The organism is uncultured Clostridium sp., assembly GCF_963527835.1.
In the GTDB taxonomy this organism is placed as follows: Bacteria; Bacillota; Clostridia; order Clostridiales; family Clostridiaceae; genus Clostridium.
In genome coordinates, this window is record NZ_CAURTC010000034.1 from 1 (window position 1) to 43,100 (window position 43,100).

General features: G+C 27.6%; 31 protein-coding genes and 1 CRISPR repeat array. Of the genes, 9 read left to right on the forward strand and 22 right to left on the reverse strand.

The window, feature by feature from the left end; all coding sequences use genetic code 11:
• Positions 1-182 precede the first annotated feature (182 nt).
• The 7 genes from RYM86_RS14385 (at position 183) to RYM86_RS14415 (ending at position 5,813) form a co-directional block, all read left to right on the forward strand.
• Positions 183-389 carry a DUF1657 domain-containing protein gene (locus RYM86_RS14385; protein ID WP_315081342.1) on the forward strand — a complete coding sequence of 69 codons (207 nt, stop codon included), beginning with the start codon at positions 183-185 and terminating at the stop codon, positions 387-389.
• Positions 390-401: 12 nt separating this feature from the next.
• Complete coding sequence (locus RYM86_RS14390) at positions 402-1,262, forward strand: DUF421 domain-containing protein (RefSeq protein WP_315081383.1); 861 nt, start codon at positions 402-404, stop codon at positions 1,260-1,262.
• Positions 1,263-1,274: 12 nt separating this feature from the next.
• The gene (gene spoVAC / locus RYM86_RS14395) at positions 1,275-1,754 is read left to right on the forward strand and encodes a stage V sporulation protein AC (RefSeq protein ID WP_315081343.1); all 480 of its coding nucleotides are present in this window, start codon (positions 1,275-1,277) and stop codon (positions 1,752-1,754) included.
• A complete protein-coding gene (gene spoVAD, locus RYM86_RS14400; protein ID WP_315081344.1) occupies positions 1,755-2,756 on the forward strand; it encodes a stage V sporulation protein AD in 1,002 nt (333 codons plus the stop codon). It begins immediately after the preceding gene.
• Positions 2,757-2,779: 23 nt separating this feature from the next.
• Positions 2,780-3,133: a stage V sporulation protein AE gene (gene spoVAE, locus RYM86_RS14405; RefSeq protein WP_315081345.1), complete on the forward strand. Its 354-nt coding sequence runs from the start codon at positions 2,780-2,782 to the stop codon at positions 3,131-3,133.
• Positions 3,134-3,604: 471 nt separating this feature from the next.
• Positions 3,605-5,377: an ATP-dependent metallopeptidase FtsH/Yme1/Tma family protein gene (locus RYM86_RS14410; protein WP_315081346.1), complete on the forward strand. Its 1,773-nt coding sequence runs from the start codon at positions 3,605-3,607 to the stop codon at positions 5,375-5,377.
• 127 nt (positions 5,378-5,504) lie between these two features.
• On the forward strand, positions 5,505-5,813 hold the full coding sequence (locus RYM86_RS14415; protein ID WP_315081347.1) for a hypothetical protein: 309 nt from the start codon (positions 5,505-5,507) through the stop codon (positions 5,811-5,813).
• Positions 5,814-5,957: 144 nt separating this feature from the next.
• On the opposite strand, the gene RYM86_RS14420 is transcribed toward RYM86_RS14415, so the two are convergent.
• Both RYM86_RS14420 and cplR read right to left on the reverse strand, forming a co-directional pair.
• Complete coding sequence (locus RYM86_RS14420) at positions 5,958-15,218, reverse strand: GH36-type glycosyl hydrolase domain-containing protein (RefSeq protein WP_315081348.1); 9,261 nt, start codon at positions 15,216-15,218, stop codon at positions 5,958-5,960.
• Positions 15,219-15,501: 283 nt separating this feature from the next.
• On the reverse strand, positions 15,502-17,157 hold the full coding sequence (cplR, locus tag RYM86_RS14425) for an ABC-F type ribosomal protection protein CplR (RefSeq protein WP_315081349.1): 1,656 nt from the start codon (positions 17,155-17,157) through the stop codon (positions 15,502-15,504).
• A 411-nt stretch (positions 17,158-17,568) separates the two neighbouring features.
• On the opposite strand from cplR, the gene RYM86_RS14430 reads away from it, so the two are divergent.
• The gene (locus tag RYM86_RS14430; protein WP_315081350.1) at positions 17,569-18,315 is read left to right on the forward strand and encodes a 3'-5' exonuclease; all 747 of its coding nucleotides are present in this window, start codon (positions 17,569-17,571) and stop codon (positions 18,313-18,315) included.
• A gap of 224 nt (positions 18,316-18,539) precedes the next feature.
• On the opposite strand, the gene RYM86_RS14435 is transcribed toward RYM86_RS14430, so the two are convergent.
• On the reverse strand, positions 18,540-19,421 hold the full coding sequence (locus tag RYM86_RS14435) for a LysR family transcriptional regulator (RefSeq protein WP_315081352.1): 882 nt from the start codon (positions 19,419-19,421) through the stop codon (positions 18,540-18,542).
• Between the two features lie 115 nt (positions 19,422-19,536).
• Between RYM86_RS14435 and RYM86_RS14440 the strand changes: the two genes are divergently transcribed.
• On the forward strand, positions 19,537-20,730 hold the full coding sequence (locus tag RYM86_RS14440) for a coenzyme F420-0:L-glutamate ligase (RefSeq protein WP_315081354.1): 1,194 nt from the start codon (positions 19,537-19,539) through the stop codon (positions 20,728-20,730).
• 350 nt (positions 20,731-21,080) lie between these two features.
• Here RYM86_RS14440 and RYM86_RS14445 read toward each other — a convergent pair whose 3' ends face one another.
• From RYM86_RS14445 to RYM86_RS14535, 19 genes are all read right to left on the reverse strand, one after another.
• Positions 21,081-22,004 carry an exonuclease domain-containing protein gene (locus RYM86_RS14445; RefSeq protein WP_315081356.1) on the reverse strand — a complete coding sequence of 308 codons (924 nt, stop codon included), beginning with the start codon at positions 22,002-22,004 and terminating at the stop codon, positions 21,081-21,083.
• A gap of 245 nt (positions 22,005-22,249) precedes the next feature.
• Positions 22,250-23,215 carry a peptide-methionine (S)-S-oxide reductase MsrA gene (msrA, locus tag RYM86_RS14450; protein ID WP_315081358.1) on the reverse strand — a complete coding sequence of 322 codons (966 nt, stop codon included), beginning with the start codon at positions 23,213-23,215 and terminating at the stop codon, positions 22,250-22,252.
• A 208-nt stretch (positions 23,216-23,423) separates the two neighbouring features.
• Complete coding sequence (locus RYM86_RS14455; RefSeq protein ID WP_315081360.1) at positions 23,424-25,271, reverse strand: glycoside hydrolase family 13 protein; 1,848 nt, start codon at positions 25,269-25,271, stop codon at positions 23,424-23,426.
• An 88-nt stretch (positions 25,272-25,359) separates the two neighbouring features.
• Positions 25,360-26,634, reverse strand: a complete 1,275-nt coding sequence (locus RYM86_RS14460; RefSeq protein WP_315081361.1) for a maltose ABC transporter substrate-binding protein — start codon at positions 26,632-26,634, stop codon at positions 25,360-25,362.
• Between the two features lie 25 nt (positions 26,635-26,659).
• A complete protein-coding gene (locus RYM86_RS14465; protein ID WP_012423257.1) occupies positions 26,660-27,484 on the reverse strand; it encodes a sugar ABC transporter permease in 825 nt (274 codons plus the stop codon).
• 14 nt (positions 27,485-27,498) lie between these two features.
• The gene (locus RYM86_RS14470; RefSeq protein ID WP_315081363.1) at positions 27,499-28,836 is read right to left on the reverse strand and encodes a sugar ABC transporter permease; all 1,338 of its coding nucleotides are present in this window, start codon (positions 28,834-28,836) and stop codon (positions 27,499-27,501) included.
• Between the two features lie 352 nt (positions 28,837-29,188).
• A complete protein-coding gene (locus tag RYM86_RS14475; protein WP_315081365.1) occupies positions 29,189-30,106 on the reverse strand; it encodes a LacI family DNA-binding transcriptional regulator in 918 nt (305 codons plus the stop codon).
• Positions 30,107-30,586: 480 nt separating this feature from the next.
• Positions 30,587-31,039 carry a hypothetical protein gene (locus tag RYM86_RS14480; protein ID WP_315081366.1) on the reverse strand — a complete coding sequence of 151 codons (453 nt, stop codon included), beginning with the start codon at positions 31,037-31,039 and terminating at the stop codon, positions 30,587-30,589.
• Positions 31,039-31,446, reverse strand: coding sequence for a nucleotidyltransferase domain-containing protein (locus RYM86_RS14485; protein WP_315081367.1), 408 nt, complete (start codon positions 31,444-31,446; stop codon positions 31,039-31,041). Before RYM86_RS14485 ends, RYM86_RS14480 begins: the two co-directional genes overlap by 1 nt.
• A gap of 124 nt (positions 31,447-31,570) precedes the next feature.
• A complete protein-coding gene (mscL, locus tag RYM86_RS14490) occupies positions 31,571-31,987 on the reverse strand; it encodes a large conductance mechanosensitive channel protein MscL (RefSeq protein ID WP_315081368.1) in 417 nt (138 codons plus the stop codon).
• A 459-nt stretch (positions 31,988-32,446) separates the two neighbouring features.
• The gene (locus tag RYM86_RS14495; protein WP_315081369.1) at positions 32,447-33,268 is read right to left on the reverse strand and encodes a phosphoenolpyruvate hydrolase family protein; all 822 of its coding nucleotides are present in this window, start codon (positions 33,266-33,268) and stop codon (positions 32,447-32,449) included.
• A gap of 103 nt (positions 33,269-33,371) precedes the next feature.
• Positions 33,372-34,580, reverse strand: a complete 1,209-nt coding sequence (locus tag RYM86_RS14500; protein ID WP_315081371.1) for a Tm-1-like ATP-binding domain-containing protein — start codon at positions 34,578-34,580, stop codon at positions 33,372-33,374.
• Positions 34,581-34,734: 154 nt separating this feature from the next.
• Complete coding sequence (locus RYM86_RS14505; protein ID WP_315081373.1) at positions 34,735-35,913, reverse strand: phosphoenolpyruvate hydrolase family protein; 1,179 nt, start codon at positions 35,911-35,913, stop codon at positions 34,735-34,737.
• 410 nt (positions 35,914-36,323) lie between these two features.
• Positions 36,324-37,037 carry a Crp/Fnr family transcriptional regulator gene (locus tag RYM86_RS14510; RefSeq protein ID WP_315081374.1) on the reverse strand — a complete coding sequence of 238 codons (714 nt, stop codon included), beginning with the start codon at positions 37,035-37,037 and terminating at the stop codon, positions 36,324-36,326.
• 449 nt (positions 37,038-37,486) lie between these two features.
• On the reverse strand, positions 37,487-38,953 hold the full coding sequence (locus RYM86_RS14515; protein WP_315081375.1) for an NADP-dependent glyceraldehyde-3-phosphate dehydrogenase: 1,467 nt from the start codon (positions 38,951-38,953) through the stop codon (positions 37,487-37,489).
• Between the two features lie 33 nt (positions 38,954-38,986).
• A complete protein-coding gene (locus tag RYM86_RS14520) occupies positions 38,987-39,793 on the reverse strand; it encodes an FAD-binding oxidoreductase (protein WP_315081376.1) in 807 nt (268 codons plus the stop codon).
• A 405-nt stretch (positions 39,794-40,198) separates the two neighbouring features.
• A complete protein-coding gene (locus RYM86_RS14525; RefSeq protein WP_315081378.1) occupies positions 40,199-40,492 on the reverse strand; it encodes a hypothetical protein in 294 nt (97 codons plus the stop codon).
• Positions 40,493-41,022: 530 nt separating this feature from the next.
• Positions 41,023-42,297, reverse strand: a complete 1,275-nt coding sequence (locus RYM86_RS14530) for a S41 family peptidase (protein ID WP_315081379.1) — start codon at positions 42,295-42,297, stop codon at positions 41,023-41,025.
• 128 nt (positions 42,298-42,425) lie between these two features.
• Entirely contained in the window at positions 42,426-42,608 is a 183-nt protein-coding gene (locus RYM86_RS14535) for a hypothetical protein (RefSeq protein WP_315081381.1), read from the reverse strand.
• Positions 42,609-42,742: 134 nt separating this feature from the next.
• Positions 42,743-43,099: a CRISPR direct-repeat array (repeat unit 27 nt; unit sequence ATTTAAATACATCTCATGTTAAGGTTA).
• The last annotated feature ends 1 nt before the right edge of the window (position 43,100 follow it).

The following is a 43,100-nucleotide window of genomic DNA, read 5'->3' on the forward strand; positions in this document are numbered from 1 at the left end:
TAGTTCAAATATGGGCTTTTTTTTTAATGTCGCACTTGATTATACAATTCATCATTTATTAAACTTTAGCAATTTGTCTTTAATAATTTAAATAAATATCTCTATTAAAAAATGAATTAAAATTAAGCTTATTGGTTAAAGTAAGTTAGAAAACAATTTAATAATATAAAGGAGACTTTTATATGACTGCAATTTCAAAGGTAAAACAAACATTGGCTACACTAAAGGGGGCTGAGTCTACTTTAAAAATGTACTCGTTACAAGAACGTGATAAAGAAGCTAGCGCTATTTATAATCAGGCATATAAAGAAATAAGTGAAATTAAAATAGATTTAGAAAAAAGAATAGGATTTATGGAGTTTGAGGAACCCCAATACAAAGGCAACTAAGTGAGGTGGCATATGGATTCTTGGTTAATATTATTATTTAATTCAATAGTTTTATTTTTTTTAACATTAGTTATAACAAAATATATGAAGAAAAAAACCTTATCTAGGGCTACTCCCTTTGATTTTATTTCTTATGCCGTAATTGCTATTATAATTACTTTAATTTCTTTAAATATAGTTAATAATATTTACTTCGGACTAATTACATTGGCTGTTTGGGCACTTATGCCTCTTATCTTAGATTACGCTTCCATGAGAAGTAAGTGGGTTTATAACCTAATACATGGTAAAGAAAGAGTATTGGTCAAAAACGGTAAAATTATGGAAGATAACTTATCTAAAGAGAGAATTACAGGTCAAGAATTTCTACGAGAAATGCGTTCAAAAAAAGCATTTAACTTAGCCGATGTTGAATTTGCTTTAATGGAAACAACCGGAGATATAAATGTTACTTTAAAAGCTGATAAGAAGCCTATTACTCCATATGATTTAGGACAAAAAATAGGACCTAAAACTGAACCACAAACAGTTATTTTAGATGGAAATATATTAAATGAAGGTCTTACTAATGCTGGCTTAAATCAAGGCTGGCTTACAACCCAGCTAGAAATCAAAGGGATTACCCTTGAAAATGTTTTTCTTGGTCAAGTGGATTCTTCTGGAGACTTATATGTAGATCTCTTTGATGACATGATACAAGTTCCTAAAACACAGGTTAAAGAAATGCTATATGCTAGCATTCAAAAAAGTCAAGCAGATCTTATGTCATTTTCTTTAGAGACTAACGATGAAGATACAAAAACTATGTATTCACAAAGTGCTGAAAAATTAGAAAAAGTTATTAAAAAATTAGAACCTTATTTATTACGTTAGAAGGTGAAATAAATGTCAAATATGAAAAAGAAAAAAATGACCTCAGCTCAACAACAATATGATGCATTAGTAAATAGTATAGAACCTAAAAGACCTATTTTAACTAATTGTATTAGAGCTTTTCTTGTAGGTGGTACAATATGTACAATTGGTCAAGGATTACAATGGATTTTTATTAACTATTTTTATTTTGATGAAAAAACATCAGTAGGTCCTACTTCCCTAGTTTTAATCTTTTTTGCAGCTTTATTTACTGGTCTTGGAATTTATGATCATCTTAGCCAATGGGCTGGATGTGGATCTGCTGTTCCTATTACAGGCTTTGCTAATTCTATAGCTTCTGCTTCAATTGAGCATAAAACTGAAGGATTTGTACTTGGAGTAGCTGGAAATATGTTCAGTCTTGCAGGTGCAATTATTGTTTATGGCGTTTTTGCCGCTTTTGTAGTTGCTACAATAAAAATGACAATAACATGGTTGGGGGCGATGTAAATGCTTAAAGGACATCAATCATGGATTTTTAATTCTAAACCCACAATATTAGCTTCTGCAGCCGTTGGCGGTCCTTTTGAAGGTAATGGTGCTTTAGCTGATGACTTTGATATACTTTATGAAGATTTATGGCTTGGGCAAGATAGCTATGAAAAAGCAGAAAAGGCTCTACTTGAGCATGCTTGTGAAAGGGCAATACAAAAATCAAATATACAAAAAGAAGATATTAACTTTTTTTTAAGTGGAGATTTAATGAATCAAATCATTTCTAGTAGCTTTACTGCAAGAACTTTAGGAATACCTTATTTAGGAATCTTTGGTGCTTGCTCTAGTTCCATGGAAAGTTTAGCATTAGCAGCTCAATTAATAGAAAGTAAAGCAGCTAAATATGTTATAGCAGCTGCAAGCAGTCATAATGCAGCTGCTGAAAAACAATTTAGATATCCTACAGAATATGGTGTACAAAGGCCACCTACTGCTCAGTGGACAGTAACTGGAGCTGGAGCTGCAGTCATTGGACAAAATGGAAATGGACCTAAAATAACTTCTGCTACCATAGGAAGAGTAGTCGATATGGGTATTTCAGATCCATATAACGTTGGTGCAGCCATGGCACCAGCGGCTGTAGATACCATTGAAGCTCATTTTAGGGATTTGAATATTGATGCTTCTCATTATGATCTTATTGCTACTGGTGATTTGGGGAAAGTTGGTCATGAACTTGCTAATGCTTTACTAGAAAAACATGGCATAAATATGCCAACGCATATATTTACAGATTGCGGACTTTTAATATATAAAAAAGACCAACCAAGTTTTTCTGGTGGCAGTGGCTGTGGTTGTTCTGCTACCGTAACTTATGGGCATTTACTTAATCGTATGCGAAAAGGGGAATTAAAGAAAATATTAATTGTTGCAACAGGTGCCTTAATGTCTCCTATCTCCTATCAACAAAAAGAAAGCATACCTAGCGTTGCCCACGCTGTTTCTATAGAAATGTAAAAAAAGAAGGTGTGAATTAAGCTATGGAAAAATTTATTTTTGCATTTATAATAGGTGGGTTAATTTGTGTTATTGGGCAACTTTTAATGGATACTTTAAAGATTACCCCTGCACATACAACTTGTACATTAGTTGTAATTGGTGCAATTTTAGGTGGACTTGGTCTATATGATCCTTTGGTGAAGTTCGCAGGTGCGGGGGCATTTGTACCTATAAGTAGTTTTGGAAATACCCTTGTAACAGCGGCTATAACTGAAGCTGAGCAAACAGGATTTATAGGAATATTTACTGGTATGTTAAAGACAGTAAGTGTGGGAGTTTCTGCAGCAATAATATTTGGGTTTATTTCTGCCATTATATTTAAACCAAAAGGTTAAGCATATAAAAAATATGCTTAAATTTAAACTTTGTTAATTTTTCACTAAACCTTTCTAATATCTATTAAAGTCCTTGATAAGCTTCTAAAACTAAACTACAACTTATCAAGGACAAAATTATTGATTACTTCGTTACACTTTCATTTAACATAATTATAAACAAGCTATAAATTCTATTTATAATTAACTGCCATTCCATTATCTAATACTTCCTTTGGTGTTATCTTTGCACTTTGCCGCAATAGTAATTTTTTCATAAATCTTCTCCTAACTACTTTACCCAATCGCTATAATTAATTAGTTTTCATCTATATAATTAGAAAATTAATTACTCCCTATTCATATAGACATTGCCATACACTTGAATATTGAGAAAAATTACATTGGTAAAAATTATTTAAAAAATTAGACTTCTAATTTTAAATCTATATAATCAATATTAAGTTATCTTTTAAAATTTGGAGGTGCTTAATGAATAAAATAAAAAAATATTATATTATTGCTCCTATAATAACTGCAATACTATCATTTATAGTTATTGTAATGACATCTTTTAATACAACTATAGTGAATAAAAGTTATTCTCTATTTACAGAGGATTTAAATTCTAATAATATATCTACAGTAATAATAGACAACTCTCCTAAAATGACTATTTTACTAAATAATGGTGATAAATATTCTACAGATAATCCACATACAGATACTTTAAAAGAAAAATTATTATTAAATGGAATAGAAGTTAAAGATGGAACCATCCCTCCTCTTACAAAAATTATTCCTTCTGTTATTTTTGCTCTATCAATTTTAACAATAATTGCTATGCTTGTATCTAAAGCTAAAGGTGGTGCTTCTTCCTTAATATCTATGGAAATGCAGGATTTTAGCAAAAATAAAAAAGCGATTTTAGATTTTCATGCTGTAGCTGGTAATGAAGAAGCTAAAGAAAGTTTAATGGATATTGTGGATTTTCTTAAAAATCCTGAGAAATATAAGAAATATGGTGCAAGAATGCCTAAAGGGGTTATTCTTTATGGTGATCCTGGTACAGGTAAAACATTACTTGCAAAAGCTGTAGCTGGTGAGGCTAGTGTTCCATTTTATGCCCTTAGTGGTTCTGACTTCGTACAAGTGTATGTTGGAGTGGGTGCAGCAAGAGTGAGAAATTTGTTTAAAAAAGCAAGATCTCATGGAAAAGCTGTAATATTCATTGATGAGATTGATGCTATAGGTAAAGCAAGAACTAATAATAAAACTGGCTCTAGCAATGATGAAAAAGATCAAACACTAAATGCTCTCTTAACAGAAATGTCAGGTTTCGGACAAGAAGAAGGTATAATGGTAATTGCTGCTACAAATAGATTGGACATGCTAGATAAGGCTCTTATTAGACCAGGCAGATTTGATAGACATATAGAAGTATCATTGCCAGATGTTAATGCTAGAGAAAAGATTCTATCTCTTCACTTAAAAAATAAACCTCATGAAAATCTTGATGTAAAAGATATTGCCAAAAAAACTATATACTTCTCTGGCGCAAAATTAGAAAGTTTAATAAATGAAAGTGCTATTTTAGCTGCTAAAGACAATAGTAATTCCATTACTTCAGCTCATATAGAATGTGCTTACTCGATAACTTTAGCTGGATATGAAAAGAAAGAGAGAAGTTATCTTAAAGAAGAAGACAAGCTTCTTACTTCATACCATGAAGCAGGACATGGATTAATTTGTATGTTACTACTTCCACAGGACAATGTTTCTAAGATAACAATTATACCAACTACTAACGGTGCTGGAGGGTATACATTAACTATTCCTGAGGATAGTAACTATCATAGAATTGATTATTTAAAGAATAAAATCAAAGTTTCACTTGGTGGTAGAGCCGCAGAAGAAATTATTTTTGGAAAAGATAAAATTTCTACTGGAGCACAGGGAGATATCTCTCAAACTACTGATATTGCATTAAAAATGATTACCGAATACGGCATGGGAGAAACATTGGGACTTATAAAACTTTCGAGTGTTGGTTCTCTATATAGTAGTTATGGAAATCCTGTTATTGAAGAATGTAAAAATCTTGTTAATAAACTATATGAGGAAACTCTAGAACTTTTAAAAGAAAATAGAGATTCTCTTGATAAAATAGCTTTAGAGTTATTAGAAAAAGAAACTTTATATGAAGATGAACTAAATAAACTAGCCGTATTTAAACATATGCATAAAAAGAGAATCTGGAAATGATTGTCTAGAATTCAACATTGATTCATCTGTTAATCTATTTAAAGAATATAAAAGCAAAATTCCACCTTATGAAATATTTTATGAAAGAAATTCATTTAAAAATAATGCTTTAAATTTTACCTATTTAATGACTATAGATAATCATAATTCTGAACTTAATATGAAATATATTTATTTAGTTTTACACACTCTAAAAAGCTTTAATTATAAATTTGATACTATAAGCTTTTATGGCTATGATACACATACAGTTCTTTCCAACAATAAAACATATAATGATTTAAACTACATTATAAAAGAAATGCCTTATTCTAAAGCACGTAGTATTTTAATGAATCAAAATTTATCTTATATTAAAGAAAAAGTTCATTATTATATGATAAATATAGATAAAAATAATAACTTATCTCATACATATGCAGAAAAATCATTGTAAATATAATTTATCATAATAAAAATATAAGTAAAAAGTGGATTCATATTAAATCCACTTTTTTACTTATATAACGAAAGAGGTATTGCAAGTTATTTTGCAATACCTACTAATCTTAATTTTATCAGTAATTCATATTTTCGTAAATTATACATATACAACTACATCTATCTTACCTAAATTTCTTGGTATTATGTTTCCGTCAATCTTTTCTCCGTTTATAATTATCTTAGGTTTACCATCTTTAATTTGTTTTGAATTACTTGTAACCTGTAAATCAACTAAATTATTTGATTTTTTTCCTTTATCTATATCTTCACCTCTTAGTACTTTTATAGTATAATCTTCCTTCTCATTTTGAATTTTTATTTCAAATTCGGTCCATAATTTTGGTATACATGGATTTACTTTATAACCTTTATCTTCAACCCTTTTTAGACCTAAAATATCTTCAATACCAACTCTGTACATCCATCCTGAAGCTCCAGTATACCAGCTCCAGCCACCTCTTCCTCCGTGGGGTTCTTTTATGTACACATCTGCAGCCATTACATAAGGCTCTAACTTGTAGGTCATACATTCAAGCTCAGTCTTTGTATGATTTATTGGATTAATCATATTATAGTATTTTATAGCTTTATCGCCTAATCCAAGCTTAGTCAAAGCTAAGATCACCCAAGCGGCTGCATGAGTATATTGTCCTCCATTTTCTCTTACTCCTGGTACATACCCTTTTATATAGCCTGGTTCAAGATATGAATAACTAAATGGTGGTGCTAATAAAAGTATCAATCCCTTATCCTTTTTCACTAGATTTTTATCAACAGCCTCCATTGCCTCAAATGCTCTTTGACTATACTGTTCCGCTGCTCCTACATAATCTTTATTAGGATTATAATTCGCTTCACCTATATTTAATTCACTATCAGATTTAATTTTGGTAGCTCCTGAAATTATGGCCCAACTTTGTGCTAAAGAATCAATTTGACATTCAGGATTTTCACGGCTTCCAAGTGGAGTGCCATCATCAAAATATGCTCTCCTATACCAGCCACCATCCCAAGCATTTTTCTCTAAGTTCTCTCTTATAAATTCTTTTCTCTCTTCATAATTGGCTTTAGTTTCTTCATCGCCTTTAATCTGTGCAATTTTAATGAAGCTTTCTAAAATGGAATACAAGAACCAACCAAGCCATACACTTTCTCCTTTTCCTTTATTCCCAACAGTACTCATACCATCATTCCAATCACCACTACCCATTAATGGAATATTGTGTATTCCAAACTTTAGAGCTTTTTCTATAGCCTTTAAGCAGTGTTCATATATTGTTCCTTCCTTTGAAGATTGATTTACTATTGTATATCTCTCATCTTCACCATCTCTTAAAGGCTCATCTTCAAGATAAGGTGCAGTTTCTTGTAAAATTTCATAATCTCCAGTTGAATTAATATATTCAGCAGTAACATAAGGAAGCCATAATAAATCATCGCTAAATCTAGTTCTTATCCCCGAATTTACAACTGGATGCCACCAATGTTGTACATCTCCTTCTACATACTGCCTTGAAGCACTACGCAATATCTGAGCCTTTGGTATTTCTGGATCAACAACTCCAAGTGCCATAGAATCCTGAAGTTGATCTCTAAATCCATATGCTCCACCACTTTGATAAAATGCACTTCTACTTAAATATCTACAGCTTAAAGTTTGATATAAAAGCCATCCATTTAAAAGGTAATTAAAAGATTTATCTGGAGTTTTAACTTGTATATTTCCTAGGAAATTTTCCCAATATTCTTTAACCTTCTTTAATTCTCTATCTGCATTTCCTTTAACTTCATATTTTTCAATAACTTTTTCTATATTTTCTTTTTCTTCTTCACCAAATAAAATTAGAAGCTCTTTCTTTTCACCTTTTTTAAGTTTAACCTTTGTAGTAGTAGCTAAACAAGGATCATAAATTCCTCCACATCTATTTGATAAATTCTCATTATCTAAGGCTTTTGGTGAAGAGATTTCTCCATTAATGCCTATAAATTCCTTGCTATCCCCAGTAAAACTTAAGTTCTCTCCTCCTAAAATAGTCAAATAAGAATTAAATTTTCCAAAGTACTCACTGTAAGGATTATATCCTCTAATGAATCCACTATGATATACATAGCTAGCACTATTAGATTCCTCATGTGCTGCATTTGTATTTATATTATTATTTTTTTCAAATTCTCCATGAATATATGTTGAAATATATCTAGCACTATCATACTCATAAACACCCATTACAAGCTTTGCATAATAGAATAAAGAAATTTCTCTATCATTTTCACTTAAATTTTCTAAAGTTACTTTTTGAATTTTTACCTTTTCTTTTTTAGGTGCAAATACTTCTAGTTTTCCTTTTAAATCATAAGCAGTATGACTAAATTCAGAATATCCAAAACTATGTTTTATGAAATAATCGCCTGAATCTCTGACTGGTTTTGGTGTTATGGAAAAATAATTATAAGAATCATCATCTCTAATATAAAGTGCTTCCCCTAATGGATCTCTAATATAATCATTGCTCCAAGGTGTTATCTTATTTTCTCTAGAATTCCCACACCATGTATAAGATGAACCACTCTCAGATATATGAAATCCAAAATCATCATTAGAGATAACATTAATCCAAGGTGCTGGAGTATTTTTAAAGTTAGACAATTTTATCAAATAACTATTATCAAACTTACTAAAACCACCATATCCATTAAAGAAATCTAAATCTTGCATATTAAAATCTCCATCAAATTTCTCTATGTTTAAGCCTTCCTTATTGATGGATTTTCCCATGCCATCTTTTATTCCAGCTACCTCTGCTCCGTGAATTAAATCCTGTTTTTCTAAAAAGTCTATATCATGATCATATTCTTTATATTCTGTTATATTATCATTTAGATTTGGCATTACTTCATCTGCAATCTCCAATTTATAATTGATATTTAAAGACTTAGTTTTCTTTTCTAAATTTTTAGTTTTTATCTTGTTAAACCTTTTTTCTAGTAAATCGTTCTTGCCTTGTGACATATAATTTTCTTCATAGTTATCATCTAATATGTTATTGTAATTACGTTTATAACTTTCTTCATCAACAGATTCATTATATCTTGAAAATTCATTAATACTATTGACTTTAAATTCTTCAGCTTTCGTAATTTGTTCTAATATTGAACCCTTCTTTGAATCAATATATAATCTAGCAATTCCTATTATTAAATCTTTAATCTGTTCATCCATAGTAGATTTATTGTGAATGAAGATTCCTCCAGGTGCATTTAATGAATTACCTTCCTTTGATGTACTTATTAATTGCATTATATTCTTTTGAAGTGGTTCATCATAAGAAATTTCTTCATTATTATATATTATTAAATCTAATTTTACCCCTTTAAATTTAAGATAATAATGTAAATTCAACATATTACCTACTAAATTAATATCATCTATATTTTCAATAGTTAAAAATACAATAGGTAAATCACCTGAAATTCCATAAGACCATAAATCTTTTTGATGCTTTGAAATATTTTTTATATACCCCTCTCTGTCTTTTCTACCACTGTGCAAAAAGAATATATATGAAGCTAAACTTTGGAATACATTTGCTTGAGCACTTCTTATACCTAAATTCTTAAGTTCAAGCTGTGTTCTTATACTATAGCTTTCAAAAACTTTCTCCAAATTAACAGGTTCTTTATTTTGTTTACATATATTAATAGCTTCTTCTCTAGACTCTGTTGTTCCTGTTATAAAATAAATTTCTTTTTTTGAGTTTCCTTCTAATCTTATCCTAGCCCTAGTACTCATTATTGGATCTAAAACTGTTCCAACAGTATTATTTAATGATTTATCATTATCCATTGCTAAAGGCGACTTAAGATCTCTATTTCTTCCTATAAAATTAATTCTAGAAGTTTCATAGCTTATGCTTCCTTCTAATTCTCCATTTACTATTACTTTATGAAATATATACGGAATTTTTGCTCCTTTAACTCTACCTCTTCTACTTCCTATAAGTACATTTTCATTATTATCATAATCTGTTTGAACAAACAGATTAGAGAAAGTTGGATGTACTGTATCTGCACTAAAAGTAGTTAATGTTATTTCCATATAACTTGTTATTTCAAGGCTTCTTCCCTTATCACTTAAATTACTTAAAGTGATTTTTCTAACTTCAAAATTCTCATCTGGAGAAACAACAACTTCCATTTGAGTTTCAATGTTTCCATCTTTTCTATTAAACTTAGCCTTATCTAAATTAAATTCAGTAACATATTTATCTCCATAACCCTTACATGGCTCAAAGGTTGAACTCCAATAGTCATTAGAATTTAAGTTCTTTATGTAAAAGAACATACCACTATCATCACTTGTGGAATTTCCTTTCCATCTATAAAGCATCATATCGTTCTTCTTAGAATAACCACTTCCAGCTACAGTTATCATTGAAGAATATTCACCATTAGATAACAATAAAACCTCAGGATTATCTTGATTTGCTCCTGTAAATTTCCTTGGAATCAAGTTTTCTCCTTCAAAATACGTATTCTTTATAGAAAAATCTTCATTTCTCTCAAAGGTTACATTATTAGGAATCTTTTCTTTTAATAAAAGCTCTGTTGCCTTAACCTCTGGCAAACTATGAAATCTATTAACTAAAATATCATCAAAAAGTACATTATCAAGAGCCATCAAAGACATTCCCAAATGATGTACCATGTATGTCATAATTTTATTAGGCTTTATCCCATCACTATATACACTATCATCTATCTGCGCATTATCTGAATTTTTTATATCACTCTCAGTTGAAGAATTATCCTCATCATTATTATCCATTGTATTTTTTATTACATATTTATCTTCTCTTGCCTTAGTGTAATCTATGGCTTCAATAAACCCATATATCCCTAGACAACCTATTTCCTCTAATTTTCTAAGATTTTTAATCCCACTTTTCTTAGAAAATGGTAATGTCATCAAGGTTGAGTAAGGAGATATTACAATTTCATCCTCAAGGTCTCTCTTTAATCCAATCCCTGGAATGCCAAAAGCCTTATATTGATAATTCTCATCTACATCAAATTTATAAAATGCACATTCTGATATTCCCCAAGGTACTTTCTTTTGCTTAGAAAAACTTTTTTGGGCTTTCATTACAGATTTATATGTTTGGCTGAGTAAAGTTTTAGGATAATTTTTCATTATTAAAGAAGGCATAAAATATTCAAACATAGTCCCACTCCAAGATACAAGAGAATGAGTATGAAAAGCATTTGTCATAGATCTACCTAATTTAAACCAATGAGATATAGGCACATCATTCTTAGCTACAGCAATAAATGATGCTATTCTTGATTCTGATGCCAATAAATCATAGTAAGAATTTCCAAGTGAATCTTCCTCTACGTTATAACCAATAAAGAATAATTGTCTAGGTTTATCATAAAGAAATTTAAAATCCATCTTTTCTGAAATCATATTAATATCTTTAATTATATTATCTATTTTTCTACCATACATTTTGAAATCACTAATTTTCACTTCAAATGTATTATTAAAGTTATCACCAAATTCATTCTTATATTCTTCACATCTATCAATTAAATCTCTAATACTAGGAAATCCTTCAAAAAATTCTTCACTATATAGTTTTTCTAATTCATTGAATATGTAATTATAATATTTAAGTTTTCTATTAACCTCTTCAAAAAACTTATCTATCCAATATTTACTTTCTTCGTTCTCTTTTCCCTGTAAACAAGCTTTATTTTTATTATCACTATTACTTTCCTCACATTGTATAAGTTCTTGAATTTCAACTAATATTTTATTTAAAGCATCTTTATATTCACCAATATTAATATTTGAATCAAATATAGCTTCAATTGAAGGTTGATCTTTTTCAATTATATTATAGATGTCTTTTAGTGACATAATCTCATTTATTCTTATAACTTCTTTATCCTTTAATTCCTCCATAGCTTGTTTCAAAACCCATAAATCTCCCAAAAGATTTCCACTATCAACAGTTGATACATATCTTGGCCATAGGGGTTCTTTAGTTTTTGTATCATACCAATTTAAATAATGTCCATGAACCATCTGTAAATCTTTCATGCTATTTAATATCATCTCTGTTTTATCAATAAACTCCATCATTGTTATATATCCCAAGTCATAAGCCACTACATTTGAAACAAGCCCCATACCTATATTAGTTGGAGAAGTTCTATGAGCAATTCCTTTAAAAGGTTTTTCTTGATAATTATCTGGTGCTAAATAATTATTTTCTTCATTAACAAAATCCTCATAGTAGGCGTATATTCTTCTTGATATTTTCCTTAAATAAACATTTTCTTCATCGTCTAAAATTATTTTATTTTTAGAATTTTTTCTACTTATACAATAGGCTACATATGGACTAACTATCCAAAGTGCGGCAACAACTACATTATAAACAATAACCCCAATAGTATTATAAATAGATAAATATAATACTAATAATCCCATTATTGGAGCAATCCACATTCTTTTTAAATACGATTTAAAAGTATTACTATATTTTTTTTCCACAGAATCAGAAGATTGCCACTCTAAAAGATTTTTTTTAGATATACACAGTCTAAATAATGTTCTTATTATGGCATCCATCATTAAAAATGCTTGATAAGGAATAAAAGTAAATATTAAAAGTATCTGCTGGAAACTTTTAAACGTTCCCATGAGTTTATTTTTAGGAGTAACAACAAAATCTGTAACTGTAAACACTAAAGAATTCATAAGTGCTAAAAAGCAAAGTAATGCAATCTGACTTCTTCCATTTAAAACAGTCAAAGAAAGAATCAATGCTATTAATAAATTAGGTGCTAAAAGGCTTCTTCTTAAATTATCAAATATTTTCCACTTATTAAGAGAACTTATTTTTTTAGAAAATAACCAACCTATAAGTTGCCAATCCCCCCTAACCCATCTATGTAATCTTCTACAGCTACTCTCATAAAAAGCCGGATATCCATCTATGAATTCCACTTGACTAACTAAAGCACATCTTGCAAGAGCTCCTTCTAAAAGATCATGACTCAAAATCCTATCATCTTTTATTGAAGTATTCAGTATATTATAAAATTCATCTATATTAATTATTCCCTTGCCTGTAAAAGATCCTTGACCAAACAAATCTTGATATGTATCAGAATAAGCTACTGAATAACCATCAACGCCTCCTTCTCCACCAAAAATATTTGAGAAATATGTTTGATTTTTAGATTCTAAGCTTATGCTAACCTTAGGTTGCATAACACCATATCCTCTTAAAACTTCATTATCCTTAACATAAGGTACATTAAGTACATGGCTCATAGCACCTATAAGTTTAAAAGTGCTTTCTCTTGGCATAAATGTATCTTCATCTAAAGTAATTAAATATTTAACATCATTAAGTATTTTTATTTCTGAACTTAAAACATTATAAGTATGATCTGTTTTTCCTCTGATAAGAGCCATAAATTCCATAAGCTTTCCACGTTTTCTTTCTCTACCCATGAAAACATTTTGCTTTTTATTATAAATTCTTTCTCTACTAAAAAAGAAAAATCTTGCTTCATTGTTATTACTTTTGTAATTATCTTTAGAATATTTATTATTTAACTTTCTTGCACATTCAATTCCACATTTAATTATTTCCTTATCATTCTCTTCAACCTCAGAATCTGAATCTGCAAAGTCACTAAGCAATGCAAAATAAATATTTTTGTCTTTATTTCCACAATAAGCAACCTCCAATTTTTCCATAAGAGATTTAACCTTTTCTTTGCAATTTACAATTGCAGGAATAACCACTATTGTCTTGCAATCATCTGGGATTCCCTCACTAAAATCCATTTTGGGTACTAATCTAATCTGTACGGTTTTACTTACCATCCAATTAATAAGTCCAATTATAATTTCATTTATAGGAATTATACTGACTAAAAGTAAAATTATGTACTCAGCCTTAGTATATTTTACGCCACCCAAACTACTTATTAATAAAAAAAGTGCACTTATAAGAAATGTTCCTAAAATATTTATTGCTAAATATGTACCTTCAGAAATTACATGATTTACATTATGACGATATCCTTCCAATTCACTTACACCATTATCAATTAAGTAATATCCAACATGGCACTTATAAGGTTCCTTGTTATTATTTTTGTTCTTTATTGCAAGTTCTAATATATTATGTGCTACATTAATTTCATTTCTATTAACTGTTCTAGCTATATTTTCAAGCTTATGCCTATAATAATCCTTAGATTCAAAATCCATGCTTCCATAAATATTCTCAGGATCTTCTCTTAAAATCCTATCCACTAAGGATGTACTTTCAAAAAAATTTCTCCAACTTATATTCTCAATTTTTCTAATTGAAGTTATATATTCCCCAATATGTCTCTCTAAGAATTCCTCTCTTAAGTTACTCTTAATAATATAATTATCAAGTTCTTCATCTATTCCCGATTTAATTTTTGCAAAATCATAAATATTCTTATTTTCTATAGAATTGTCTCTTAAAACTCTAAAAAATTCTCTTAAAGATAAAGGACTAAATTTTTCATATTTAGTATTAATATTTTCAAGTTCCTCATTAAGTTTATTATTACTTACAGCATCTACAATCCCCTCAGCAACAATTTTCCCCTGTAATATTTCCTTTTGAATATTAACAAGTTCATTAGTATATTTTGATAGATTTATTATTATTGCTATCTTAAGCATAAGGGGAAAAGCCCAAAGTTCACCCATTGTAAAAGTCATATCTTTATTAATACTATTAATAGCCTTTTGAGCTCCATCTACATTATTCCTACTATTATCTATTTTAATAAACAATTTTTCACTTACATTATTGAAGTCTAAATCCACACCTAAATTTTCTTCTTGAATTTTATTAATATATTTAATAAAACTCCCATAATCAATGTCTCCACTTAGATCTACATAATTCTTTGCAACTACAAAAATACGAGGAAGTTCATTTTCAAATTCATTGTAATTTTTCTTTTCATCCGGTCTTTTCTCATCAAAGCTTTTACTTTTAAATGAATTATTAATTCTATAAGTTTTCTTATGATCTATATTATCAATAAATTCTGTCATAGAAGGTAATGACTTAAAATAATCAATAGGCATTTCCTTCTTAATTGCCTTATATTCTTTTTCAATTAAATATATATTATCAAGAAGCCACTCAGACGCTCCAAGGACGTTATTTCCGCCTTTGGATAGCTTTCTAAAATACTTAAAATTTTCATGAATACAAGAAAATCCTTGGTTAAGCTCTCTTAAAACATTCCTTCTTAATCCATAAGAATTGTTTTTTTTCAAGTAAAAAACTCCCTTCTTAATTAAATATGACTTAATCATAATTCTCAATGAAGTTATTTTTACCAAAATTACAAAAAAAATTCTTACATTTTAAAATAAGAAAATAACATACTTACCGAAATTAAATGCATATATTTAAAACTTGCCTATAACATGGGGAGAACTAATCAATTCTTAAAATAAACTATAGATTTACTTTCTACAGATTAGTCATTAAACAAAAATTCCTCCCCCTTTTGTGGAACGTCCAAACTCTATAATATCTTATTATGCTATGCATAAATTATCTTAATTTTTTAATCTTATTTAGTAATTCTACATATTCTGTATTTAGTTTATCCTTAATTGATAAATCCTTCTCTAATGACAATCTTGATATAATTTCTGAAAGCTTATTTTGTAATACAAGTAAGGATTCCCTTTTTTCTCGCTCACTACTTTTCTCTTCTTTTTTATTTTTATTATTTATTTTCTCATTAACAAATTCATTATAATTACCATTAAAGCAATTTAATTTAGTATCTTTTATTTCTATAATATAATTACATACACTAGAAATAAATTTTCTATCATGTGAAACTATTAAAACTGTTTTATCTGTATTTTTAATAGCATTTTCTAATGCTTCAATAGATTTTACATCTAAATAATTAGTGGGCTCATCTAAAATCAAGGTATTAGTATCACTTAAAATGATTTTACAAAGTGCAACCTTAACCTTTTCTCCTCCACTTAATACAGAAATATTTTTATATACAGTATCGCCTTTAAATCCAAATCCATCCAAATTAATTCTTATAAAAGTTTCATCGTAAGAACTAGTTAATTTTATATTCTCTAATATTGTTTTATCTTGGTTTAAAATATCTTGATTTTGATCAAAGTATCCTATGGATATATACTTTGACAATCTAATATTTTCTGCGTCATTTTTTAATATTTCTTTTATTAAAGTTGTCTTACCACAACCATTTCCACCAATAATCGCTGCTTTTTTACCATTTTTAATCTTAAAATTGCCCTCATTTATAAGAATTTTATTCTTCACAGATAGATTTAAATTTTTAATTTCTATAACTGTTTTTGAGTGCATTTCATTTCCTTTATTAATTTTTATCCTTATTTCTTTAATAGTATTAGGCTTTTGCTTCTCTTCCAAATGATTACTTCTGCTTTTTAAAGATTTTATATTCCCATCTAAGCTTTTCTTAGACTTTTGATCTCCCATTTTATGCAGTCTTGCTTCTGAATTTCCCATTCTCTTTGGTGTTTTTCTAATAGAATCCCTATGATTTTCTTTTCCTATTATAGCTTTTTCAAGTCTCTTTTTTTCTGCTATATATCTATCATATTCCCTTTGTTCTACTTCTCTTTCCTCAGCCTTTAACTCAATATATTTCGAATAGTTTCCTTTATATATCTTAACTTTTCCATTCTCTATTTCTAATATATTATTACAAAGTTTATCTAAAAAATCTCTATCATGAGAAACTAATAATAAACTTCCCTTGTACTCACTAATAATTTTTTCAATACTTTTAATACTATTTGTATCCAGATTAGCTGTTGGTTCATCTGCAATCAGAATGCTACTACGTAAGCTAAGAGCTTCATTAATTTTAATCTTTATCTTTTCTCCACCTGATAAAAATTCATTATAATTATCTGGAGCTTTTAATATCTTTTTGATTTTTCCATCTTTACAATATCCACTATAATCTTCACTTTGACTTATATATGAATAACTTTTACTTAAAAACACTTTTCCTTCATCAAGCCCTACTTCACCTAAAATTACTTTTATAAGAGTTGTTTTTCCCGCTCCATTTTCTCCAACAATTCCTATTCTATCATTTTCTAATATCTCTAAATTATCTATATCTAAAATCAACTTATCTCCATAATATTTTCTAACTTTATCTAATTTTATTAATACCAAAAAAATCCCTCCTAAACTTATAAGAGAGTACATAATAATTCCGTAAAAAGGCATAGTATTCCTATAGAATCATTTACTCTCCAAAATTTTAAGTACAACAAAAAAAGTCCTAATATATAGACTATTTTTTAATAGTTAAAAACTCTTTGTTATACTTAATAAATAAAAGTGTAAATTACATTCTCATTGTTGAAATTACCTCTACCTTTCTTTAATTTATTACATTATATCATACTTATTATTTTATTGAAATAATTTCCAATAAATCTTTGTAGTAACTCATAATATCAATATGAGTTAGCATTATCTTTATTTATAATCTAACTAATATAAATTTTATATTAATAATGGTTATGCTATTATTAAACTAATATTATATATACATAAGATATAAAAAGGATGGTAAATAAAATGAACTATATAGTATATGATTTAGAATTTAATCATCAACTATCAAAGTATGATAAAGCTTCAAATCTTACTTTTGAAATAATACAAATTGGAGCAGTAAAACTTAATAATAACTTAGAAATAGATTCAACTTTTAGTAGACTAATTAAACCCACTGTTCATACAGAAATTCATCCTTTTATAGAAGGTTTAACTCAAATAACAACTGAAATGGTGAATTTAGAAAATTATTTTCCAGATGTATATAGTGATTTCATTGATTTTATTGGTAATGAAGAGTTTACTGTATGTATTTGGGGTGTCAGTGATATAAAAGAACTTATGAAAAATATACACTTTCATAAGTCAAAAGACATTGATAATCTAAAAAAATATATAGATGTTCAAAAACTTGCTTCAAAACATATAAAGACTCCAAAGGGAACAAAAGTAGGATTAAAATCTGCTATTGAGTTTTTTAACCTTCCAATTGAAAAAGACTTTCACGATGCATTTAATGATGCTTATTATACTGCACAAATATTTAAAGAACTTTACAATCCAGAGATAGAAACTAGTGAATATAACAATACTTTTTCAAAACGAGTTTCAAAACCTAAAGAAAAAGTTGATATAGACTCACTATTATCTCAATTCGAAAAAATGTATGATAGAAAAATGTCTGAAGAGGAAAAATCAATAATAAAGCTTGCCTATAATATGGGCAGGACCAATCAATTTTTGAAAATAACTGATAAAGATATTTAAAGATAATGCTATGTTTTATAAGTGTGTTCATATATGCATAAGCAAATTGAGAGGAGTAGTTAAACTTAGGAATACTAAAAAGAAGCATTAATCCATTTTAAGATTTAGCTTCTTTTTTTTAATTTATATGTTATCTTTAGCAAGGAGTTGATATTTACGATTAAATATCAATATTATAGATATAAATTATTCAGCACATTATGAATTTAATATTATACTAGTATTTATCCTTCAATTATTTCTACAAATTTAGTTGAAGCTAATGAAAGTGGAACTCTTTTTAAATAACATACCCCTATGCTTCTTTTAGGAATTTCCTCTACTGTTTTAACTTCATATATTAAACCTTTATTTAAATATTCCTTTGCAAATTCCTTAACTACACATGCTATTCCTAGATTTATTTTGGCAAATTCTAAGAGTAAATCATATGAACCAAGTTCAAACTCTGGTGATATTTTTATACCTTTTGAAATCATAAAATTTTCTACATATTTTCTTGAATTTGATGTTTGTTCTAAAAATATTAATGGCAAATTAGCCACATCATCAAGTGATATATTATCATTTAATAAATGATTGTATTTCTCTCCACAAACAAAAATATCTTGTACCTCTACACATGGTCTTAACTCTAAAGATGGATCATCTATTGGAAAATTACATATTGCTATATCTATCTCACCACATTTTATAAGTGTACACAGCTCTAATGTTGTACTATTAATAATCTTAAACTTAATATTAGGATACATATTATGAAACTTCTCCAAATAAGGCATTAAATAATATTTTGAAATTGTATCACATACACCAATTTTAAGCTCTCCTACAGATAAATTATGAAATTCTAAAATCTTTTCTTCTCCAGCTTCTATTAAACCTATAGCTGAATCTACATATTCAAAGAGATGCTTTCCTTCATTAGTTAGTGATACTCCTTTAGGTGTTCTATTAAAAAGACGAGTATCTAATTCTCTTTCAAGCTGCATTATAGATTGACTTATAGCAGGTTGTGTCATATAAAGTTCCTCTGCGGCCTTTGAAAAGCTCTTGCTTTTTCCTACCTGACGAAAAACTTTATATAAATCTAATTTACTTATCATATAAGCACTCCTTATATCAGATATATTTAATATTTATTTTACTTATATCATTAATTGGAGTATATTACAAGTATAAACCATATTATTTTGAATTTATTTTAAGGGAGAGATTATTGTGGAAAGAGTTATCGGAACAGTTGTTAGAGGACTTCGTTGTCCAATCATAAAAGAAGGAGACAAAATTGAAGAAATCGTAGTTGATAGCGTATTAAGAGCTTCATCATCTGAAGGAATTGGCATAAATGATAAAGATATAGTTACTGTAACTGAATCAGTAGTTGCACGTGCTCAAGGAAATTATGCTTCAATAGATAACATAGCTACAGATGTTAAAACTAAGTTTGGTGATGACACAATTGGTGTTATATTCCCTATTTTAAGTCGTAACCGTTTTGCTATTTGTTTACGTGGTATTGCTAAGGGAGCTGCTAAGAAAATAGTTTTAATGTTAAGCTATCCATCTGATGAAGTTGGGAATCACTTAGTAGATTTAGATCTTTTAGATGAAAAAGGAGTTAATCCTTGGACAGATGTTTTAACAGAAGCAAAATTCCGTGAATTATTTGGATATAACAAACATCCTTTCACAGGAGTTGATTACATCGACTACTATAAATCTTTAATAGAAGAATACGGTATAGAATGTGAAGTTATCTTCTCAAACGACTGTAAGACTATTTTAAATTACACTAGGAGTGTTCTTACTTGTGATATACATACAAGATTTAGAACTAAGAGAATATTAAAAGCTAATGGTGGAGAAAAAGTATATAGCTTAGATAATATATTATCAGAATCAATTGATGGAAGCGGATGCAATGAAGCTTATGGATTATTAGGTTCTAATAAATCAACTGAAGAAACAGTTAAGTTATTCCCTCGTAATTGTCAACCAATCGTAGATAATATACAAGCTTTACTTAAAGAAAAGACAGGAAAAAATGTTGAAGTTATGATTTATGGAGATGGAGCCTTCAAAGATCCAGTGGGTAAGATTTGGGAACTTGCTGACCCAGTTGTTTCTCCAGCTTATACAACAGGATTAGATGGAACTCCAAATGAAATTAAATTAAAATATCTTGCTGATAATGATTTTGCAGATTTAAAAGGTGAAGAATTAAAAACCGCAATTTCAAATTACATTAAGAATAAAGAGGCTGATTTAGTAGGTTCTATGGCTGCACAAGGTACAACTCCAAGAAGACTTACTGACCTTATCGGATCATTATCTGATTTAACTTCAGGTAGCGGAGATAAAGGAACACCTATAATCTTCATTCAAGGATATTTCGATAACTACACAAAATAATACTTAATTAAATATAATAGCAACCTAGATTAATCAATTTCTAGGTTGCTTATTTGTATATTATCATAAAAAAATATGATCAATTTTCTATCCTAACTTGTTTACGAATAATCCAGATTTCACATCTAAATTACTCATATCGAGTTCTTTATTTCCACCATTCTTTTTTTTTCTTTATCTTGCTTTGCGTTTTCAATAACAGCCATTTTAATACGTATCACTCATTACTTCTCCCTTCTAAAATAAAATAATATACTATATATATTGTTAAAATAAGAAATTAATTTATTGCTTTAGTTAAGAAGTATATATATACAATGTCATTTTATTTACATCAAATCCACTAAAATTTAAATTCCCCTACATTTTTTAAGGAACTCTTCTTCATTTAAAAATTTTATGCCTTGCTCTTTATTTTTCAAATCTACTGCTTTTCTAAGCTTAGTACTCATTTCGTCTCTATGTAAATCATCTATATCCTTTGTATTAGTCACCAAGTATGTTGTTTTCTTCGTTACAGAACTTCCAACACTACCACTAAGTTTTCTAACTAATCTACTGGCTTCATCTCTTGTCATAGAAGCTAAACCACCAGTAAATACAACAACTTCATCTGTAAATGCAGTAAAATTAAAGTTTTCCATTTGATTTTTTCTTACAGCCTGTTTATTAGATTTTTCAAAAATTCTTCCTTTAGTTGAAGAGGGCTTGTATCCATTTTCATTTACACATCCTAAAGTAACTCCAACGCATTTTGATATTTCACTAATATCTCTTATATTTAATTCTTCACATATATTAAGTAAAATATTGCTACACGCCATTGCATCTGCCAATGCATCATGATGCTTAAATTCATATCCTAAAAAATTATTTACTGTATTTAATCTTGCATTATCAAGATTGCTATAAAAATTTCTAGAAAGCTTCATTGTACATATATACTGAAATTCAGGCATTTCTATATTATACAGTTCTAAGGTATTTCTTAATACAGATATATCAAAAGAAGCATTATGAGCTATTACTAAAGTTTCATTAAAATAATGCTTAATTTTTTCCCATACTTTATCAAATTCTAATTCGTTCTGAACCATCCGAGGTCTTATTCCATGAATTCCAATATTTATTGGCATAAATCTCATTTCTTTAGGTTTTATTAAATGATGTACTTCTTCTATAATTTCACCATTTTTTACAACAACAATACCAATAGAACATGGACTATTTCTTTTTTCATTAGCAGTTTCAAAATCTATAGCTACAAAGTTCATTTATTTTCTCCTACATTTTCAATTAATTTTTCTCTTACATTATAACCTAAGAATATAAGCATTAAAACAGTGTAATTATAATTCCTAATAGCTCTAAATATTTTATCATAAAAATAAGAGCCTACATTACGTAAGCTCTACTTTTACTACCAAACTTAAAATATTAAATTAATTATATCTATTTTATAATTTCTAATTAATTCTAAATAGAAATTACATCTTCTTAAGTATCTTGAACTTTTTTATCAACCATCTATTATTTTATCTAAATATTCTCCATAACCTTCCTCTTCCATTTTTCCTTTTGGAATAAATCTTAACGAAGCAGAATTTATACAATATCTAAACCCACCAAATTCTGTTGGACCATCATTAAATACATGACCGAGATGAGAATTACTATTTATACTTCTTACTTCTGTTCTAATCATGCCATGACTATAATCCTGAATTTCTTCTACATAACCATTGTTTATTGGTTTTGAAAAGGCTGGCCATCCACATCCTGAGTTAAATTTATCCCTAGATGAAAAAAGAGGCTTACCACTTGCAACATCTACATATATTCCATCTTCATAATTATTATCATACTCATTTTTAAAAGGTGGTTCTGTTGCATTTTCTTGAGTAACAGCATATTGAATATCTGTTAGTCTATCTCTTAATTTTCTTTTTTCTTCTTCATTTTTCTTCAAGTTACTTTTAATATAAGATTCTCTGCCTGACCCTTTATAATAAAGCTTATATCTTAAAGGATTTTTCTTATAATAATCTTGATGATACTCCTCTGCCTCATAAAAAGCTTCAGCTTTTATTATCTTAGTAACAATTGATTTATTATAAACCCCACTATTTTCTAATGTTTTTATATAGTCTTCAACAATTTTTTTCTGATTATCATCATGATAAAATACTGCTGTCTTATAACTATTTCCTCTATCATTAAACTGACCTTCTTCATCAGTAGGATCAATGCTCATAAAGAAAGCTTCAACAAGTTCTGTATATCCTATTATATCTTCATCATAAGTTATTTCTACCGCTTCATAATGTCCAGTATTCATGCTGCATACTTGTTCATATGTTGGATTTAATACCTTTCCACCAGTGTATCCTACAACTACTTTTAATACACCATCATATTTGTCAAAAGGTTTAACCATGCACCAAAAACATCCACCTGCAAATGTTGCTACTTTAATTGAGCTCATTTTATTGCCTCCTATTTTCCCTTATTTTTTATACTGATTTAATTATGTTTTACACAGTTATTCTATATAGTCTTTTCCCTATTTTTATTAGTTTCATTCTTATTTTATTAAAAGTCTATATTTTGAATTAATATTTATAATTTGTAATAATTAAAAGAGACAAGTTTAAACTTGTCTCTTTTCTTCTAATTCCTGTATAATTAAGTTATTATCTTTTTAGTAGTAATTTAAATTCATACGGCTTTATTAATAATTTTTCTTGTAATTCTATTATTTTATTCGAATAACAATTTATATATTCACTTCGTTTCATTTCATCAGGTAATAATAAATTTACTTCATCAGGTGAATTATTAAGTACCACATATAAAGTTTCTTTATCTGTTGACTTTTTATACAAAACAATATTTAAATTTTCTTCAGTATTAATCCACTTCATATTTTCTGTATTAAAAGACTTATACTTTCTTCTAAGTTTAATTAATTTTTTTATAGTAGAAAGCAAATCTTTATTTTGTTTACTTTCATCCCAAATCATACATTTACGATTAGAATGCTCATCACCATCTATTCCAATTTCACTTCCACAATAAATACAAGGACATCCTGGAAATGTCATCATAAAAACATAAGCTAATTTTGCAATTTCAGTATTTTTTCCTACAATATTAAAAATTCTTGCTGTATCATGACTGTCCAATAAATTAAACATATTTTTAGTTATATTCTTTGGATAATCAGTTAAAAGCTTGCTAATAGAAAATTTAAATTTTTCTGAATCATATTTAATTTCTTTATTATTGCCTCTAAAAAAATTCCAAACTGGCCTTGTAAATTCATAATTCATAACTGAATCAAATTGATCACCTTGAAGCCAAGGATAAGAATTATCCCAGTTTTCCCCTAATATATATACATCTTTATTTATACTTTTTATTTCTTTTCTAAATTTTCTCCAAAAATCATGTGAAACTTCATTTGATACATCTAATCTCCATCCATCTATATTATAATTTTTAATCCAATAACCTCCCACATCAATTAAATAATCTCGTACTATTTTATTATTGGTGTTCCATTTTGGCATACTTTGAGTAAAAGCAAATGTACGATAATTTAATTTTTCTTTAGAACAATCCTCTGGTAATCCATTTTTCAAATCTCCTTGAACTATTGGCTTTGATGGATCTAAAATATAAAAGCAATCATAATATTTAGACTTTATTCCATTCTTACACACATCTTGCCAAAAAGGATGAAGAAATCCACAATGATTAAACACACCATCTAACATTACCTTTATTCCTCGTTTATGAGCTTCTTCGACTAAAATTTTAAATGTTTCATTATCTCCAAATTCAGGATCTATTTTGTAATAATTAGTTGTATCATATTTATGAGAACTTGGTGATTCAAAAATAGGATTCAAATAAATTCCACTAAATCCAATCTCTTTAATATAATCTAATTTATCTATTACTCCATTAAGATTTCCGCCAAATTTCTTATGAGCACCATCTATACCATCATTGCCCCATGGAATAAAATCCTTTTTACTATCAGTTTTTCCTTTAGCAAATCTTTCTGGGAAAATTTGATACCATACTGTTTTTGAAACCCATTCTGGACATATATATAAATCTTCTTCATTTATATATGGATAATTAAAGTAATTACTTAAATCATAAATATCCTTTGTATTTCCTTCATATTTAATTCTCTCATGACTTCCAATAATAAATCTTTCATTATTATTTTCTACAATAAAACAATATTTAATTCTTCCCCATTCAATTCCTTTTATTTCTGCAAACCAGCAATCATATAATTCTGTAACTTGCTCTTTTTTCATTTGATTTTTTAAAATAGAATCTATTTCAAACTCATATATTTGAGGATTATCTTTTCCTAGAACCCAATTAAATGGATCCACAGCTAAAAGTAATACCTTTTTTATTTCATTTTTTGCGGTTTTTAAACGTATATGAATAGTATCATTATTATACGCATAACAATATGAGCTTTTAGGCTCATGTATTATTGAAGATAAGTTCATGTTATTCCTCCTAAAACTACTTTGATTATATTATTTCTTATTAAAAATTTTTAAATCCAAAATTACATTATTGTAAAAATTAAAATTATTATTCACTTTGTACAAGTGCATCAAAATCTTTTTGAATTTTTTCTGCTGCCTCCTTAGAAGTTATATTACCATCGAATACAGAACCTAATGTACTCTCCATTATTGTCCAAAAATATGATATTCTTTTTGTTGAAGGTATTGGATCTGTATTGTTAAATTGATCTGCATATACTTTCATATATTCATCATCTTTAAGACCTTCTATATTAGATGTATCTTTTCTTGAAGTTATTTTATATGCTTTGCTATATAAAAGAGATGCTGCATCTTTAGAGACTAAATACTGTGCAAAAAGTTGTGATGCATTTGGATATTTTGTATATGCTGAAACATGTGCATTCTGTACTACACTAAATGCCCTCATTGGCTTTCCACCATAAGTTGGTAATTTAGTAATACCAAAGTTAACACCTGATTTTTTCAATTCCTTTATAGAATTTGGCCCTATTGGATAATATGCTGTTTTTCCATCCCTAAAATTTTGTTCTAAAAAAGTACTTGCTTGTAATTTTAAATCCTCTGATTCAATTGGAATAATTTTTTTAAGTTTTGATATAGCTTCTAAGCCTTTTTCAAATTCTTTAGTATTAAAACCTGGATTATCTCCATCATTACCATCTTCTCCAAACAATCTAAATCCATCTATACTTAAAAATGGATAAGCTGAATAACCATCAGTGGCAATAGTTAAAAACCAAAACTTATTATTATTTTTATCATTATACTTATTAGCCTCTTCTTCAATTTTCTCAAATGTTTCAGCGGGTTTTCCTTTCACTAAATCTTTATTATATAACATTGCATAACTTTCAATTGAAACTGGTATTCCATATAATTCATCATCACTAGTAACAGTTTTTAAAGCTGTTTCATTGGTTACTTCTTGTATTTCTTTTTTTATTGATGGTCTAATTTTAGCAAAAATTCCTGAATCCTTTCCTTTTGAAAAATTATCATTAGCTGCCATAAATACATCAGCTCCATTGCCAGTTGGTGCATCTAGCATCATTTTATCCATTGAATCTAATCCTACCTTTTGAACATTAACTTTTACGTTATATTTTTCTTCAAAGGATTTAGCTATTACTTGTCCAAAATCTAAATCATCTGTCCAATATACCAATTGTGCATCTTTTTCTGGCTTTAATTCTGATGTTTCTTCTAATTCTGAATCATCATCAAAGGGTATTTCTCTATTTCTACATGATATTAAAGAGAACATTAATGTAACTATCAAAAATGGCAAAAATATCATTTTAATTTTTTTTCTCATAATTTTCCTCCATACCTTATTAAAATCAACCTTTATCGGCTCCTGATGTAACACCTTGTACCAAGTATCTTTGAAAAATAATAAATACAATAGTAATAGGTATAGCTATTAATACTGCTCCTGCTGCAAACAGGGTAAAGTTAATACTTTCTTTTCCATTAATTAAAGCAAATAATCCAATTGCTACTGTTTTTGTGTTGTCATTAGATAATAAAATATTTGGTAAAATATAATCCATCCAAGGGAACATAAATTGTGATACTGCACAATAAGTTATAATTGGCTTAGACATTGGAAGTATTATTTTAAAAAAGGTTTTAATCTTAGAACATCCATCCATATATGCTGCTTCATCTATTGACATTGGTATACCATCTAAATATCCTTTTACAAGCCATGTATTATAAGGGATAGCTCCAACAGAATATACCAAAATCAGTGATATAGGTTTTCCAATTAAACCCAATGATAAAAATAGAGTATATATAGCTGTCATAGATAAGAAAGTTGGAAACATTGATAAAATCATAATGGTTAATAAACCTTGTTTTTTTCCTCTAAAATTAAATCTAGATATAATCCAAGCAGTTATTAAAATTAATATTACAGACACTACTGAACTAATAATTGCTATTTTCAAAGTATTATAGAACCATATTGAATAATTTGTTTCTGTAAATAGTCTTTTATAATTATTTAATGTAAATTCAGTTTGCATTAAAGATGCTGATGAAAGTCCGCCTTCTTTATTAAATGAAGACATAATAATCCAGAATACAGGAATTAATATCAAAAGTGACATAATTATTAATTCCAAATGCAAAAGGACTGTTGTAATCTTTTTCTTCATAACCTGTATTCCCCCTATAGTTCTTTAAATGTTACAGTATTTTTAAACTTCCAAAAAGAAAATCCACCAATTAATATGAAAATTAATACGCTCATAACAGCTGCCATATTATACATCTGTTGATTTAATGTTAATTTATATATCCAAGAAATTAAGATATCAGTATCTCCAGCAAATTGAAGCTCAGAATTTAATGGTCCACCTTGTGTTAAGAAATAAATTGCACCAAAAGCATTAAAATTTCCAGCCAAACTCATAATAAGATTTGGAGTTGTTGCAAGAAATATAAGTGGCATAGTAATTTTCTTAAATACTTGTATTTTACTAGCACCATCTATAGCTGCTGCATCATAAAGACTATTATCTACATTAGATAACACTCCTAATATCATAACCATAAACATTGGGAAACTAACCCATAGATTAACTAATATAACCATTATCTTTGCTAGTATTGGATCTGATAAAAATGGTATCTTATCAGAAATAATTCCCATATTAATTAATATCTGATTTACAGGTCCAAACTGTCCGTTTAATAAATTTCTAAATACCATAAGTGAAATAATAGGTGGTATTGCCCATGGTAAGATTAAAATTGTACGAAATACTTTCTTATATTTTACTGATTTATTATTTAATATTAATGCTTGAAACACACCTAAAAAATAACTTGAAAAAGTTGAAACAAATGTCCATATTATATTCCAAATCAAAACCTTTAAAAATGTTTTTGACCATATTGGAACAGTAAATAATTTTTTGAAATTTTCAAATCCCACCCAACTTAATAAATTCCCTGGTGGAAGATGGTCTCTATTATAATTTAAAAATGCTGTTAATATTGAAAATAATATTGGCATAATTACTACAAATATAAACACTATAGCAATTGGGGCTAATATAATATATGGAAACCTTGTACTATATAAATTTTTGAAAAACTCTTTAGATGTTATATATATTTTCGTTTTATCAATCTTTTTACCTGTATTATAAGCATCTTTTAAATTCCATACATAAATTAAAATAAATATTGCAATTAATATACTTGCTATAACACCATTAATTAATAACATAGATGAATGATCTCCATATTTTCCACCCACCTTTTTTCCAAGTGTTATTAATCCCCATATCCCTTTTGTAAAAAAACCTCCATGTAATCTAATGATAAAATCTGGTACTAAGCCTTGTCCACATTCAATCCAAAAACCACTATATAATTCAATCCCTATAAATAGTAATTGCATAGTAAAAAATATTAATCCCTTTATTTTTTGTTTGCAAATAAAAAATTGCCCACTTCCCCAGAAAAAGCAGGATAATAGAAGTGACTTTTTACCTTTCATATTTCTTCTTCCTTCCATTCAATGTTTACTTAATCGCTTAAGTTAATTTCATTATAACAACCCCCTATTTATTTGTCAATGCAATCGTTATCTTTATATGTTTTTTATTTAGATATCTTTTGTAAGTACCTGTATTTTAAGGGCTTTATCAGTGTTTTTTTAAAACGATATTCATTTTATATCCATTATTTATATATTGGAAATCTAATGTTTAAAATATATTTTACTTAATTTTTTAAGTGAAATATATTATGATAGCAATAAACTGCACTTCTATTAAATTAAAATATTTATAAATTTCTCCAAAACAAAAAGTGTGAATTTTTATCCACACTTTACAATTACATATTAATTAGTATTCTATTGGTTTTATATATGATGTTTTTTCAATATTTTTATCATTTTCTAAATAAATCAATTTTTCCATAATTTCAACTGCTTTTTTAGCTTTTTCTTTATTACTAACTATAATTCTTTTAGTATCTGGCAAAAGCATTATATCATTTTCTGAATTTATTACTACAACTAAATTTCTATTATCTACAATTTTTTCTGCCTGCATACCTAATATCTCTCCAAATATTATTCCTTTTTTATTTTGATTCCTATGTAAAAATTGAATTAAATCATTATCAAATTTATTAATAAAAATATTTTTTTCTAATACTTTTGTTCTTACAATTTTAAGAAGTTCATCATTAGAATAATCTTCTATTACTACATAAAATTCTTTTTCCAATTGCTCACTTAACATATTAAATATAGCTTCATAATTTGTTAGCACTTTATGAAAAATAGGATCATCTAAATAACTATCAATAAAAATAACTGGAACATAGAAATCATTTACTATCTCTTTCAGCTGATATGAAGGCATATCTATGATAAAGACAGCATCTAAACATCTTTTCTGACTAATTTGAATATCTTTTTGAAGTTCCTTTGTTGGTAAGAAAATCAAATCATATCCTATTGAATAAAGTTTCTTTTGAATTTCTTTTACTAAACTATATTGTTGATACGTCTTACTTTTTCTATTTTTTTCACTTAAATTAATAATTACTCCTATTAAATAACTTTTTTGACTTGCTAAAGAACGCGCTGTCATATTAGGAACATAATTTAGTTTTCTAGCAGCTTCAAACACCTTTAATCTTGTTTCATGACTTATTTTTTCTTTTTCCGAATAATTTAAAACATACGATACTGTAGCCGGTGAAACATTAGCCTCTTTTGCAATATCTTTTAACGTTACCTTTCTACTAGTCATATAAAGCCTCCTTTAATTTAAAATTATTATATCATGTGCTCTGTTTTTTTAACAAGTATTCTATATTATAGGCGTATATAACACTTAATTACAAAGTAATAATTTTTAATTTAGTTATAAGTGATTATGCCGATGTATATATTAATATTGGTAAATAATAATAAATTGGTTCTAAAAAATTATATAATCTAGAATAACCTTTACATAATTTTCGTCAAATATAAAAATATACTTCTTTAATTGTCTAATTACATTTCACTGTAAAAATATGCAAATTACAATTTATCCCTTTAAGTTATGGATATTAATAATAATTCATTGTCTTTAAATATAAAAGCTTATAATTTTTCCAAAAATAAAAAACACCAATACTGTTAAGTACTGATGTCTTTTATTTATATACTACTTATTCAAATTAATCATATAGTCTTTTATCTAAATATTCATAATATATTTCTTCTTTAATAAATCCCTATTTTCTTATATGTTTTTAGCATCTAATTTAACTTTTTCTTCTGTTATTTTAAGAAAAATTTCTAATAATTCCATCTTAGAAATTGCATAATCTAGTATATCTTCCTCTACACGCTCTCTTTTGTAATAATCATGAGTATACCTATTTCTAAGTTTAATAGCCACAACCAAAAACTTACTTAGATCATCATCAATAAACCCATATAAATTAGATTTTTTAATAAGTTCAATTCCAGAATAACCATCTACATAGTTTTCAGTCATTACAAGATATGTTTCAGCCATATCAATAATATATTCTGAAAAATCTTGAAAATATCCTATTATTGCTCTTTTTATATAAACTGAATTTGATAACTTGTATTCTTTTATAGCTCCTTGCATCAGTTTTAATGTATCTTTAGCACTATTAAATTTTAAATTCAAACTTTCCTTTTTATATTTATAATAAGCTGCCACTATTTATAATCCTCCATTAACTTCATATCTTGTTGTACTTTTTCTATTAACCATTGATTTTCTCTTAAATATTTATTTACATACAGTCTAAAGTCAATTTCTTTAAAATCATTTATAATCAACTTATCATCACTCTCTAAATATTGTCTTGCAAAAATACCATCATAATCTCTCATATTAATAAAAGTTAAATGTATTTTATCGTACTCAAAGTAATCTTCTAGAATAGGTTGTAAAGTTTCTTCTAAATCAAACTCATCCATAACATCTTCTCTTTTTTCCATTAAAACTAAAATATCTATGTCACTTCTGCCACTTACCCAATATTTAGTTCTATAACTACCAAATACAGCTAATGAAATTAAATTACGTATGTCTTTTATTTTTAAATTTTTTAATAATTTCATCCCTACCACTACTTTCATAATATCTTAATCTTTGTCTGTTATCACCTTAATTATAACATTAAAGTAAATTATTTTAATCACAAGTTGAAATTATTATAAATATATAATCTAAATTCATTTATTTTTATCCTTCTAACTGAGATGTACATTTTGGGCAACGAGTTGCTTTTATATCAATTTCACTGTAGCAAAAAGGGCATTCTTTAATTGTAGGCTCTTTTACTTCTTCAACCTTATTTCTTCTTCCTAATTCACTTAATTTATTCATACCTTTGACAAGTAAAAATATTAAAAATGCCATAATTAAAAAGTTTATAACTGCCGTTATGAAAGATCCATATTTAATATTTACTCCAAAAAATTCTAATGTTAAATCATTGAAATCCTTATTTGCAAATATCCCTATTATTGGTGATATTATATCATTTGTTAATGATTTTACTATTCCTTGAAATGCACCACCTATTAATACACCGACTGCTAAGTCAATTACACTTCCCTTTAGTGCAAATTGTTTAAATTCATTTAAAAATTTCTTCATAAAGTTTTCTTTTTTCCTCCTTGGTTTTCCCCTCTGTTTTTCTAATCCTATGTACCTTGATATTTTATCACATTTAGATGCTTTTAGTCATAAAAACTACTATAAAACTGACTTTAGCTTTTTAGTTCAAAGACTTATCATAAAAACTTAGTTATAAAATAAAGAGCTATCACAGAATTATTTTTTAGACATAAAAAATACTCCTCCTTGTAATAGACATTTTTATTGTTTTAAGTGCCTATACAAGGGGGAGCATATTGTTACATACATTTACTACTTGTAAAAAGTGAATGTACAAATTTTATATTTGGCTACGCGAACTTTCACACAGTACAATTCCATATTTGGAACACGCTAAATTCGATTATAAAGATTTTTAGTATTCCTAAATTTAGTTACTATTTCCAATTTGCTTATGCATATATTAACACGCAGTTAAACCATATCCTTAATTAGTCTTTATTTTTTAATTGATTTGAATGCTTCTGCTTGTGATTTTATACCTCTTTCAGCAGCAAATCTTTCAATACTTGATGCACCAAAGAAACCATCTATTCCTTCTGTTTTTTCAATTACATATGCTGCATCATCAGGTTCTGCAATTGGACCCCCATGACAAATAACCATAATATCTGGATTAACAGCTCTACCAGCTTTTATAATAGCTTCTATTTTTTCAACACAATCATCAAGTGTCAAAGCAGTCTTAGCTCCAATTGTTCCTTTTGTAGTTAATCCCATATGAGCCACTAGAATATCTGCACCAGCTTTAGCCATTGCTTTTGCTTGTTCTGGATCAAATACATATGGAGTAGTAAGCATATCTAATTCATGTGCTTTTCTAATCATTTCAACTTCTAAGTCATAGCCCATTCCTGTTTCTTCAAGATTTTGTCTAAACACTCCATCTATTAAACCAACAGTTGGGAAGTTTTGAACTCCTGAAAATCCTTGTTCTTTAAGTTGTTTTAAATAAACTTCCATTACTCTAAATGGATCTGTACCACAAACTCCTGCAAGTACTGGAGTATGTTTAACAACTGGTAATACTTCTGCTCCCATTTCTACAACAATTTGATTTGCATCACCGTATGATAATAATCCTGCTAACGATCCACGACCTGCCATTCTATATTTTCCTGAATTATATATTATAAGCATATCTGCTCCACCAGCTTCACTACTTTTAGCTGTAATACCTGTACCAGCTCCAACTCCTAATAAAGAATTTCCTTTAGCTATTTCTTCTTTAAATTTCTTAATAATTGCTGCTCTTTTCATAATTAATTCCTCCTAATTTCACTGTTTTTTAATTCTATTTTTAATAATGTTAATAGTTATCTATAAATATCATTGCTTTCTAGTAATGCGACTTTAAACTATATTATTTACTCATTAAATCTATAAGCTTTTTAGCTGCTGCTTCTCCAAACTCTTTATCATTTATTGCAAGATTTAGTTCTTCTATCTCTACAACATCTTTATTTATGCAATTCTTCAAGGTATCAAAAAGCATTTTATCCTCTTCTTCTCCATAGAATTTTTGTCCCTTTTCATCTAACATTGATACACCCTTTAAAGGTAATAATAGTGCTGTCTTTCCTGTAGCCATATTTAACTTTTCAGCTATCTTTTCACCAATGATTTTATTTTCTTCAACAGTAGTTCTCATCAATGTAACAGTTGGATTATGCTTATAAAAATTTCTACCTTCAAACTTCTTTGGAACAGTGTCTGTTTGTCCAAAGTTTACCATATCCAATGCTCCTACTGATACAACTTGAGGTATATTATTCTTTCCAGCTGCTTCTAATCTATTTGGGCCTGCACCTAACACGCCTCCAACTAGTTCATCACACCATTCTGTAGTTGTTAAATCTAAAACTCCCTTGATGAAACCACCTTTTATTAAATGCTCCATCGATTTCCCACCAACTCCTGTTGCATGGAATACTAATACTTCATATCCTCTTTCTTCAAGATATTTTCTTGCATAATTTACACATGGTGTTGTAACACCAAACATTGTTGCGGCTACTAGTGGTTTCTTTTCTATAATCTCTTTATTTTCAAAATTCACCATTCCAACTATTGCAAACACAGCATTTGCAAAGATTTTGGTTGATATTGAATTAAGACCAGCCACATCAACTATTGATGGTACCATAACTATATCACTTGAACCAACATATTGTTCAGTATTACCTGAAGCTACTGTTGATACCATAATTTTGGGTACTCCAATTGGTAGAGCTCTCATAGCTGGTGTAATAAGTGATGTTCCACCAGTACCACCAAATGAAATAATTCCATCAAACTTACCTTGTTCATATAATTTAGGAACCAATTTTTCCATTCCTTTTGAAAGAATTTCTGTTGCCAATGCTCTATCCTTTTTGGCTGCAATTTCGTAAATATCTTCACCAATTGCTCTAGCTACCTCTTGATTTGAAACATCTGGTTTAAATTTCGGTTCAAATACACCTGTATGAATAGTAAATGTTTTTAACCCTATACTTTCAATTAATTTTTTAACATATAAATATTCAACCCCCTTTGAATCAAAAGTTCCTGCAATTGCTATAGTTTTCATAATTCTCAACTCCTAATAATATAAATTAACTTCTACCCTATATATTCATAATTTTAAGTTTTAAAAAACGTTATCACAAATTATAAATTAATGATAACGTTTTTTATATTTACAGTAAATGTAGTTATGTACTTAAAAATTGTGTTTATGTATTTTATCTGTATTTTTTTGGTGATTTTCCCTTATATTTTTTAAATATTTTACTAAAATGTGCATAATCATCATATCCAACTAATTCAGCAACCTCTGATAATTGTATATTTTCTTTTTTTATTATTTCTGCTGCCTTATTAATTCTAAATTTAACTAAATATTGTGGGAAACTGCATCCAACTTCTTTTTTAAAAAGGCTACTTAAATGTGTTCTTGAAATATTTGCAATCATAGCTAACTCTAGAAAAGATATCTTATTCATATAATTTTTAGATACATATTCTTTTACAAACTCTACATAATCATAGTGCTTTGTTATTCCATCTAACATTTTATTTAAAAAATCATCTTTTTCTAAATTACCTGAATACTTAAATTCTCTAGTTATATTAGTTATATATTTTTCAGATGGTATTCTTTCAAAAGCTGATCCACCAATATATCCCATAGTATTACAATTATTATACATATATTGAACGTCTACTGGTGTTTTAACAGGTCCTCCATATACCATCTTAATTATACTTGGGTTAATTTCATCACATAAATCAAAAATTGATTTTGCTTTTTCCTTAGCTGCTTCTAAAGATAATATCTTTTTAGCCCCAAGCATTCCACCTTCTGTTAATCCTAAATGAACACATATAATATCTGCTCCTGCCTCTAACATATCCCTTGCTTGTTCTTTACTAAAAACAAATGCTATAGTAAACAAGTTCTTTTTATGAGCAAGTTTAATAGCTTCAACTTCTAAATTATAACTGCATCCCTCTTCTTTCAATGCTTCTCCAAATATTCCATCAATTATTCCTACAGTTGGATAATTATTAATTCCCGAAAATCCCTTATTTTTTATATCATCTATATATTCTTCTAAGTCTATTGTTGGATCTGTTGCATTTAATCCAAAAATAACAGGAATATCTTTTATAAGTGGAACAACTTCCCTTAATGCAAATTCCATTACCATATCATTGCTATTAGCAAATGGTAGTATTCCTGCAAGTGAGCTTCTTCCCATCAGTCTAAATCTTCCCGAATTAAGAGTAAGCAATAAATCTGCTCCACCCCTTTGGGCATATTTAGCCGTAACACCAGCACCTGTTGCAACACCAATAATATGACTATTAATTTTTATTTGTAAATTTAAATTTTTAATTATCTCTTCTCTTGACAACATATTTTATACCTCATTACTTAATTCTAATAAATTTAATTAATATATTTAGATCTAATCCTAATGTGTTATCTAATGGAAAACCAACTTTTTATCTTTAATTAAATTCATTTTACCATATCAAGAAATTTAATTTAACATAAAATGTATTTTCAAGAATAATTATTCAATCCTTTTTCTATTAAATTTTGTTCTGCAATTGACAACTCATAGGATTTATATTTGAAACAATGTCTAAAGCATCTTTCTATATCTTAATCCTACTTAAATTTGATTTATAAAAATGTGATTTAAATCAAACTACCTAATATAATTTATTTTCACATTTGTTATGTTAGAATCATTGCAACTTAGCTGTGAAAATCACTGAAAAAAAGCTTATTATTACCAAACAATGTAATAATAAGCTTTTTTTAAATATAATCTTTTAAACCTTTTTCATCTAAAATTATAATATTCTTTGTTCCTACTATTTTTATTAATTTCTCATCTTCAAATTTTTTTAATTTTCTACTTATAGTTTCTCTTGTTACTCCAATATAATTAGCCATATCTTCTCTTGACAATGGTAATTTTATAGATATATTTTTTTCTATTGTCTCTCCATACCTTTCTATTAAATCTATTAATAAATACGCCATTCTTGAATCCACGTCATTAGTTGCTAGATTCTGCACAAGACTTTCTACTTTTGCTAATCTTTCTACTACAGTTTCTAACACTTTTATCCCAATCTCTGGATTCCTCATAATTATATCTTTCATTTCATCTTTAGTAAGAGTACATATCTTAGAATTTACTATTGATTTTGAATTAAATCCATACTTAGAAGGTTTTATTAAATTTAATTCTCCAAAAAGGTCTCCTTCTGAAAGTATATGCAATATCTGTTCTTTACCATCTTTAGTATACTTATATAATTTTATCTTTCCTTTATTTATAAAATAAAGTGTATTGGCTGTACTTCCTTCAGTAAAAATAATGTCTCCTTTACTATATTCATTATGATTAATAGTTTTTACAACCTCTATTAATTCTTCATTATTTAAATTTTCAAATATTGAAACCTTGCTTACACAAAGTTCTCCTCTGCAATTATTACAGCAATTGCCACAATGATTATTCATAATATCACCTTCCATTTTATCTATGATAGTTTATCAATTTAAGTGAGATACCGCGTATATATTTTATGTTGCAACTTTATTTGTGGCACTTAATCTTACAATTCATCTTATATTAATAATTTATTTAGGTACTAAAGTTTTCTTACCTACTATTATAATAAAAAATAAAATAAAAGCTATTTTTAATTTATACCATTTGATTCGAATCATATTTTTACACATTAAATAAATATAAAATAGAGTCATCTTTAGGTATCATAATTTCTGTCTTAATTGGGGAACCTATTTGTGTATAGGTATCACATTTTTATAAAATTTTTTCATATTGATATTATGCACAAAAAAAGGATTCAAATTCGAATCCTTTTTCGTTTTATCAGCTAGTATCAAATTTATTTTGATACTAGCCTCTACTTTAAATATCTAGTTTTTATCATCCTTTATTTCTTTTAATCATTCATTGATAAATTTATTATAGTTGCCTTAGGTCTAGACATAGATTCAATTGAGTATTTTATTCCCTGAGTTCCTATACCAGAAGCTTTCACTCCGATGAATGGGAAATTATCTGGACCTCTTTCTGTCTTATTATTTATTTGAACTGTTCCTACTTCTAACTTATCAGCCACATAAAAAGCATCATTGATGTTTTTTGTAAATACAGCACTTTGAAGTCCATATTCTGATTTATTAGCTATTTCTATAGCCTCATCCTTATCCTTAACTCTTATAATTGGAAGTACAGGACCAAATGGTTCTTCCCATGCAAGTCTCATGTCTGTTGTAACATTATCAAAAAGTGTTGGATAAATTAAATTGCCCTCTCTATTTCCACCTACAATTAAGTCAGCACCTTTACTCTTTGCATCTTCTATTAATTCAATAACAAAATCTGCTGCTTTAGAACTAATAAGAGGCACAATATCTACATCTTTCTCTAAAGGATTTCCTACAGTAAGCTTTTTCATCTTTTCTTTGATTTTTTCTAATAATTTATCTGCCACTTTATCTACTACTAAAATTCTCTTTACTGCTGTACATCTTTGACCTGAATATGAATATCCACCTGCAACAATGTTACTTGCAGTTAATTCTAAATCAGCATCTTCTAAAACTATAGCAGCATCCTTGCCACCTAATTCCATTAAAAGTGGTACCCTACTAGTCATCTTAGAAATTCTAGCTCCTACTTCTGTACTCCCTGTAAAGTTGATGAAATTTATTCCTTTATGAGTAGTAATATAATCTCCAATCTCACTTCCCTTACCCGTAACTGTATTTAGTACACCGGCTGGAACCCCGGCTTTTTCAAATACTCTTGCTAGATATAATCCACATAAGCTCCCTTGAGTTGCAGGTTTTAATACAACTGAATTTCCCGCCATTAATCCTGGTGCTATTTTAGAAGCTGATAAATTTATTGGATAATTAAAAGGTGATATTGCAAGTACAACTCCTAATGGTTCCCTTTTTACAATTGATACTTTATTATTTTTAAAGCCTGGGAAGCTGTCTCCTGGAATACTTTCACCTGATAAATTTTTAGCTGTATCTGCTGTAAACTTTATAAAATCTGCTGTTCTAGAAACTTCTGATCTACAACTTTTTCTATCCTTAGCAATTTCCATCATCATAAGTTCTGATAATTCATCTATATTTTCTAGTAGAATATCTGATGCTTTATATAATATTTCTGCTCTTTCATTTATTGTTATGTTATTCCACTTCTTTTGAGCTTCTTTAGCAGTTTGTACTGCAGTATCCACCTCTTCCTTTGTCATTGCTGGAACTCTACCTAATAATGAATTATTTAATGGTGACTTTATCTCTACAAAGTTTCCACTTCTACTGCTAACCCATTCTCCATTTATTAAATTTTTAAAAGTATTGTTTTCATCTTTTATATGATTAAACATAATTTATTTCCTCCTTATTTGTTTATAATTTTTTTACTCTTTTGTTATATCTACTCCTGCTTCAAACATTTCAAAGTTTATATGTTCCTTTTCAATTCCCATTGATATTAAATTATGATAGATAGCTTTCATAAATGGTACTGGCCCACAAAAATAAAATTCTCCATCCTTTGGTAAGTTATCTATCATCCATTTTCTTGATATTCTACCTTTTATATTAAAATCTTTTCCTAATTCCTCAGTTTCGGTAGGACGTGTATAGAATACAGTACTTTTGAAGTTATTATTATGTAATTTTGCTGTTTCTTCTTTAAAACTATGATGCATTGAATTAGGTATGCTATAAATAAAATGTATTTTCCTATCACTACTTACTGCATCATAAGCCATTGTAAGCATTGGTGTTATTCCAATTCCTCCTCCTATTAAAACTAATGGTTTTTCACTATCCCTTAATATGAAATTTCCAAGCGGTGCAGTTATTTGAAGATTGTCCCCTGCCTTTATTTCATCACATAGTTTTTTGCTTAAGAAACCATTCTCTTCTCTCTTTACACTTATTCTATAAAATTCTTCATTAGAATTCATGGACAATGTATATTGTCTAGGCTTAGTGAAAGTATTATCTTCATTTTTAATTCTGACAGTTATAAATTGCCCTGCTATGAATTCAGGAAGCTTGCTATCATCTGATGCTTTTAAATATAACGATGTAACTGCCTGATCTTCTTTAACTTTATTAAATACTAAAAAGTCCTTAAATCCCTTCCATCTACTATCTGGACTCACCTTATTATCTATCATTGAAATTCTCCATTTTTCTTTAGTTTTCAAATTCAAGTTTATTTCTCTTAAATTTGTTTGATTTAATTTATGAATTTATTATATCTTCATAGAAATAAATGTAATATGATTTAAATCAAATTTTCAAAAAATAGATAGCATAGATAATATAGAAATTTAATACTAAAAAATAATAAAAGACTAGACATTTTATTTGCTTAAAATGTCTAGCTTTTTATGAATCTATTTTCTATTCAGTTATAATTGTTATAATACTAAACATTCAAATCTAGTATTATCAATTAATAAGTTTTGATACGACTTTATTAGAATTGATGCAACTTTGTTATAAATCTACATATAGAGAATTTTTACAATATACGGTAATATATAAATTGTAATGATATAACTACTTGATACTTACGTTGAAATTACTAGATATTATTTATAAATTTATTTGGTTTAGTTTTTTTGAGCTGCTATAGCATTTATATGATAACCTATAGCTGCACCCATAAAGGCAATAACTTTTATCAAATTAAAAAATGCAACAATCTTCCATCCTTCGATACCAGTTATATTTGATACATTAGATTTAGTATTTGAGTTTGACTCTAAATTAGTTAGTTGTATTTTAAATGTAGAAATAGCATTAATTGCATAAATAAATATTGCAATTAGAAATATTATACTTGCAATTTTTGCAGCTTTAGCTTCACTATTAGAAGCCTGATTTTTTCCTGTTGTATTGAACATTGTTTGAAAAATAGCTTCCCAGTCTTATTATATTGAATTAAAATAAGAAAGGAACCAATAATAAAAAGAAGAGTAGCAAATCTTCCATTCTGAATGACATTCAGCTTAGCAGCTGTTTGATTCGTATTTTCACCTTCATTAATTATATAGTATACTGGTTTATCAAAAAACTTGTAGTTATTAATATTATATGCTAGTAGCATATAAATGTATATGAGTAGGTATCTTTATAGGGGTAATACCAACATATGTTACAAATTTAAAATTAATAATTTACTATGGTTATTTAATACCAAAAAGAATCCAGTTGATAATATAACATTCATCAATTAGATTCTTTTAAATATATGCTAATTTTTATCCATACTTATATCCCTTATTGCAAGCAAGTTATTTTAATTCTTTAAAATCATAAAAAATTAAAATATCCTCACTCAATTAGTTTTTTAAAATATTCATTAATAATATGCTTCATTTTATTATGTCCATACTCAACCAACAAATTAACAAACAATTCCTGAACCTCTTCATCATTTTACTACATACTCCAAAAAATCATCTTGTCCATTAAAGAATGATTCTGCATTTAAGTTTATTTCTACATCTGGATAAATTGAATCTGTATCTTCATCTGAGGTTTTAAAATAATTGCTTGAATAATTAACATCAATATTAACATTAGATAAATGTATAGTTTTTACCTCTCCAAAATGATTAGGTTTTCCACCAGTTGGTTCCCCTACTAATTTAGCATTAGTTTCATTTCTAAGACTCATTGCATTTAGTACTGCTGATGAAAATGTTCTTCTTCCTATAATAGCATAAAGATTTCCTTCTTTATTTATATTTTCTCTTTTCTTTATTTCATCTAAAAATGCTTCAAAAATTCTAGAATTTCCTCCACCATTATCTCTTAAATCTATAACTAATTTAGTTGCATTTTTTGTATCAATAACATTAAATACATCCTTAGTAAAGTTAGAAAAAGAGTACTCTTTCATCTCCATACATGAATTATATTTTACATAAACAGTATTTTCTTCTTCAATATACTTAAACCAATAATTATAATTTGAGTTCTGTTTTGATATAGGAAATCTATTTTTAAACTCTTCGTCACTTGATAATGTTGTTATATTCATATACTCTTCCATTGTAACTGGTTTTATCATAACATCAGTATTGGATGAACCCTCAAATGTAAATGTTGCATTATCGTCCTTTACTATTCCACTAAGTTTTAATACTTCTACACATTTTAATAATACTGAAAATTGATTTTTGCTAATAGCTTCATTGTCTTTAGATATAAAAGGTTCTAATTTTTCTTTTAATCCCTCTATTGAATATCCATTTATTGAAACAAGCTTTTTTCCCCAGTAATCCTTATATTCTGAAGCTGCATCAATAAGATAGATATCATTTCCAAATTGAAAGAAAGTTAATGGATAAGCTAGTAAACCCATAATATCTACATTTGTATGACTGTCCTTAATGGATACTATTATCTTCGCAAGTTCACTCTTTATCTCTTCATCAGTATATTTTGAAACATTACCTATTACTGAGTCAATTTCATTATTAAATTCTTCTTCAGATTTAGAAAAAAATAAATTCTTATGCTTTTTAGGTAATTCTCTTTTTAAAAATTCAATATCTGCTATGAATTTCTCATTCCTATCTTCACTTTTAATCATAGGAGAATTGGTTACTCTATGAAATATTTTAAAAGCAAACATTGCTATAATTATTGCAATTACAAGTAAAATAGTAGTAATAACCTTCCCCTTCTTACTAATTTTCATTATTAATACCCCCATCACTAAGTTATTCTTTATAGTAATCTAATATAAACTAGATTTCTAAAAACTTTCTTGCAAATTCTATTATACTCTATATTTTTTCATATAAAAATCAAAAAACACCAACACATTCAGTGCTGATGTTTGTAATTTAATAAGCATTTATTCAATACTTCTTTTCCTTTTATTATTATTTCCATATGATTTTCTTCATCCCAATCTGGTATACAATAAATACTTTTACTAAATATATCATCTATATTAAGTGTATTTCTATATATTATTATTCCGCCTAAAGGTATATATTCGATCATGTCTCTATTTTATATTTCGGCCATTTCTCCTGGAAAGTCCATCTCTGGATAATCATTAACTATTTCATTTTAAAATTTTTTCAGTCACTTCACAAATTCTATTTATATTAGCAATATTCAACTTATTTAATAATTTATCAATACATCTCATGTTAAGGTTAAACATAATGGTCAATTTTTAGATATTGCTTTTAATAAAAATTTAAATACATCTCATGTTAAGGTTAAACATTTATTTTATTTTTTACTTCTCCTATTTCTGATTCATTTAAATACATCTCATGTTAAGGTTAAATGTTTTTTACTTATAGCAAAAAGTATGCAGATATTTAATTTAAATACATCTCATGTTAAGGTTAAATGGTGTTAACTCAACAATTGGGATTAAGCATTTTCCCATTTAAATACATCTCATGTTAAGGTTAAATCAAAACCCATGAATCCATAATCGGGGTGATATAAACATTTAAATACATCTCATGTTAAGGTTAA

Bases quoted from the DNA above. Each gene is read 5' to 3' on its own strand.
- RYM86_RS14455 (WP_315081360.1), bottom strand. From the start codon at position 25,271: ATGAACTTATCTTCAATAATACATGAGCCTAAAAGCTCATATTGTTAT.
- msrA (WP_315081358.1), bottom strand. From the start codon at position 23,215: ATGAGCTCAATTAAAGTAGCAACATTTGCAGGTGGATGTTTTTGGTGC.
- RYM86_RS14465 (WP_012423257.1), bottom strand. From the start codon at position 27,484: ATGAAGAAAAAGATTACAACAGTCCTTTTGCATTTGGAATTAATAATT.
- RYM86_RS14470 (WP_315081363.1), bottom strand. From the start codon at position 28,836: ATGAAAGGTAAAAAGTCACTTCTATTATCCTGCTTTTTCTGGGGAAGT.
- RYM86_RS14460 (WP_315081361.1), bottom strand. From the start codon at position 26,634: ATGAGAAAAAAAATTAAAATGATATTTTTGCCATTTTTGATAGTTACA.
- RYM86_RS14445 (WP_315081356.1), bottom strand. From the start codon at position 22,004: ATGAACTTTGTAGCTATAGATTTTGAAACTGCTAATGAAAAAAGAAAT.
- spoVAE (WP_315081345.1), top strand. From the start codon at position 2,780: ATGGAAAAATTTATTTTTGCATTTATAATAGGTGGGTTAATTTGTGTT.
- mscL (WP_315081368.1), bottom strand. From the start codon at position 31,987: ATGAAGAAATTTTTAAATGAATTTAAACAATTTGCACTAAAGGGAAGT.
- RYM86_RS14435 (WP_315081352.1), bottom strand. From the start codon at position 19,421: ATGATAAGTAAATTAGATTTATATAAAGTTTTTCGTCAGGTAGGAAAA.
- RYM86_RS14505 (WP_315081373.1), bottom strand. From the start codon at position 35,913: ATGTTGTCAAGAGAAGAGATAATTAAAAATTTAAATTTACAAATAAAA.
- RYM86_RS14530 (WP_315081379.1), bottom strand. From the start codon at position 42,297: ATGAAAATTAGTAAGAAGGGGAAGGTTATTACTACTATTTTACTTGTA.
- RYM86_RS14500 (WP_315081371.1), bottom strand. From the start codon at position 34,580: ATGAAAACTATAGCAATTGCAGGAACTTTTGATTCAAAGGGGGTTGAA.
- RYM86_RS14415 (WP_315081347.1), top strand. From the start codon at position 5,505: ATGACTATAGATAATCATAATTCTGAACTTAATATGAAATATATTTAT.
- RYM86_RS14515 (WP_315081375.1), bottom strand. From the start codon at position 38,953: ATGTTTAATCATATAAAAGATGAAAACAATACTTTTAAAAATTTAATA.
- RYM86_RS14475 (WP_315081365.1), bottom strand. From the start codon at position 30,106: ATGACTAGTAGAAAGGTAACGTTAAAAGATATTGCAAAAGAGGCTAAT.
- spoVAD (WP_315081344.1), top strand. From the start codon at position 1,755: ATGCTTAAAGGACATCAATCATGGATTTTTAATTCTAAACCCACAATA.
- RYM86_RS14525 (WP_315081378.1), bottom strand. From the start codon at position 40,492: ATGTTCAATACAACAGGAAAAAATCAGGCTTCTAATAGTGAAGCTAAA.
- RYM86_RS14485 (WP_315081367.1), bottom strand. From the start codon at position 31,446: ATGAAATTATTAAAAAATTTAAAAATAAAAGACATACGTAATTTAATT.
- RYM86_RS14385 (WP_315081342.1), top strand. From the start codon at position 183: ATGACTGCAATTTCAAAGGTAAAACAAACATTGGCTACACTAAAGGGG.
- RYM86_RS14430 (WP_315081350.1), top strand. From the start codon at position 17,569: ATGAACTATATAGTATATGATTTAGAATTTAATCATCAACTATCAAAG.
- RYM86_RS14510 (WP_315081374.1), bottom strand. From the start codon at position 37,037: ATGAATAATCATTGTGGCAATTGCTGTAATAATTGCAGAGGAGAACTT.
- RYM86_RS14495 (WP_315081369.1), bottom strand. From the start codon at position 33,268: ATGAAAAGAGCAGCAATTATTAAGAAATTTAAAGAAGAAATAGCTAAA.
- RYM86_RS14410 (WP_315081346.1), top strand. From the start codon at position 3,605: ATGAATAAAATAAAAAAATATTATATTATTGCTCCTATAATAACTGCA.
- RYM86_RS14390 (WP_315081383.1), top strand. From the start codon at position 402: ATGGATTCTTGGTTAATATTATTATTTAATTCAATAGTTTTATTTTTT.
- RYM86_RS14535 (WP_315081381.1), bottom strand. From the start codon at position 42,608: ATGATCGAATATATACCTTTAGGCGGAATAATAATATATAGAAATACA.
- spoVAC (WP_315081343.1), top strand. From the start codon at position 1,275: ATGTCAAATATGAAAAAGAAAAAAATGACCTCAGCTCAACAACAATAT.